Here is a 57,671-nt window from a genome sequence, read left to right on the forward strand (position 1 = left end):
CATACACAGTATTATGGTTATGGTATAAACAAGGCACTTCGCTCATGAATGATCTTCGTTCGGCATTCGTTCAACCATGGACATCAAAATAAGACAAAATAGTCTTCGAAATATAGTTGACAACGTTTTCCCGGATCAATATAATAATTTCCATGCGAAACATTTGCATGAGAAATATCAGTATTTTTATACGGGTTTAAGGAGGCCTGTTTCTATGCAAAATAACCCCAGCGAAGTGGAAATTGTACAACTTTTTTCCGAAATTGGCAGATCTCTGAAGAAGACAATGCGTAAAAGTTTTGAATGCAACGGTTTAACGATGCCGCAAAGCATGGTGATGAGCACCCTGATAAAACGCGGTGAAATGAAGATATCCGAAATAAGCAGCGAACTGCATCTTTCCAACAGCACGATCTCAGGTATTATTGACCGTCTGGAAAAGCATGATTTGGTCATTCGGACCAGAAGCGAACAGGACAGACGCATTGTCTATGTTAAAGTGAGTCCAAAGTATGTTGACTTTCACCGGGAATTTCATCACCAAGCCGAAAAAGACTTGCAGAAAATACTGAGCAGAGCTACCCCTGAAGATATGAGAAAAATATTAGAGGGTTTGACTGCTTTAAAGAAGATCCTGGGTCAATGATGTACCTGACCTTCTTAAACAAAAGACACTCTAAACATTATAAGTGAGAAAGGATTTTGGGTTATGCTGAAATTATACCGTTATTTAAAACCTTTTAGACATCTGGTTTACGGCGTATTCATCCTCATTTTTCTCCAAACGCTCGGTGATCTGTATCTGCCTACGCTGATGTCAGATATCATCAATGACGGCGTCATGAATGGTGATACGCAGAAGATTTTGCATATAGGAGGAGTCATGCTTCTGGTCGCCGGAGTAGCCGCTGTATTTTCCATCCTGGCCAGTTTTTTATCCGCCAAGGCTGCCGTAGGGTTAGGAACTGTTTTGCGGAGCAAACTTTTTGGGAGAATCGAAAGTTTTTCTTTACATGAATTTGATAAAATCGGCACCGCGACGCTCATTACCCGGACGACAAATGACATCAACCAGGTCCAGACGGTTACCATCATGATTATGCGCATGATGATCAGCGCCCCGATCATGGCAATCGGCGGAATCATCCTGGCTTACCGGGAAGATAAGGCCCTTACTTGGGTATTTGCTGTCGCCATACCGGTTTTAGCAATTGTCATTGTGATGATTGCTTCCAAAATGATACCGCTGTTTCGATTGGTCCAGGGAAAAATTGACAGGATCAACCTGGTACTCAGGGAAAAACTTACCGGCGTCCGGGTCATCCGCGCCTTTAATACGATTGAACATGAAAAAAAGCGTTTTGATGCCGCCAACGTCGATCTCACAGACAACTACATTAAAGTAAATAAAATCATGGCATTTATGATGCCGACGATTATGCTGATTATGAACTTAACTTCACTGGCAATTCTTTGGTTTGGAGGCATCCGCATCAGTATCGGCGATATGGACCTGGGAGCCCTTTCCGCATTTACGCAGTATGCGATGCAGATCATGATGTCCATGTTGATGCTAGCCATGATGTTCATTATGGTTCCCCGGTCTCAGGCTGCAGCTGTCAGAATCAATGAAGTCCTGGAAACCGTACCTGAAATTGAAGATGCCAAGGACCTGAAGGATACTTTCACCGGTAAAGGCTATGTGGAATTCAAAGATGTCACCTTTAGTTACCACGGCGCAGAAGAACCCGCTATCCGAGATATATCTTTCGCCGCACGGCCTGGTGAATTCACAGCGATCATTGGCAGCACCGGTTCAGGGAAATCAACGCTTATCAACCTAATACCAAGGTTTTATGATGTCGACAGCGGCTCCGTCCTGATCGACGGTGTGGATGTCCGGGATATATCCCAGGAAAACCTTCGTCAAAAAATTGGTTTTGTGCCGCAAAAAGCGGTCCTCTTTTCGGGAACGATTGCCGAGAATATCCAGTTTGGCGGCAAACAGGCCACTGAAGAAGAAATTCAGCATGCTGCAGAAGTTGCCCAAGCCGCTGAATTCATCACCAAAATGGACGGTGGGTATGACCATGTCATCGCCCAAGGCGGCACCAATGTTTCCGGTGGTCAGAAACAGCGGTTGGCTATTGCGCGGGCCTTGGTCCGCAAGCCGGAAATCTATATTTTTGACGATAGTTTTTCTGCCCTGGATTTTAAAACGGATGCGCGTCTGCGAGCAGCGCTGAAACAGGAGATTGCCGAGGCAACCGTCCTTATTATCGCCCAAAGAGTAGGCACCGTCATGGACGCGGATCGAATCATTGTCCTGGACAATGGTCAAATCGCAGGCATTGGGACGCATAAGGAACTGTTGAATAGCTGCGAAGTCTATCGTGAAATTGTCTCATCCCAGCTGTCAGAGGAGGAAATCGCATGAGCGGCGAAAATAAAAACCAAAACACGATGCGCAATCGGCAGGGCCAAAGAGGACCGGGAGGACCGGGGGGACCGGGCAGCCACTTTGGTGCTCCCGTAGAAAAAGCTAAGAATTTCCGCGGAAGTCTGGCAAGGCTCCTTCAGTATTTAAAACCGCATAAAGTCCATTTAATTGTTGTATTGATCTTTGCAATCGCCAGTACATCTTTTACAATTGCAGCTCCTAAGGTAAGCAGTAAAGCAATCAACAAACTGCAGGATGCTTATATGGCGAGAATGATGCTGCAAAAAATGTCTGAGGCGCAGGAAAAGGGCGTTGACAGCATTTATACCCAGATGGCCGATGCCCAGCTGAAGGCCGTCGACCAGATCAGCCAGCAGATGGCGGACGCCGGAACCAGTAAACCAACCAACCCTGAATCTTTGAATACAGTCAAAGCACTGATTGCGCTGCCTGCAATTAATACGCTCCAAGATCCGCAGGAAAAAGCCAATACCGTCATTAAAATGTTGGATCTCCTCAATGCACTGCCAAATATGGGGGGGAACAGCACCGACAACAACACTCAGAACGGAACGGTGAAAAAGATCGATGCGGAAAGTATGAGTACAATCAAAACCTTCCTGCAATTACCGATGCTGAGTTCGGTGACGAATGCCGAAGAAAAAGCGGTTGTTTGCCAAAAGATTATTGATTTAGGGGAAAAGATGTCCGCAACCAGCGCGACAGGCTTGGATATGCCGAATACCCAGCAAAATGTCGAGTTTACCGATGATCAAATCAATGGCGCCATTACAGCGATCAGAGAAACGAACGGTGAATACGATTTCCATTATATCGGCATGATCGCCTTGATCCTGATTGGCATGTATCTCATCAGCGCCTTGTTCAGCCTGATCATGGGTCTTGTGATGTCAGGCGTTTCCCAGCGTACAGTCCGGGATCTACGCCGGGTAGTAGATAACAAGCTGGCCAAATTGCCCTTAAAATATTACGATATGCACCCTTATGGTGATATCTTAAGCCGCGTGACCAACGATATCGACACCATTGCCACTACCCTACAGCAAAGCTTAACCCAAATCATTACCTCCGTGATAACAATCATAGGTTATATTATCATGATGCTCACAATCAGTCCGGTTCTCACCCTGATTATTATCGCCTCATTGCCGCTGTACATGCTGTCCACCACAATGATCGCCAAGAAATCCCAAAAATACTTTGCCGTCCAGCAAAAAGAGCTGGGGGACCTCAGCAGCCATGTCGAAGAGATGTACACCGGGCATAAGATCGTTAAGGCTTTTGGCCATGAAAAGGATGCCATCGAAAAATTTGAATCCATCAATAACCGGCTTTATGGTGCAGGTTGGAAAGCCCAGTTCGTTTCCGGGATTATGTTCCCGCTGATGAACTTTATTAGTAATCTCAGTTATGTCGGCATCAGCATTGTCGGGGGCATCTGGATCACGCGCAATCTGTTAGGATTAGGTGATATCCTGGCCTTTATCCAATATTCACGTTCATTTACTATGCCGATCATCCAAACTGCCAATATCGCCAACGTTATCCAGTCTACTATTGCCTGCGCTGAACGCGTCTTTGAAGTTCTAGACGAACAGGAAGAAATTCCTGACAGTCCTGAAGCTGTGATTCTGGATATGCCCAAAGGAAATATCCGCATCGACCATGTCAGCTTCCGCTATACAGAAGATGTCCCGCTAATTGAAGATATGAACCTTGAAGTGAGGCAGGGAGATACCATCGCCATCGTCGGACCGACCGGTGCAGGTAAAACTACTCTGGTCAACCTCCTGATGCGGTTTTACGAGATCAGCTCAGGCAAAATCAGTATTGACGGTGTGGACATCAAGGATATGCCGCGCAGCGAGCTGCGTAAACTCTTTGGGATGGTCCTTCAGGATACTTGGCTGTTTAACGGCAGCATTAAAGATAATATCACCTACTCCAAAGAAGGCGCGACGATGGAACAAATCGTCCGCGCGGCCAAAGCAGCCCATGCCGACCATTTTATCCGGACACTTCCTGATGGCTATGATACGATTCTGAATGAGGAAGCGACCAATATCTCGCAGGGACAGAAGCAGCTGCTCACTATCGCCCGGGCTATTTTGGCCGATCCGGCAATATTGATTCTCGATGAAGCAACCAGCAGCGTGGACACCCGGACTGAAGTATTGATCCAGAAAGCAATGAAGAACCTGATGAAAGGCCGAACGAATTTTGTAATTGCGCACAGGCTTTCCACCATACGCGATGCTGAACTTATTCTGGTCATGAATAACGGCAGTATCATTGAAACAGGCAATCACAAAGAACTGCTGGCTAAAGGCGGATTCTACGCCGAATTATATAACAGCCAGTTCTCAGAAGACACGGATATTGCGGGATAACGCATCCTAGTGGTCTGAAGTCCCCAATTCGAAATCTTTCAGGGAGATGGTTTCAAAGAAGAATTTTTGGATTTTTTCGAGATTGCATTCCGTAGAAAACCTGATTCTTAACCCTTCTTCCTTGATGATTCCTGCACTCTGATGATTGCTGCCGATATCTTTCGGATAAAACTCAATGATGTTTGCGATCTTTTTCAAGCTGAAAATCACGGCTAGAGCTTTATAATCTTGTGTTCCGCTTCCCTCTTCAAAATAGATGACGACATCATGAACGCAGCTCATTTAGAACTTCTCCCGCCTTTCCTTGTAACTCGCTTCTGTCAATAGCATACCATGGCATTTTGTTCTGATGGACAATTTGCCGCAAAATGTAAAAAAACAACCTGAATGGTTGTTTTTTTACGATGGATGGCGAATCCCAGCCTCGTCCAAAAAACGATCAGGATCGTCTTTGTTAATACCCAGGAAACCAAGCACCTGCGGATCGACTTGTGCAGACTCCGCCTTGTGGATGCTTTTCCAGGAATAAATATCGGCAATATGCACTAAGGCAACCATTTCCTTGTCGATAACCTTTTCATCAAGCGGACAGTGGTGAAATAGAGCGGACTCCACAATTGAATACGGAAGCTCCCACCAATCCAACAAATGGCCGCCAATCTCCCCATGGGATACATCCGTAAATTCGATTTGCTCATAATAGTGGAATAAATCCCGGTTACCCATGTTCTTCTCAACTGCCCGCATATATTCGTCCCAAAAATTATTCAGCAGAACCACTTTGCCGACATCATGCAGTAATCCGGCCATTGAACTCGATTCTGGCATTTTCTTGTGATGGATCTTCTGGTAAAAAACATTCAGAATGGTATTGGTCGTTACGGCATGAAGCCAAAGCATCGCGATATCTCTTTGGTAACGCGCATTCTTTTCTCCTTTGGTTTCCTGATGCAGACAGGCACTCAAAACAATATTTTTGACATCCGTCAGTCCCAAATAATTGATAGCCTGGATGACCGAACCTGTTTTTACCCCTAAGTGGGCAGAGTTTGCTACCTGTAATACTTTCGCGGTTATGGAAGGATCACTTTCGATTGTTTTTGCAATTTCCTTCATGCCCGCATCCTGTTCGATCAGAGAATTAAATTTATTGAAGACATTCTGTGGGGATGGCAGAAATTCGATTTTGTTGATCATTTCAAGAAGATTTCGGTTTTTCAAAATCTTTTCCACTTCCAAAACCTGTTCAATGGTCCTGAGCAGGTCCTTGTTTTGCCACGGCTTAAACAGATAATGTTTTGCCAAACAATTCTGCTGTATTTTCAAAAGCATGCTTTTATCGACATGCCCGCTTAAAACGAGTCTGATCGTCGACGGATATTTTTCTTTGACCCGTGTCAAAAGCTCAAAGCCGTCCATCCCCTGCATATTGACATCCGTTACAATCAGATCAATTTTTTTTCTTCGAAGAATTTCCAGAGCCGCTTCACCGCTTTCTGCAGTAAGGATTTCATAGCTGCTGCCCAAAAAGGCCCTGTTCAGCGCCCGTAATATTGCTTTTTCATCATCAACAAATAAAATGGCTTCATTCATTTTCTTCACCTGTTCCAGCTTCCAGCTGCTGCTTGATGGGCAGCTGGATCATAAACCTCGTACTTACACCCGGCGTACTTTGAACTGAAATCTGCCCTCCGTGCGTATTAACAACAATATCGTAGGCAATACTGAGCCCAAGCCCCGTACCCTGCCCCACAGGTTTTGTCGTAAAAAACGGATTGAATATTTCTTTCAAGTTTTCCTTATGGATCCCTGTCCCATTGTCTTCGATCTGACACTGTACAAAATCACCGGCGACTTCTGTACTAACCATGATAGAGCCAAGCGTCTCCGGTTTTTTTGCTTTGATGGCGTAAACTGCATTTAGGACAATGTTCAAGAGCACTTGATTGACCTGATTACCCTTCGCCTGGATCAAAGGAAGCTCCCCAAACAGTTCGATCACCCTGGCATGGTGTTTAATCTCATTTCTAGCCACCAAAAGTGTATTCCTCAAACCGTTATTCAGATCATAATCTTCAAACTCATTGCCTTGATCCGCTCTGGAAAACGTTTTGAGTCCGGCTACAATTTCACTGATCCGTTTAAGACCATCCTCAATATCATAAAATAAATCTTCCAGGTCTGTTGAGATATGTTTCAGGTTGCTGGTTTCTTCAAGCTTTCTCAAATTCTCTATCTGCGGGGCAAGCCTATCCCTCTCACTTGGCGGCAGCTTCTCCAAGAAGCTGTGATAGGCACTGATCATATTGGTATACTGATCAAAATAAAGACGGGAGGTCTCAAAATTACTGGAAATATAACCAAGCGGATTATTGATTTCATGGGCAACCCCGGCAGCAAGCTGTCCAATCGCAGCAAGCTTCTCTTGTTGGACCAGCTGTTCCTGTGTCCGGTTCAGGCGGCTGATTGTGTTTTTCAATTCTTCATCTGAGGCAATATTTTGCTGATACAATCCGGTAATTTTCTCATTCTGGCAGACTGCTTCCTGAAGCTGTATTCCCAGTTTGCGGTAACGGCCGATATTGACACTATATACAGCCGCCATAACGATCGTCAAGACTACAAATAAAAACAGCTGGATCACATAAGACAACATCGTCATCTGATAATATCCAGCAAGATAAGAATGAAAAATGATATAGACCATGGATAGTAATACTGTAACGGTAGTCGTAGCCATCATGATGCGGGTAACCCTCATCATAGCCAGCATGAGCAGAATATAAGCAAATGTTAATAAAGCCTGTCCAATAATATCATATAGTCTGACAGTTAAGAACAGAAGTGTCACAGAGGACAGCCCCGAGATCATCCAGGTTACCCGCTCCATATCCAAGTCCATTTTCGGGACAACGTGAAATCCCAGCGCTAAAACCAGCAAGACCAGACTATCTATGGAACATGCCTGCCAGTCGGTGGCAAGATAGAAATAACGGAAAACAAAATTAACAAGTGCTGCCAATAAGAGCAGCACAGAAGTATACATACTGACTATGATATTTTCATAATAGCTCATCAGATTTGCATCTTGCGTTTCGCGAAGCGAGGACAGAACATCAGGTATCGTTCTCATTTTAGAGTATCGGTTCATAGTCGCTCCCGTTTCTGGCTATTTTATAACCCAAATAAATTTTTCAGTTTTTTTGTGGAATTTCTGCTCACAGGAATATATTCTTTGGTATCTTTTAACTTTAAATTATACGCACTGTTGAACCAGGGACTGATTTTTTCAATTTTATCGATATTGACAATATAGCTTCGATGACACCGAAAAAAGCTGCCGGATCCAAGCTTCTTCTCCCACGAATTTAAAGAGTCAGGACTTTGATATTTTCCTTTTTCGGTGATAACAACAATATCCCCTTCAACTGCCGTTAAATAAATAACCTCCGACAGGTCAATCAGAATAATGGTTTCATCTTCCCATACAGGGATTTTTTTGATCTCCTGTTCCATTTTGCGTTCCGGATAGAAGTGTTCAGGTTTATCGGCAAGGGCTTTTTCTACCACTGAAATAACTTCTTCGTTTTCCCAAGGCTTGGTGAGGTAATAATAAATACTGCCTTCATTAATCGCTGAAATTGCAACATTAATGTCTGACGAACCAGTGATCAAAATTCTGACGGCATCCGGGTACTCTTCTCTTGAACGTTTTAACAGATCAATACCCAGCATTCCCGGCATATTTTGGTCACAAATGATCACGTCTATCGCGCTTTTTTGCAGAAAATCCAGCGCTTCTTCCGAGTTCGTTGCGGCAAACAGCTCGTATCCCCGGGAATGTAGGATACGCTTTAAAGCGTTGAGCACCATCGGTTCATCATCAACCAAAAGTATTCTTGCCATATCTTCCTTTCTATTTTATCTGTCCGGACCAGAAAATGAATAATTTTCCTTTTTATTCTCGGGTATATTCGACATTTTCTTTTTTATTCCTTTTTTGAGTTCTTTTTTTAGCTTTATTTATTTCCCTTTTCATCTTAAACGACCAATGGCAAATATTCATTCTAGTACTGCGTATTTTAAATAAATGGGCAACATATACAGTATGCTTTATATTAATTTTTATAAAGCTGGATTGTGTTTCTGCCCTGATATTTGGCCTGGTAAAGGGCAGCATCAGCCTGGGTAATCAGTTGATCTTTATTTTCCGCCAGATCAGGAAAAATTGAGAAACCGACCGAAAGCGTTAAAGTTCTTGTAACGTGACAATCCGGGAAAGAAAATCGCAGACTGTAAAATGCTTCTTTAAGTCTTTCCATGACAAAATGGACTTCTTCGACGCCGGAATCAGGCAAAATTACTGCAAATTCGTCCCCGCCGTAGCGGCAGGCAATATCTGACTTTCTCGTTGTGTTTTGGATCAGCCTGGCTGTTTTTCTTAGTATTTCATCACCGAAATAATGGCCATAGGAATCATTGTACATCTTAAAGTTATCAATATCGATCATACACAAGACAAGCGTACGATTGGCTCTGGTCGCCCTCGCAATCTCTTCGTCAAGCCTTTGCTGAAAATACCTGTGATTGTAGATCTCTGTCAGACCGTCTGTTACAGAAAGGGTCTCAAGTACTTTCTGGGTCTTTTTGTTGCGTTCAACTTCAATGGCAATAATCGCAGATCCCAAAAAGTTAGCCAGGATGAACACGGCAATAGCAAAATAATATGGGTCACCTTGTATTATTCCGAATCTGAATGGAGCAGTGATCCCTATGATGCTGTATATCAGCGTAACCACAAGGCCGGTATACCCAAAGATCAGCGGCATCAGCAACGTGACGACAGCCATTATACTCCCTATAATAATTCCCGGAGCTGTATTTAAATTACCAAAAAACAGCACCAAAACCAGGATCCCAATAAATAACAAGCAGATGATAAATTTGTTTTTCTGACTCAGTCTATGTTTGTCTAAAAAATCATGATCATCTTTTCGATTAACTAAATTCATTATATGACCCCCTATATAAACCTTACTTTTCAGCAAAAGCCGTTGTATGATTCTTTCAATTACATTGCGATAACATAAGATTATCTCATTAAGTCTTCTGTTGGGAGAATCTTCTACAGAATGTAAAAAAAACAACCTCAATGGTTGTTTTTTCTCAATGAATGGATTTGGTTTTCCATGCGTGCATCGGATTTTATCTCAGCCAGTGTTTACGCCAAAACAGGATAAGTACTGCTGTCACAATTAACACGGATACACCGAAAAAGAGCGGCATCCCCAAAGGCGAGTGGATCAGCGGCATTGCTTCAAAATTCATTCCAAAGAAGGAGGTAACCAGATTAATCGGCAGCAGGATCGTGGCCAGAAGCGTCAGAACTTTCATGATATCATTGGCCCGGTTGTCAATGGCCTGCTGGTAGGCTTCCATTAGGATTTCAATCAGCTCATGAGTCTGCCGTGCATTCTCAAGTTTCTGCTGGGTATCGGCAACCAGGTCTTTCCATGATGGCTTCCCCTGATCATGATTATCCATGGCTGCCAGTCTGCTGAAAATCGTCTGATGCGCATTCAGTGACTTCTTTAATCCGAGTATTTTTTTGTGAAGGTTAATTATTTCACTTCTTTGCCATCTTTCAGGAGTTTCCAGGATATTTTCTTCAATCCGGTCCACATCATCTTCCAGTAATTCCAGCTGGCGCTGATGATGTTCCAGTATTTCCATGCCGAGGAGCTGCGCCAGATCGGAAGGTGTCGTAAGCAGCCCTCTCCGGGCCCAGTCATTGATCTGCGACAGCTCAAGCCGGTCATTGCGCAGTATCGTCATATCATTCGCCGACAGAAAAAAGTAGATCGCAAATTCTTTGGTGTCATCAGCAAAATCGCTGTAACCAATAAAAAACAGAGAAGGGTGCAGACGTTCAAATCTTTGATTAAAGCTATTCCCCTGCGGATTCAGATTTCCCAGAACACGGTCGATCTCTGCAGATCCGGCAAATGCCAAGTGCCCGTTCAGGAGCTTCCATTCCTCAGCATTGAAGAGGGTTATGCTAAACTTTCCCTCTGCCGGAATCTGTTGTGATTCTATTTCTTTCAGGCCCTCCGGAGAGACAAGATAGTGTTGCAAGCCCTTTACCTCCCTTCACTTGACAATTCTCTGTAAACAGATCATCGGATAACCACGGTTATATCATTCTTACAATTTATGTATTCTAGCACAATCAAACCATCAGGTCATTAATCAGGGTGAAGACTTCCGCTTTGACACGTGCCAAGGTAGCATCCGCTTCAGCTCTGGTAGAACCTTTGATACAGAAATAAAAACGTATTTTTGGTTCCGTACCGGAAGGTCTTGCCATGACATATCCTCCCCCTTCAAAGGAAAAGCGAAGCGCATTCTCCCGAGGAAGATTGGTTTCTTCCGTCTTATTCTCCAGCGCATCCCACCGGACATTTTGCTGATAGTCATCAATAAACCGTACGCTGAGCCCCGCAACAGAAAGCGGCTTTGCCATCCGCAGTCTGTCCATTACAGCGGCAATCCGTTCCCGGCCTTCTTTGCCGCTCAGCGCAAAAGCGACCTGTTCATCGAGGAAAGTGCCGTAACGCGCAAAAAGTTCCGCCAGTATATCCGGTAAGGTTTTGTTCTCTATCTGCTTGTAATACAATGCCGCCTCAGCCAGCAGCGCAGAAGCCTGGACTGCATCCTTATCTCTGGCATACGTACCGGCCAGGTAACCATGGCTTTCTTCAAAGCCAAACAAAAATGTCCCCCAGCCCTGTACGTCCATCTCTTTGATCTTTTCTCCGATATATTTAAAGCCGACCAGCACATTCACTGTTTTGACGCCAAAATCAGCCGCAACTGCTTCGGCCAGGTCCGTAGAGGCTATCGTCTTGACGATCACGCCATTGTCCGGCAGTCTGTGGTTTCGTCTTCTTTGATCCAGGATATAATACGCCAGGATTACGCCAATCTGATTACCGGTAAAACGGCAATACTGACCATTTCTGTCCAGGGCATATGCTCCGAGGCGGTCTGCATCCGGATCGGTGGCCAGTACCAGGTCCGCCTGTGTCTTTTTTGCCAGTGTTAAAGCAAGCTCAAACGACTCCGGATCTTCCGGATTCGGGGATTTCACCGTCGGGAATTCCGGATCAGGTTGTTCCTGTTCTGCAACCATCCGGAAAGCCGTAAAGCCCATTTTGTTAAGGATGCTTTGAACAGGGATGCCGCCGGTTCCATGAAGCGGCGTGCAGACAATGTTCAGCTTTGTACCGTAAGTTTGTGTTAGTTCTGTATTCAGCAGACTATGAAGTATCTCAGCCTGATAGGCAGCATCCACCTGATCTCCTACCATCTGAACCATCCCTTCCTCCAGGGCTTTGATTCGGTCTGCCGGCACAATTCTCCAGTCTTCTCTTTCAGCCATCTTGGTAATGATCTGCTTAGCAGGAGCAGGCGGCAGCTGCCCGCCATCCTCCCAGTAGACCTTATAGCCGTTGTATTCCTTTGGATTATGGCTGGCCGTGATATTTACGCCGGCAATTGTCTGAAGATACCTGACAGCAAATGAAAGCTCAGGCGTCGGCCGCAGACCTTCAAACAGATAGACTTTAATCTGATTCACTGCCAGTACCAACGCTGCTTCCAGTGCAAAATCTTCGGAAAAATAGCGGCTGTCATACGCAATGACAACCCCTCGCTGACACGCCTCTGGTCCATGCTCCAAGATCGTGTCGGCCAATCCCTGTGTAACTTTGCGAATAACATAACGATTCAGGCGATTGGTTCCTGCGCCGAGAACCCCTCTGATGCCGCCGGTTCCAAACTCCAGAGTCGTATAGAATCGGTCCTCCAGCTCCTTCAGGTCGGTTATTTCCGCCAGTTCCCTTCTGCTGAGTTCGTCAAAGTAATCATTCTCCATCCAAAATTTCAAGGTGCTGTCATACTTTTGCTCTGAATACATGTTACTTTTCTCCTCACTGTTGATCAGACGCAACCTGGTATAAAGCCTCAAATTCACTGCCGCTCTTTTGACTTATAATCCTGTTTCCCCGATTCGCTTCAAGATGCTTAAGAATTTTATAGAGCATTTCGCGGTCTACTACAGACCCGTCTGCTTCAATTTCCAATGCAATTTCTTCAACCGTTAACCCTCCGGTTTTACATGCCCTTAGAACACGCAGGGCCAGGTTCTTTAATTGAATCATTTCCTGCGCACCTTTTTTAGCCATTTCTACAGCCGGTTGGTGATAAGCATTAACATGCACAAGCTGGGCATACATACTCACCGTACGTTCGTATAGGGCAATTAATACTCCGATCGTTACGGGGCTGAGGTCTCTCACTGTCAGCGTAATTGATTTTCGGCCCTTGTTTGACAGGGCATTCCTCGTGCCGAGCAGAAAAGCCTGTAAATAATCACCGCTGGTGCTTTCCTCGGCAATCAGGATTGAGTCTCCATCCCTGTCCTTCAGTACTTCGATGAAGGTCACAAAAAAGTTACTGGGCCCATCCAGCAGCTGCTGGATATAGGAATGCTGATCACTTGTTCCTTTATTTCCAAGTACTGTAATTCCCTGATGGACAATATTTCCGTCCAAGTCCTTTTCTTTTCCCAGAGACTCCATGATCAATTGCTGAAGATATTTCGGGAAAAGCTCCAAACGGTCTTTATAAGGAAGGATAACCATCTGCTGCCCGCCTTTGCCGCCTGTCAGAACGTACCACGCCAAGGCAGTCAGGGCTGCAGGGTTGCTTTTCGTATCCGTGTTCCTGGTTAGGGAGTTGCATTTCTTGGCCCCGTCCAAAAGGCCACAAATATCAATTCCCTGTAAAGCCAGCGGCAGCAGCCCCACAGCGGACAAGACAGAAGTCCGCCCGCCAACCCATTCCCAAACCGGGAAAGCGTCCAGCCAATCCTCTTTAATCCGTATCTGATCCAGTCTGCTTCCTGGTTGGGTGATACTGACCGCATGACGGCTGAAGTCCAACCCCCGGCTTACGTAAAAATGACGAACTTCTTCCATTCCGTTGCGGGTTTCAACCGTGCCGCCGCTTTTGGAGATTACGATCGTTAATGTTGCATCCGCCTTAGCATCCAGCTCAGCAAAAATACGATCCATACCGTCAGGATCTGTGTTATCGATAAAGTACAGCGAACAGGGATCACCTTTGTTTCCGAGCGCCTCGGAAACAAAACGCGGTCCTAAGGAAGATCCGCCAATGCCAACAATAATGACGTTCCGGAAAGGGCGTCCTTTTTGACCACATATAGTACCCGCATGAACATCCTGCGCAAAGTATAGAATACGGCGCAGGGTATCTTTGATTGCCGCGCCTATTTCCGGCTGCGGAGCTAATTCCGGATCACTCAGCCAATAATGCCCAACCATCCGCTGCTCGTCCGGGTTGGCAACCGCTCCCTGTTCCAAGGCCTGAATCTGGCAATACATGTCCTGCAGGCGTATTTCCATGTCATCCAGATACGTATCCGGAAATCCTGAACGGCTAACATCCACCTGGATTCCCAGTTCATTATCGAAATAAAAGTATTCCCGGAATTTCTGCCATTGTGACGTCACAATACAATCACCTCACCCGCTGGTAATGATACTCTACCCTGGACATTCCGATTCTATACCTCGCACGATGTGAGGCATAATATTTTAATTATAGCTGAAATGAATGAAAAAGTATTGCGCAATTTGTCGTGTCAAAAGCTCATTTATTTCATTCCGCTGCAATATCTTTGATATCCCTTTTTCCGCAGTAGACACGCAGGACATTCCCCACACCCATCACCTTTGATACCGTTATAACAGGTCAATGTCTCTTCTTGAATCATTGCAAGCACACCGAGATCGTCAGCCAGTTTCCAGGTTTCCGCCTTGTCGATCCACATCAGAGGGGTATGAATCACAAATTCGTAATCCATGGCGAGATTAAGGGTTACATTCAGGGACTTAACAAAAATATCCCGACAGTCCGGATAACCGCTGTAATCACTCTGAGAAACGCCGGTGATCAAATGTCTTACTCCCCTCTGTTTGGCAAAAACAGCTGCAAACGACAGAAAGAGCATATTCCTGCCGTCCACAAATGTGTTCGGTAACCGGTCGGGCGGCGAATTTTTCTCAACTTCAATCTCCGGCCTGGTCAACGAATTCGGTGCAAGCTGATTTAATAAACTGAGATCCAGCAGATGATGCTCAATCTGGTGCTTAGCACATATTTCTCTGGCACAATCCAATTCCAGCCGGTGTTTTTGCCCATAATCAAAGGACAGGGCAATGACTTCTGCAAATAACTGTCTGGCCCAAAAAAGACAGGTCGTACTGTCCTGGCCGCCGCTAAAAATGACCAAAGCTTTTTCATTTTTTTGCATGGCTTATACTCCTCTCTTTTCCGGATCCCAGATCACTTTATGTAGCTGAAGCTGCAAGCACACCCCCTCCATTTGATGCACAATCATAAATTTAACGATCTCAGACGGCGCAATGTGTGCAAAAACAGGACTGATAAATACCGCAGTTTTCTTGATCAGGCCGTAGGCACTTATGATTTCGCACGCCCTTGCCAGATCGTTTTGATCGCCAACCACGAATTTCACGGCATCCCGGCATGTCAGGACCTCAAAATTTGCTAAAACCATCTTGTCCTCCATACCGCTCGAAGCAAGTTTGTAGTCCATCGTAAATCCCGGACGGCGGTCAGCCTCTGTGCAAAAGGGCTTCAGACTGACGCTGCCATTCGTTTCAATCTCGACGGAAAGTGCCGGATCCTGGCACAGCAAGTCGGTCAGCGCTGCAATACCAGGTTGTATCAACGGCTCCCCGCCTGTCAGCGTGACGTTCTTTATACCTGTGGCCAGGACCTGTTTATAGAGCTCCGCTCCCGTCATTTCCCGGTAAGAAACACCCCCTTCATTAGCCCAGCGGGTGTCACAGTAAGTACATTGCAGATTACACCCGGCAAATCTGACAAAAACAGCCAGTTCTCCTGCCCGCGGTCCCTCTCCGTTAATGCTTGAAAAAATTTCTGCAACCCTGTATTTCATCTTAAATCACCATCTGCCTTCGTAGACTGCGCAATTCGCGGGCGTTTCAAACACACTGACCCTGGTCATTTGATATCCTTTACCCGTCAAAGCCTCGTAAAAGCACCTGGCAAAATTTTCGGCTGTTGTCCTGAAAGGCACCTCAATGACCCGGAAGCCGTCCTGAATAAGATGTTCCAGCGTACTTTTTCGCAGCGTTCCGTCTTCCACAAGCAAGGCATGATCATAGTCATCCGTCAGCTGTTTGAGATCCGCTTTCAGCTGGCTGAAATCAACAATCATCCCCCTGGCTTCTCCTTCATCTGCGAGTGTTTCAGATTCAATTTCCACAACCACTCGCCAGCTGTGGCCATGAATGTTCCGGCACTTGCCTGGATGGCCTGCCAGAAAGTGCGCGCTGTCAAAACTGTTTTCCACCTTCAACATGTACATATCATGCAACCTCCCCAAGAAACAAAAAAAGAGCTGCTGCTCTCCAAACAAAAAACTACCCAAGACGGTAGTGGTCCTAGTTTTGTTTAGAGACAGGATGGATTTCGAACTGTCTTTATTTTATTCATAAATTAAGCATATCATGCTAACGTTGATCTGTAAATGAGCTTTGTTGGTATTTGGGGAAGACGGCTTTTGAAGATTGCTTTGAAGATTGCTTCTTTTGAATTTATACTTTTTATTATACAATGATAGGATAGAATTTAGGGAAATAGATTCGGATAAAGAATAGGAGAATAAAGGATGGATAAATTAGTATTTGTCACCGGGCATAAGAATCCGGATACAGATTCCATATGTTCTGCAATCGCCTACGCGGAACTTAAAAAAAAGCTCGGTGTGAATGCTGTGCCCAAAAGGCTCGGTGATATTAACCGGGAAACTGAATTTGTTCTGAAGCATTTCGGCGTTGAAATTCCGGAACATCTTTTTACAGTCAAAACCCAGGTGGCAGATTTAAACGTTGATCAGGCTTTTCCCGTATCACCGGATATTTCGATTAAAACAGCCTGGCACCTTATGAAAAAAAACAATATCAAAACGATTCCCGTTATTGATGATCATGAGCGACTTTTAGGAATTGTAACCCTATCCGATATTACCAATAATTATATGGATGCCTTGGACAACAACACCATCGCTTCAACGAGAACGACCCTGCGCAATATCGCCGAAACGCTGAATGCGACATTGATCTGCGGTTCCCAGGAAGATTTCGAGACGACCGGCAAGGTTGTGGTTGCTGCTGTTGAACCCGATGATTTGCATTCGTTTGTTGAGCCGGGTGATATTGTGATCACGGGAAACCGGCTGGATATCCAGTTGAAAGCTCTGGAATACGGTACCACCTGCCTGATCCTCACCTGCGGCGGGGATCCGTCACAAGAGTTGATCGAAGAAGCCCGCAGCAGGAATATTGTTTTGTTGACGACTCCGATTGACACCTATACGACCGTAAGGCTGGTGAATCAGAGCATACCGGTAGGTGCCGTCATGACCAGCCAGAACCTTATATCGTTTAACATTGATGACTTTATTGATGATATTCAGGATAAAATGTTAAAAACCAGATACCGGAGCTATCCAATTGTTGATGACAACAACCGGATCCAAGGATTCATCTCCAGATATCATTTGATTTCACAGAGAAAGAAAAACGTTATTCTGGTGGATCACAATGAAAAATCCCAGACTGTCAATGGCATTGAAGAGGCAGAAATCCTTGAGATTATCGATCACCATCGACTCGGTGATATTCAGACGGCCAGTCCGATTTTCCTTCGCAACGAACCGGTAGGCAGTACCTCGACCATTGTTGCCAATATGTTTTTTGAGATGGGAATTCGTCCTTCGAAGAGCATCGCCGGGATTCTTTGCTCCGCCATCCTGTCCGATACGCTGAAATTCAAATCTCCGACCAGTACCTACGTCGACAGGATGACGGCCGAAAAGCTGGCCGAAATAGCCGGGATTGACGATATGGACAAGTACGCCAATCAAATGTTCAAAGAAGGCTCTTCTCTGCAGGGAAAAACACTCAAGGAGATATTCTATCAGGATTTCAAAGATTATACCTTTGGCAAATACAGGATTGGAATCGGGCAGGTCTTCACCATGGACAAGGAAAAGATCTCGGAGATGGAAGATTCACTGATTGCGTTCATGAAACAGCTTTGTGCCGAAAGAGGCTATCATTTGCTGATGCTTTTTGTGACCGATATTCTTGACCAGACCTCAGAAGTCTTATTTTCCGGAGAAGAAAAAGAATTAATCTCGCTTGCTTTTAACGTTGATCTGGGTGAAAACAGCGTTTGCCTGCCCGGCATCGTTTCCAGAAAGAAACAGGTTGTTCCTTTAATTTCAGTGGCTGTCGACAAATAATTTATTTTAATAATAAGTTCAACAGCCCAATCACGAAACCAATCAAGGCTCCCAGATTAACAACAGCGTTCAACTCGTTTTTCATTACCGAAAGCACAAGTCTCTCAATCTCCAGAACATCCATATCATTTACCTTTTTTTCGACAACACCGGCTATATCAAACTGTTGGATATAGCCTCCAAGCTTTTTCTGCACGAATACCGAATAGATTCTGTCAACCATACCGGTAAGATGTCTTTCCTCAATCTCAATTTTTTGCATGAATGCCGCTAAGGGTTGATTCTCAAGAACCGCCAGTTCTTCTCTCACGATGGACTGGATCATATCCTGGCCGTTTTCCTGGATGTATGCGTCAACCTTTGCTCCGATCGGAGCAGCCACAGACATAATTAATTGGTCATTGACCATCAGCGCGAGCATTGTGCCATGAACCTTTTCCTTAATCGCGCGTCTGCCCTCCCGCACAATGACTGTGCCGATATCCATCTTAGAGACTCCGGACATGATCTTGCTGCAAATGATGTTTTCGGCTTGTTCTCTCAGAACCTGATAGGCATCCTGTGAAACAAACCCAGCGAAGATATTTTTTAGGGTATGATGCTCATCCATTTCATAAAGTGAGCTGCCAATTTCCTGAACGATTGCGTTTTTTATGTTTTCTGACAAGAACATATTCTCTACATCTTTACTGGTTAAAAGGTTGTTCCCGACCGCATTGCCCAATGCTTTGGCAAGCTGCCCCTTTCTCTTTGGAAAAATGCCGGGAGTAAACGGCAATGCCCAATTCCCAATTTTAATTGGGTTGATGGGCCGAAAGAGCATCTTAACCGCAATGTAGTTTGTGACATAACCGATGATAGCGCCGATAACCGGGCCTGCTGCAATTTGAATTAGATTCATTGATGATTCTCCTCTTAAATAAATCGGAATAAATAAGTACGGATTCGCAATACCAATGTATATTTTAGCGATTATTCAATTATTTGTATAGCTATAATTGTACATCCTGTAATTGTTGACAAACAAAGGGAATTTAACGTGTACTTCTTATATACCCCCTTGGGGTATATAAGAAGTACACTCAATAACTGGGGAGGGTTTCAGCAAATGAGTCAGGATAAGCATCGTTCCAAGATGGTGAAAATGGTCAATGTCACTTTTCAAAAATCCGCCTGCCAAGCGGACGAATGCGTCGTGAAAGTTCCATCCGGCAGTACCATACTTCAAGCGGCAATCACTGCCGGCGTAGATCTTCATAGTGCCTGCGGCGGCAAAGGAACCTGCGGCAAATGCCGCGTCATCCTGCCCCCGGAAGACCGTACTGAACCGCTGCCGGAAGAAAAAAAATTCTTAAGTGCTGAACAAATTGACGCTGGTGTTGTCCTGGCCTGCAAACGAACTGTCGAATCCGACAGGCAGATCATCCTGATCGAACAAAAAGATGTGTTTGACCGCAAAACACGACTTGAAGATGACAACCGTGTCTTTGAACTTGTACCGCTGGTACACAAACATGCTGTACACGTGAGTGTTCCAAGCACTTCAGATCAGCGTTCCGATTGGGAACGTTTGGCCGCAGGGCTTCCCGCATCGGCTGCTTCGCTGCGTTTTAACCGCGGGATTGCCGCCAAATTGCCCAGAATTCTGCGTGATGCTTCTTTCCAGGTTACGGCTGTTACTGCCGGAAATGACCTGCTGGCTGTCGAATCCGGAAATACGCTGGACCGAACCTTCGGCTTGGCCATTGACATTGGAACTACGACCGTGGTGGCTTATTTGATGAATCTAAACAACGGAAAAATTATTGCGCGTGAGGCAATAACCAATCCTCAGCAGGGCGCGGGAGCTGATGTCATTTCCAGAATCAACTATGCCTCAGATCACCCCGACGGCTTGGTTCAACTGCAGATACAGGTTGTCGAAGGTTTAAATCAGATCATCGCCAATATGTGCAGGCAGAAAGGCATTGCCCCCGAGGAGATTTACCAAGCTGTTGTCGTCGGCAATACCACAATGAGCCATTTATTCCTCGGTATTGACCCAACCTATCTGGGTCCTGCACCTTTTATCCCGGGTTTCCGCCAGGCGGTTACCGTCAAGGCTTCCGAGCTGGGACTCCGGATTCTAAGCGATTCACCAGTCACCGTCCTGCCGATTGTCGCGGGCTATGTCGGTTCCGATACGGTCGGTGTCATGCTTTCGGGGAAGATTGACCAATTGAAAGGCATTCATCTCTTTATCGATATCGGAACGAATGGGGAAATGGTTTTAGCTGGAAAGGGAAGAATTCTGACCTGTTCTACTGCAGCCGGTCCGGCCTTTGAAGGTGCCGGAATCAAATTTGGCATGCGAGCTGCCGACGGAGCAATCGAACGTGTTAAGATTACGGACGACGTGGAACTTGGGGTCATCGGCAAAGAAAATGAATCTGTACGTGGCATCTGCGGCTCCGGTTTGATTGATGCTATTTCCGAAATGCACAAAGCCGGGATTATCAATTCGCGGGGACGCATCATCGACCACGCAAGCGCCTCTGAACTACCACCGGCACTTCGGGACAGAATCCTGAATGACAATGGGATCCGAGAGTTTGTCCTGGCCTGGAAAGAATCGGCCACTGGGGAAAATATCACGATCACCCAAATGGATATCCGCGCACTTCAGCTGGCCAAAGGTGCCGTGCTCGCAGGGGTCCGGATCCTGATGATCCATCTCGGTGTCAAACCGGACGATCTTGAAATGATTCATTTGGCAGGCGCGTTTGGCAACTATATCGCCAAAGAAAGCGCCCTTGGCATTGGCCTCCTGCCGCAGGTCCCCGTCGAAAAAATCCAATCTATCGGCAACGCTGCAGGCAACGGTGCCCAGATGGCCCTGCTTTCGACCATTGAAATGAGCAGAGCAAATCGTCTCGCCCGGGATGCCGAACATATCGAGCTGTCCACCGAAGAGCTTTTCCAGGATGAATACATGGAATCTCTCGCTTTAGGACAGCGTTATTGATGTAAAACTATATACCTGTATATACACTTATTCACAATTGTGTGTAGGCTGTGGATAACTTTGTGGAAAAATATCCCTCTATGCGAATTGATTTATCATTCAACATCAATCATTGCAGATTGATCATTCCATATCAACAAGATTATCATCATTCAGGTCTTTTCTTTTGCCGCTAGCCAGATAGATGGTCCATTCACCCAGGTTTGTCACATGGTCGGCTACCCTTTCTAAGGAAAGCGCAACGAGCAGCAGATTGATACCCTGTGAAATATTTTTTTGGTCTTTTTGCATTAAATGCAATAGATCTTCATAGACCAACCTGTATAGTTGGTCTACCTCTTTTTCTTTCACTGCCAGGCTTTGCGCCATTTTTAAATCTTTATTCGTATACGCAATGATACTGTCTCTGAGCATCTCCCGCGCCAGTTTTGCCATCTTAGGAATATCGACCAGCGGCTTCACCAAAGGCTCATCGCTTAATTTAATCGTTACTTCCGCGATATCGACAGCGTGGTCGGCGATGCGTTCGAGGTCGGTAACAATCTTCAGCGCGGTCCCGATGGTTCTCAAATCACCGGCCATAGGCTGCTGCAGGGCTAGCATGGTTAAACATTTGTCTTCGATCTCAAGCTGAAAATTATCCACAATATCATCGTCCGCCAGAACCTTCTCTGCCAGTTTCAAGTCTCTTTCCTCAAGTGATTTCATTGCGGAGCTGATGACGTTTTCCACGAGATTACCCATCATGAGGACATCATGGCTCAGTTCTTCCAACGATGTTGCAAATGAATTTCGGGTCATAATACATTTCCTCCTTATCCGAATCTTCCAGTGACATAGTCCTCAGTCCTTTTGTCCAGAGGCTTGGTAAACAGTTCTTTCGTAACGCCGTATTCTATGACTTCCCCGTTCAGGAAAAATGCCGTGTAGTCTGAAATCCTGGCGGCCTGCTGCATGTTATGGGTAACAATAACGATGGTGTATTGTTCTTTAAGATCAAGGATCAGGTCTTCCAGCTTTGCCGTGGAAATCGGATCCAAAGCCGATGCCGGTTCATCCATCAGCAGTACTTCAGGCTGCACAGCCAGTAAACGCGCAATGACAAGCCGCTGCTGCTGCCCGCCGGATAATTGCAGCCCTGAACGGTTCAGCCGGTCCTTGACTTCATCCCAGAGAGCTGCTTCCTTAAGGCTCTTCTCAACAATTTCACTCAGTTTCTGCTTATCTTTCAGGCCATGGGCCCTCGGTCCATAGGCAACATTATCAAAGATCGACATCGGGAACGGATTCGGCTTTTGAAAAACCATTCCAATTCGTTTGCGGAGTGTTACCGGATCAATATCCGAGGTATAAATATCTTTATTGTCGAGATATACATTTCCTTTGACGGTTGCTCCTTCGACCAGGTCATTCATACGGTTTAGCGTTTTCAGGAAGCTGGACTTGCCGCACCCTGAGGGTCCAATCAGCGCAGTAACCTGATTCGCAAGGATTGGTAAGCTTATTGCGTGTAAAGCGTGAAAGCTTCCATAATACAATTCCAGGTCTTTGGTTACCATTTTATTATTTGTTTCTGTTAAGTTAGCTAACATTGATTACCACATCTCTCTGTCAGTGACTCTGGCCGTTTCGTCCTGCAAGCCTTCCCATAAGACTATTGGCCAAAAAATTTATGATAACGATCACGATAATGAGCACGGTAGCACTTGCATAGGCATTCTTGGCCGATATTCCTTCCGACGCTAAAATATAGAGATGAACGGAAAGCGTCCGGGTTGGTTCAAGTATTGAAGTCGGCAATCCTAAGGAACTGCCTGCGGTCAGGATGACTGCCGCTGTTTCTCCGATTGCCCTCCCAATCCCCAAGATAACACCGGTTGCAATTCCGGGAAGCGCCGAAGGCAAAACAACTTTTCGTATGGTATACCATTTAGTTGCACCAAGCGCAAGACTGCCTTCACGGTATGAGTCCGGCACTGTTTTAATGCCTTCTTCAGCAGCTCTGATAATGGTCGGCAGGACCATAAATGCCAGTGTCAGCGCACCTGATAGAATGGACCATCCCATCTTCAGGGTAATGACGAACAGGACAAATCCAAATAAACCGAAAATAATTGAAGGTACAGCAGCCAGTGCTTCTGTGGCAAAACGGATGATTTGTACCAGCCGGCCCTTTTTTACGTACTCCGTCAGGTAGATGGCTGCACCAACCCCTATAGGTGTTGCCAGAACAATGCCTGCTACTGTCAGGTAGATGGTGCCGATAATGATGGAAAAAATCCCGCCTTCCTTGCCCATCCGCTTCGGTTCCTGGGTGATAAAATCCCAGCTTAGCCCGCTGATTCCGTTGATCAGAATATGCGCGATAATACTGAACAAAACCAGAAGCGTACAGATCGCAAACAACCAGAGCAATAATTTTGCTATTTTTTCTTCCAGCCGGGCTGATGCTTTCATTATTGCCACCTGCCTTTTGCACCAAACTGTACGATCAGGTTTAAGATCATGATAAAGATAAATAGGATGATACCGGTGGCAAATAGCGCTTGTTGATGTTCCCCTGAGGCATATCCCATTTCCATCACGATATTTCCTGTGAGCGTACGGATCGGGTCAAATAAAGTTCCGGGTATACGCGTCACGTTGCCTGTGACCATGATGACAGCCATGGTCTCCCCGATTGCTCTTGACATGCCAAGGACGACCCCTGTGATGATGCCCGAACGGGCTACAGGCAGTGATATCCATTTGATAGTCTGCCAGTAATTGGCCCCCAGCGCATAGGATCCGTCTTTATATTCGCTGGGAACCGCGCGCAGCGCAGTCTCGGAGAGATTCAGGATGGTAGGCAGGATCATGATGGCCAGAATCAGGGATCCTGCCAAAATGCTAAAACCTGTTCCGCCAAAATGGTTCCGGATTAAAGGAACAATGACTGCCAGGCCATAAAAACCGTAGACAACGGATGGAATCCCAGCCAGCAGTTCGATTGCAGGTCTTATCAGCTTAGCAGCTTTAGGCGGGGCAATCTCAGCCATAAAGATGGCTCCTGCGACCCCGAAAGGAATTCCCAGGACAAGCGCTCCCAAAGTTACAAGTATGGACCCGACCACCATCGGCAGGATCCCGTAGATGCCATGGGTTGGATCCCATGTTGTTCCGAGGACAAAATCAAAAAATCCTGTTTTCTGCAAAACAGGCCAACCCGAAATGATGACAAATACGGCGATCAGCGCAATGATAAAAATAGCAGCGACAGCGCTGAGAAGGAGTATTTTTTCAACGATGATTTCACTTTTTTTAAGGTGAATGCTTTTCTGCATGGATTGGTCTCCTCCGACGATTTTCCTAGTTATACAATAGCAATTATTTGTTGAGAAGACTTTGCGGAATTGTAACGATTTTGTAAATGTATGCTATCGAAATATCCGCATTAAATAACAAGAGATGCCTTAATAATCAAGACATCTCTAATATTTTCGATATATTTGATTTTATTAAAACTTAATAGTCATAGCTTGTTCCTCAGCATAAAATAGAATCGTGAGCCCCGCCCCAGCGTACTCTCCACTTGTATCCTCGTGCCATGGGTCTCCAGAATATGTTTGACAATCGCCAATCCGAGTCCCGTCCCCCCTTGTTTACGATTCCTGCCTTTATCAACCCGGTAAAACCTTTCAAAAACCCGGGGTAAATCATGCTCCGGAATTCCAGGCCCGGAATCAATCACCTCAAACAGTATTCCGTCAGACTTTTCGGAAGCGACGATTTTGACCTTTTCCCCTATTGCGGAATATTTTATAGCATTGTCCGTCAAATTTGTCAGCACCTGCTCGATCATGCTGTAATCTCCCCAGGCATATGGCAACTTCTCTGGACAAACGACAGTAAGTTCGATTTGCCTGGCTTCAAGCTGAGGCCTTAACTTTACCTCCAGTGAGTGCAGTAAAGCACTCACATCAATTTTCTGCCATTCCACCGAATCTTTCCCGGATTCAATTCTGGATAATTCCAGCAGGTCATCAACGAGCATCCGCAGCCGTTCTGATTCTGTCAAGATGATTCTGACAAATTCTCTGGCCGTCTCAGGGTCATCAAGCGCACCATCGAGCAGCGTTTCCGCATATCCTTTGAGTGAAGTGACAGGCGTTCTTAATTCATGGGATACATTGGCAACAAAATCCCTGCGCATTGTTTCCAGTTTCCGGAGATCCGTAATATCATGAAGCACCATGACGGCCCCGATGTTGGTATTCCCCTTTCCGAGAATCGGCGTAATATTAACTTCAATATTTTTCTCGTGCGGGGATAATATTAATAAATCATCCTTGGCGGCCTTATGCGTTTTTAGTGCCGTGTCAATCAGTGTACTTAATTGGTAATTGTTGATAATCTCAATTTGATGCCGATTGACATTTTTCGGTTCGATCTCCAGAATCTTCAGGGCTGCCGGATTAATCAAATCGATCTTACCATCTTCTCTGAGAAAAATAACGCCACTGACCATATTCGCTAAGACTGTTTCAAGCTTGCTTTTTCCGGTTGAGACTTCGTCAATCATTTCTTTCAGTTGCTGGGCCATTTGATTTAAAGCCTGCCCAAGTTTCCCGATCTCATCCTGACTGGTCGTGTAGGTACGCAGGCTGAAATCACCCCCAGCAATATTTTGAGCTGCGGCTGTCATTTCCTGAATCGGCCTTGTCAGACGCTGCGATAGCTTAAACCCTAAGATGCCGGCGATTACTGTAGCCATTAAGAGAGCTATGAACAGCATGCTCCACAGTTTGGATAGGGCCGTCGTAATTTCGGGCATCGGAAGCGCCAGGCGAACAAAGCCCTTAATTTCCCCGTCTTTCTCAACAGGCAGCGCCAGATACATCATTTGCGTATTAAGCGTTGTACTTTCTCTCTCCGCTATCCCGACACCTTCGCTGATCGCCTGGTGGATTTCGGGACGCCCGAGATGGTTCTCCATAAGCGTCGGCAGCTGCTCAGAATCACCCAGAACAACGCCATTTGCATCGATCACCGTAACCCTGGTGCTAGTAACGTTTGCAAGATCACCGGTAATTTTTTCAATATCCGAGACCATATTCAGCGAACCAAATTCATCAATAACCATTTCTCTGACCAATTTCGCCTCAACCAAAAGTTTAGCCTGCAGATTTTCAATAAAATAGTTATCGAGCACCTTGATAAGATAAACGCCTGATACAAGCATTGAAAGCAGTGCTAGTGCAATAAAGCCAACTGTGAATTTCATTTTCAGACTTTTCAACATCAGCCCCGCTCCTTAAACCTGTATCCGATCCCTCGAACCGTCTGGATATAAGACGGATTTTTAGGGTCGGGCTCAATTTTTTCTCGAAGCCTGCTGATATGAACATCAACAATCCTGGTATCACCCGCGAAATCATAGTTCCATACTCTGTCTAACAGCTGATCTCGACTTACCACTTTTCCTCGATGGCGGATTAAATACTCCAGTAGTTCAAACTCCTTTGGCGTAAGCGGTACAATCTGATCATTCACGCTAATTTCACGTCCGGAAAAATCAACAGCCAGCCTGTCGATCAAAAAAGTCTCGTGGTCAGGTGCTGCCTGAGTCGTTTGGGCCCGCCGCAATAAAGCGCGTACCCGGGCAATAAGCTCTCTCGGACTGAATGGTTTTGTCAGATAGTCATCCCCGCCAAGTTCCAGACCAAGAATTTTATCCAGCTCATCATCTCTCGCCGACAACATAATAACAGGGAGAGAACTGTCTTCTTTCCTGACTGCTTGGCAAATTTCATAGCCATCCATTCCAGGAAGCATAATATCAAGGATAAGCAAATCGGGTTTTTCAGAGCGAATTTTCCGCAGTGCGTCAAGTCCATCTCCTGAAACCTGAACTTCATATCCTTCTTTTTGAAGATTATAACTGATCAAGCGGGCAATCGCTTCCTCATCTTCCACAACCATAATTCTTTTGCTCATATCGTCCTCCCTTAGGAAAACCTTTTTTATTCAAAAATTAATGTCACTCCAATAAGTACAAGCTGTGTTTATTTCATATTATATAACAGAGTAATAGGTATTTCATCTTTCTGGCAAAACCAATTAAACAGGGTGGTAAGCCAACCCTGTTTAATCAAAATGAACTATCTTCATATTTTTTTGCCAAATTACTTATTTGACCAATACAAGACCTTCTTTTTGAATGACGCTTTGTCCTTCATCCGACATGACAAAGTCAATATAGGTCTTCACTGCACCCGCAGGCGCCGCTTTGGTCAGATAGAGGAACGGACGCTGGATTTTGTACGAGCCATTCAGGACATTCTCCGCATTGGCCTCAATACCTTCTACGGTTACTGCTTTCACCGTGTCATCAATGTTTGCCATAGAAATATAGGCAATCGCATTCACATCACCGGCTACAGAAGTTCTCGCAGCACCAGTGGAGTTCTGGACAATCGCTTTGTCACTGATCGGATTATCTTTGCCCATGACCAGTTCTTCAAATGCTCCGCGTGTTCCGGAACCCGCTTCTCTGGTAATCACATTGATTGTCTGGTTAGCTCCGCCAACTTCTTTCCAGTTGGTGATTTTGCCGCTATAAATCTTTTTAATCTGCTCGATGCTCAGATCTTTGACTACGTTTTTAGAATTGACTACGATAGCAACGCCATCCTTACAGATAACGGTTTCCGTCAGACCGGTCTCTTCAGGTTTCAGCTCACGGGAAGAAGATCCGATATCCGCGGTGCCTTCCTGGGCAGCTTTGATTCCTGCTCCGGAACCGCCTCCCTGGACGTTAACTTTTATGTTCGGGTTTTTCGCCATGAATGCTTCTGTGAGTGCTTCAGAAATTGGCTGAACCGAGGTGGACCCTGCGATGGTAATTTCTGCGGACTCAGTCTGTGCCTGCTGTTGGTCGGATTGGGAAGTGCTGTCTTTGCTTCCGCAGCCGGTGAAAGCTAAAGCCAGAATACCTACCAATATAAGCGTAAACAATTTTTTCATTTTTTAGTTCTTCCTCTCATTATTAAAGTTTTCAGTATAAACTGATCTCCTTCAATGTTTTTGCTATATATACAATAACAATTTATTATTGCGTAGACTTTGCGTAATTGTAACAATTCTGTAAATATTGCATAAAAAAAATGCCTCCGGTTTATTCTGAGGCATCTTTATTATGTCCTATATTTATGTCTTATTACTTCTCTCATTCTTTCCTGCTTTTTAGGGATTACCTTTACTGCCTGTCTGCCAGAACAATCCGAGGTTTTTCTCAAGAGACTTGCTGTCTTTGATGTTTCTGCGCCGCATCCAGTGTTTTGGAAACAGCTTTATATATTTCTTGTTGCTGTACCGCTCGTCAATAAGCAAAACGGCACCGATATCGTTTTCGCTGCGAATCACCCTGCCGGCAGCCTGCATCACCTTGTTCATTCCGGGATACATATACGCATATTCATAGCCGAGACCGTTTTTGCTGTTAAAGTAATCCCGAATGATATTCTGCTGAACACTTAGCTGGGGCAGTCCCACGCTTACAATCGCCGTACCAATCAGCCTGCTTCCCTTCAGATCAATGCCTTCGGAGAATATTCCGCCGAGCACGCAGAAAGCTACATAGGTTTTCTCAGGATTCTCTTTGAAACTTAGCAGGAAACGTTCCCGTTCTTCTTCAGCCATTGAAGCTTCCTGGGCCACAGCGGTGATATCGGGACAGGCCGAAGCAAACTCGGCAAAAACATCGTTCATATATTTATACGATGGAAAATAAACAATGTAATTCCCCATTTTCTGGGCGACAAAGGAACCAATCATCCGGGTAATCTGGTGAGCGCTTTGTTCTCTTTCTTTATACTTGGTCGAAACAGAGTCAGCCGTCAGCACGCAAAGCTTCCGATGATCAAATGGGGAATCGAGAGAGAGAATATGGTCTGCTTCACCTCCGCCAAGTACCTCCCGGAAATATTCCAGCGGAGACAGCGTCGCTGAAAACATCACCGCCGAACTGCCCCTTTTAAGAGCCTCTCCCAGCAAAAACGATGGATCAAGGCAGAAAAGCTTCACGGTTACCTCATCCCGCTTGGTTTCCACAAAAGTAACGTATCTTTCATCGTAAAATTCAGTGATTGCTGTAAAACCCAGCACATCAAAATAGAGCTGAAGAAAAGCACTATCCTCGCTTAAGCTTCTGTTTTCCTTAAGCATCAATTCACAAGTTCCTGTGTATTGCTGAAGAAGGCTCAGAAAATCCGCGGGCATTTCCGTCGTAATCAGATAGCCCTGCTCCCCGCATTGATGACGCAGGTCAATCATCTTTTTATTGATGCGGTTCAGGATTTTATCCAACGCTTTATTTCTACCCTTATACGCTTTTTTCACCTGGTAAAAAGCAGTTTTGTCAAGCTTTGCTGAGAACATTTCCCGCGCTCTGTCCACAAGGTTGTGGGCTTCATCGATCAGAAACACATAATCGCCGCTGTTGTCTGCAAAAAAGCGTCTGAGATGTGCTCTCGGATCAAAAACATAGTTGTAGTCACAAATGACGCAGTCCGCCAAAAGCGAAAGATCCAGGGAAAGTTCAAACGGACAGACTGTATGCTTCTGGGCGTATTTCTCGATTACACTTCTGGACAAATCATCAGACTCTTTGATCGCATCTAAAATGGCTGCATTAATTCGGTCGTAATGTCCTTTGGCATATTTACAATACTCGGGATGGCAGACCGGCTTTTCACAAAAGCAGATTTTTTCTTTAGCAGTCAGCGTCAAGGTCTTCATTTTCAGACCGCCTTGGCGCATTCTTTCGAATGCCTCTTCCGCAACCTGACGCGTTATCGTTTTAGCCGTCAAATAGAATAGTTTAGAGGTTTTTGCCTCTCCCATCGCTTTGATGGCTGGAAACAGCACCGAGATGGTTTTTCCGGTTCCTGTTGGGGCCTGCACAAACAGCTTCTTTCGTCCGGCTATGGCCCGGTAGGCCTGTACAGCCAACTCCCGCTGCCCCTGCCGGTAGACCGGGAAAGGAAATTGAAGCGCCTTGATCGAGGGGTCCCGAATCTCTGCCCATTCGGCAGAAAAGCTTGCCCATACCGAATACTTTTGAATAAGACTGCCGATAAATTCCGTCAGTTCACTGATTGCAAAAAAATTAAGCCATTGTTTGGTTTCATTGGTCTCCAGATTGAAATACGTCAGTTGAACGACGGCTTCTGTCAGAGCGTTCTGGACAGCGTAAATATACGCATAGCACTTAGCCTGCGCCCAATGAGCGCCGCTGAAATCCTTGTCAATAGAATCCAATGGCAGTACCGTGGTTTTTATTTCTTCAATAACGGTCCGGCCTTCACAGCTGAAAATGCCGTCAGCACGTCCCTCCAACGTATAATCAATGCCATTGTAACAATATGCTTCAGAAAGTGAAACTTCGCTTCGATAGTCCTCATAGGTTTCACGGTTCCTCTTCTGCAGGATCCGGTGCGCTTTAGCCCCTTCCGCCATCCTGTCCTTGGAAGCATACCTGCTGTCAATGTCCCCGCAGCGCATTATTAATTCAACCAGCTGTCTGATCGGAAGCTTAATCATGGTTTCAGTCCATTCTCCCAAAAATAGGTGCAAATTGTGCGAATCCTATTTATTCATACTTAAAAACGGCAAACTTAATCTTGATCCCCTGACCTGTAAATTTTGTTTCGTATTCGGTCATGATATTTTCTTCAAAACCACTTTGATGCAAATCGTATGTCCGGTATAATTCCTGAAAACCGGTCTCCTGAAAATACTGCAGACTATCCTCAAAAAGTAGTTCATCGTCCGTTTTGAACCAAACCTCCGATCCTTTCTTTACAAAGGTCTGGTACTTCCTCAGAAAGTTAGGATGCGTCAACCTGCGTTTATGGTGCCGTTTGCTGGGCCATGGATTGCAGAAATTAATATAGATTTTATCAATTTCATCCTGTCCGAAAATACTGTCGGTATCTTCAATACGCATGGAAACCAATCTGACGTTAGGCAGCTTGCTTTGATTAAGTTTCCTTAACACACAAACCAGCACTTCCGGGTAGGAATCAATTGCAATATAATTGATATTTTTAGTTTTGCCTGCAAGAGATGCGATAAAATCCCCCCGGCCGCAGCCCAGTTCCAAATGAACCGGATCATTATTGTCGAATACTTCATTCCACTTCCCTTTGCATTCCGCAGGGGCTAAAATGGTCTTGGTGTCTTTCTCTAGTTCGGGCTTTGCGCTCCGTTTTCTCCTAAGCCGCAATTATACACTGTCTCCTTCCAATGCTTATCAATCGAATAGAGGTCTTACCGTTCCTGCATTACCCTATAATCCTTATCAATAAGGGGACTTTCATAGGCCGGTCTGATGATTTTATCTGCATTGACCAGTTCTTCCAAACGGTGAGCACTCCACCCGACAATTCTGGCCATCGCAAACAACGGCGTATACAGTTCCAGCGGAATATCCAGCATACTGTAAACAAAGCCGCTGTAAAAATCCACATTGGCACTGACACCTTTATAAATTTTCCGTTCCTTAGCGATGACCTGAGGAGCCAGTCTCTCAATCATTGCATATAATTCAAAATCACTTCTTCGGTCTCTGTCATCCGCCAGCTTCTCGACAAAGCCTTTGAAGATTTGGGCCCTTGGGTCGGAAATGGAATAAACAGCATGTCCCATCCCATAGATAAGACCTCTTCGGTCAAACACTTCCTTGTTCAAAATCTTCGTTAAATAGCTTTTGACCTCTTCTTCATCCCTAGGGTTGGCAACGTGGGATTTGATATCAGCCACCATCTCGACAACTTTGATATTTGCTCCGCCATGTTTTGGCCCTTTCAGAGAGGATAAGGCCGCCGCAATGACGGAATACGTATCCGAGCCGGAAGAAGAAACAACTCTGGTCGTAAACGTAGAATTATTTCCCCCGCCATGTTCCATATGCAGCACAAGCGCGATATCAAGCACCTTGGCCTCAAGTTCTGTAAATTGTTTATCCGGTCTTAACATTTTCAGGATATTTTGAGCTGTGGAGAGCTGGTCATCAGGTCTGTGGATATAAAAGCTTTCGTTGCATTCATAATGATTATAGGCATGATACCCATACACGCACAGCATCGGAAAAATGCTGATCAGCATCAGACATTGCCGCAAAACATTATCTAAAGACACATCGTCTATGGTCTCATCATAGGATGCCAGGGTAAGAACACTCTTTGTCAGAGAATTCATGATGTCCCTGCTCGGTGCTTTCATAATCACATCACGCACAAAATTTTTAGGAAGATTTCTGCTTTCCACTAAAATGTCTTTAAAGTGGGCTAATTGTTCTTCATTAGGCAGTGATCCAAACAGAAGCAGATAAGTTATTTCTTCAAAGCCATATTGCTGATTATGTGCAAATCCTTTGACCAAATCGGTGATATTGTATCCCCGGTAAAGAAGTTTTCCGTCACAGGGAATCCGTTTTCCATCAACTTCGTCATGAGACTTGATTAAAGAGATATTGGTTAACCCGGCAAGTACACCTTCCCCGTTCTTATCTCTTAAGCCGCGTTTTACGCCATACTCATTATAGAGGCTTGGATCAATCCAGCTGTTTTCCTGACAGATCTTGCTGTACTTATGTGTAAAAGAATCAATTGTTTCCTTTTTATTGCTGGTCATTTTCTCCTCCGATTCTTAGTTAATCCTGTCTCATTTACCTTATTTGATTGATTATCCTTAAAATAGGATATGGCCGTTCTTTCAAACAACTTTATTATACTATCAGGGTTGTTTGTTGTAAATATCATTTATTTACCCTAACAAGAAGGCCAACAAAGAAAGAACCGCCTCTCTTCGTCGGCCTTACATCATCTTTGATTCACATGGATAACTATTATTTTAAACCCAGGACCTGGTTTATAATATTGATTACCTTGTCTTCCTCAAAAGGTTTAATAATGTAATTCTTGGCGCCCAATTTAATTGCCTCGAAGACCCTGTCTTTTTGGTTAATTGCGCTTATCATAACCACCCTGGCATCAGGGTACCTGCCGAGCAATTTACCAAGCGCCTCGATGCCGTCTGACAGAGGCATCGTAATATCCATTGTCACAATATCCGGATGCAAATTTCCATATTCAGCCAGGGCCTGCATGCCATTGAGCGCTTCGCCTATGACTTCATGCCCGCCTCTCCCCATGATAGCAGCTAAATTTCTCCTCATAATTGCAGAGTCATCAACGATTAATACCTTAGCCATTTTTCCTCCTCAGTTGTAACTAGTACAACGTTCCTGAAATAAATTCTCAAATAGAGGATTGCGTTAAACTCCCGGGTTGGCCTGTGCGCCACAATTCCGCTTTCGGCTGTTGCGCCATCCGTGGCGCAAACAGCCGCGCTCCGCCTCCATGCTTCGCTTAACGCTGGAATTGTGACCCCCAGACCTCATTGTGGGTAATCAAGCTTTATGAATGATTTGAGCAGGGAATTTGAGAACCTTGTACTAGATAGCGCCACCTTCCATTGGCAGCAGAAAATTGAATTCTGTTCCGGTATCAGGGTTTGTCACAATGTCCAAATGACCGCCTATTTTTTCAAGTTCTTGTTTAACGATCGCCATGCCGATGCCGCGTCCCGAAATCATCGATGCACTGTCTTTGCTGGAAAGCCCGTCTTCAAAAATAAGTGGGATAATATCTTTATCGTCCAGCTCTGCCAGTTGTTCTGCGGTAAATACCCCAAGCTCAAGCGCTTTTTGTTTGATTCCTTCCAAGTCTAAGCCTTTGCCGTCATCAGCGATCTTTAATAATATTTGATCTTGAACTAATTTCATTTCGCAGACAACGCGGCCCTTTTCTTCTTTTCCGGCTTTGATTCTGTCTTCCCTGTTTTCAATGCCATGATCTACGCAGTTCGCAAAAATATGAATCAGTGATTTGGTAAAGGCCTGATACCTTTTTGTATCTACAGGAAACTCTCCGCCTTCTAGTTCAAGAGGATACAACGATTTCTCCAAGCCCTGAGCTAAGCCTTCTATAGTATTAGGGTAAGCAGCTAAAAGCTCTTTGAACGAGCGGTAACGCAATTGCCTGACTTTGGTAATCAAAATATTGGCCTCCTGCGATGGAATAAGCGTCGCTATTTGATCTTCCAATTCAAGCAGTTTTGCTTCCGGAATCTCGATGATTTTATCTCTGACAATAAAATTCTCCCCTAGTGTTGACTGCAGAATACGCAAACCTTCATTCAGAGCATGTTCAAGATTCAAATTTTGCAGGAGCATACCTAAACCAGTACTGGTTGCTGAATCCCTTTGTTCAAAAGATTTGATCTCTTCTTCAAGATGGTGAAGAGAACGAACCATATGCATCATCTCAAACTGGCCAAATTCCCCTTTAAAGGTATGAATCCTTCGTTTGACATCGACAATTACCCGCTGAAGCGGTTCTTTGCAAATAACCAGCTGCGGTACGGTCATCTGGCAAAAACGCTGGTAATCTGAAATAAGTTCCAAAAGGTCATTACGGCTGATAACAGCCTTAACAATCATTTTAAGTGTTTTGCGTTCATTTTCCATTTGTTCCTGCAAAGCGCGTTTTTCCGTAGCATCCGTTAAGATAACCATCAAAGCTTGTGCTTCTTCCTGACACTTATCCACGATAAACTTGTATTCGATTTTTATATAGTAGTTATTCAGGAAAATGACATCCGGCAGAAAAGAAAGGAATACCTCCCTGCGTACCGGGTCATTCTCCTGAAAACATTCCAGAAGAACTTTGTTCACAAAGTCTCTTTGTTCCTGGTCCTCCGGATAAATTAAGTCCGAAAAGTTACGTTTATCTAAGTCAGGACCCAATAATCTCTGGCATTCAATGCTGTATTCAGGTTCAATACACAGGTCTGATCCAAAAGACAGGAAGCCCTGCCCGGCATTATTGAGTAAATTTTTCACAGACTGCATACTTTGTTTAAGATTTTTTTCGACGACGCGCCGTCTTCGTATTTCTTCACTGAGCGTGAAATAAATAAGCAAGCCGAAGAGAACGACCATGGCTGCTGTATAAAGAATGATCTGCCCGACGCGTTTGGCCAATTCCTGATAAATATATTGGATATCTACATCTGTTCCGACTGCGCCTATGACCTGACCCTCGGCATTGACCAATGGTGCATAGCCGGTAATCAAAGTACCCCAAAGCGTTGAAGTCTGCGCTCTCGTGTGAAAAGCTTTGGTATGCGTATGTGCTGCCGGTGTAGACAGTTCATCGGTCTCTCCTAAAGACACCTTCTCCGAATCGAAAATGTATTCAATTTGGCTGGGTGATATTCGATGCTCGACATATACATACTTTACTCCGGTTTCAGCTTGAATACGCTGAAAATATGCCTGCATCTCTCTAAAATAATCATTAGGCTCTTTCTCCGCAAGTAACTTTTCATATTCAGCAATATTAACACTGTCAGCAACAACCCGAGAGATGGTCATCGCGTTGATGCCGATATCATCAAGGGTCTTATTATACCAGGACCTGATCAAGAGAATTTGAATTAATACCAGCAAAGCAAGAATAAGAACGTTAACCGTTCTTGCCAGTCTTCTCCGATTATTTTCCAATTAGGGGCTGCTGAACAGGATGTTATTTTCTCAATAAGCTAACCTGATCAGCCCGAAATTCTCTCTAATAAAATTGAGTATAAGAATCCGGAGCCTGCGCTCCAGGTTCATTACCAACAGCTGCATGGCGATAACAGTCTCACTGGTTTCTTTGAGACGTGCCATGATACGTCCGAGCCCATAAAACCGCTTACCTTCTCCGAATTTTCCTTCAACAGCGTTTCGTATTCCAGCATCCAGCCGTTCTTGTTTCTTTTGTTCTCTTAATAGTTCCTGATCTTTGGCTGGTCTGCCGAGCGGTGGACCGCTCAATCGAATGCCCAGTTTCTTGCAGTAGTTAAGGTTATCTCTGTTCCGGTAGATCTTGTCTGCCATCACGGCTTCTGGATAAAAACCATACCTTTGGTAGTAGTTTTCAACCGATTGCATGAGTGTCTTGCTTTCATTGAAAGCGTCAAAGCTCAAGCTCTCCATATAACTGAATCCGTTCACAACACTGATGGCAAGCTTAGCTCCAAATTCTACATCTGCGTTTGACTTGCCTCGTACTATGGGTCTGACAAAAGGCATATGCAGGCTGACGATGCGATCTTCTACCGAATGTTTACCCTGTTTGTACATTTCCAGCTGTTGCCGGTAGATTTCTTGACTGACGAGCAGATTGCGGTATTGGCGTTTAGTTAAGAGAGTCAGTCGAACTTTTTTCAGCAAGAGTCTTAATGTTTTTCAGATCCCGTCGAATATATCGCAGCTGTCCTCCGATTCCTTTGCGGATCATCTTAGCAGTCTTATGTTTCTTTTATCAATGTTCAGATAGCTTTTGCGTGCATTGCGACGGTAGGATCTGGGTTTCTTGAGAATCCCGGCATGCGGTGCATGCAGTACATCAATGATTTCTTCCAAAGCCTGCCGGGTTGTGTTCAAAAGCCAGATATCTGTAGGATAGTGAATATCCGCAGGGGTGCAGGTTGCATCCAGGATCAGCTTGCCTGAGTTCTTGGTTTCTGAAGGTTCTTCATTCGTTTTCTCTTCTTGTCCTGTATCATCAGAGTCTTCACCATCAGAAGGAGGGGTGTCGTCTGAGCCATCTGAGTCATCTGGGTCATCTAGGTCATCTGGGTTTTCTGGATATTCATGTTCTCCGGCTAGTCTGCTAGTAATCTCGTTGATTTCGTTGATAATATCCTTGTCCAAACGTTTGCGGAAATGGGTCATGAGTGAATGATTGAATGGCGGTTTATCTACAAATGCACTTAGGCCAATGAAATATTGCATGTACGGATTTTCTGTGATCTCTTCGACCGTGTCACGGTCAGATAATGATTTCACATTTTGAATGATCAGAGATCCGAGTGCCAAACGCACCGAATAGGCTTTTTGTCCGCGACTGACAGGAAAACTTCTGGCATACTTCTTCTCAACTTCGGCCCAGGGGATCATTAATGCGAGCTTACACCATTTATTGTCCGGGTTTAAGTTCCCGCCAAAAGGCAGAAAGAATTCGTGCGGAAATGTAATCTGCTGTTCGGTAGGTTTGTACATGAAAACACGCTCCCAAGTGCAAGGTTTTTTAACATAATATTTATGTTTACATGTACTATTTTACCAAAAGTCGGGGTTAAAACCCAGTGTTTATGCTGATTTTACCGTTATTCAGCAGCCCCCAATTAATATCCCTACTTATAAAAATTGTTTCTGGGAAAATTCTACATAAATCTACAAAATACCTTTTTCCATTATATCAAATAAAAAAGCAGACTTAAACTGTCTACTTTTTTCGCAATATTTCGTATTTCCACTAAGTATACTCTTTTATTTGTCGTTCGCTCACTATACTATTCTTAGAGCTGATTACTGCAGTTTAAGACATTAGCAATCTTATGCTTAACCATATTTTTGATGGCTTCTCTAGCCGGTTTTAGATACTGACGGGGATCAAAATCAGCAGGACTATTCGCCAAATACTCGCGGATTGAAGCCGTCATGGCAAGGCGCAGATCGGTATCAATATTTATTTTGCAGACTCCCATGGTCCCAGCCTTATGAAGCATGTCTTCGGGGACACCCTGCGCTCCCTTGATATCTCCTCCGTATTCGTTGCATTTTGCCACAAATTCCGGCAGTACCGTAGACGCGCCGTGTAAAACTAATGGGAAGCCAGGAAGCAGAGAGGCTATCTTTTCAAGACGCTCGAAATCAAGCATCGCTTCTCCCTTGAACTTATACGCTCCGTGACTGGTGCCAATCGCAACAGCCAGGGAATCACAGCCAGTTTTATGGACAAATTCGGCAGCCTGCTCCGGATCCGTATAGCTGCTGTCCTTAGCACTGACATTTACTGCATCTTCAATGCCGGCAAGTCTGCCTAATTCGGCTTCCACGACGACGCCTTTCGCATGGGCGTACTCTACAACCTTTTTGGTAACCGCAATATTTTCGGCAAAAGACAGCTTAGAACCATCGATCATCACCGATGTGAAACCGCCGTCAACACAAGCCTTACAAATCTCAAAGTCTTCCCCGTGATCCAAATGCAGGCAGATCGGCAAACCCGTATCCTCCACTGCAGCCTCTACCAGCTTCATTAAGTAAATATGTTTGGCATATTTCCGGGCACCCGCAGAAACCTGTAAAATTAAAGGTGCTTTTTCTTCCTTCGCAGCATCAACAATTCCCTGAATAATTTCCATATTGTTAACGTTAAATGCTCCGACAGCACATTTTCCATAGACTTTTTTAAACATTTCAGCAGAAGTTACCAGTGGCATATTAATTCCCTCCAGATATTTTTTATATGTATGCTTTTGTATAGTATTACCCAGTTGAAAAATTATTTTTACCGTTTTAGTGACGGCTTTAGTTTATATTAATTGCCTGAAAACTTCAATAGTCCTTATAAACTTACTTATTCATTCGACATCATTTGCCTACATTTTCATTATATCGATATGTCATATCATGCTTTCCCTTTTGACATCTTGACACTGTTTTGCTTGATCAATTATAGTATGTTTGAATGAAGAAAGTTATGTTCTGTTTTTCTTGTGCTGTTCAGTCAGACATCCATAAGGAGAATGCTCAAGGAGGACCTACAAATACCATGAAGAAACATGATATTATCCTAGTTGGCATCATTATCTTAATCGTGCTCATCGGTTTAGGTAGAATAAAATTCTATCAATCCCAAAATGAAAAAGACCTCAGGTTTGCCGAAATCACACAGAATAACGTGCTTATCGAACGTATTGATTTAAATGCGGTTCAGGAACCGCGGGAAATTACCCTTCCAGGCAAATACCATGAGATTGTTCTGGTGGAAAAAGGCCGCATCAGATTTAAAGAAACCAACTGTCCCGACCAGATTTGTGTCCGGACAGGCTGGCTGGAAAACCCAGGGGATTATGCTGTTTGTCTGCCCAATAAGGCAATTATCAATATTACTGAGAACTAAACTTGCGTTCATCTACCGGAATAAATGCAATAACACGACAATAACACCCCCAGCCAAAGGACTGGGGGTGTATGATTTGAATAGGAACTTTTACTTGAAATAATGGATGCCGCCCTCAAAAATGGGCTGGTATTTGTTGCCGGGGACGTTTACAGCAACACCGGTTCCGGTCCGTTCGGAATGCGCCATTTTGCCCAATACCCGTCCGTCAGGGCTGGTGATCCCTTCAATGGCGTCAAAGGAACCATTCGAATTATCCTTGCTATCGTTGCTTGGTGTTCCATTCAGATCGACATATTGGGTAGCGATCTGCCCGTTCTGGATCAGCTTGCTGATGACTTCAGGACTCGCGACAAATCTTCCTTCGCCATGCGAAACCGGAATGGTATGTGTCTCGCCCAATTCAATACCGCTAAACCAGGGGGAAAGTGTGGAAACAACCTTGGTCCGAGCCATGCAGGAAACGTGGCGTCCGATCTTGTTATAGGTCAACGTAGGATCTTCTGCGTTTATTTCTTTGATTTCCCCGTAGGGGACCAGTCCCAGCTTAATCAAAGCCTGAAAGCCGTTGCATATTCCGAGCATCAGGCCGTCCCGCTGTTTCAGAAGGTTCATGACGGCATCTTTGATGCGCGGGTTATTAAACAAGGTGGCAATAAATTTTCCCGATCCGTCCGGTTCATCTCCGGCGCTAAAACCGCCCGGAAGCATGATGATCTGGGAGTTATTGATTATTTTGACCATTTCTTTGATCGAACCTTCAATATCTGCGGCGCTGAGATTTCGAATAACCATGGTTTCGACCAGACCACCGGCTTTCGTGAAAGCTTTGGCAGAATCATATTCACAGTTTGTGCCCGGAAAAACAGGGATAAATACCCGTGGTTTTGCTGCTTTAATCGCCGGTCTGAAAGTACTGCGCTTGTCAAAGCTGACTGCCCGGGGTTTTTCGGTATTTTCGGCATTCTCAACCTTGCTTGGAAAGATTTTTTCCAGCGGCATTTCCCATTGGCTCAGCATATCCGTCAGCAGCAACTCGACTCCGTTGACAGCGATTGCTGGTTTCTCCTGCGTGCAGCCGAGTAATTCGTATTCGACATCGCCAAACAAAGCAGGCAGGTCAGCTTTCTCATCCAATTCCAACAGAATCGAACCATAATCTGTCTGGAACAGGTCTGAAGACTCTATTTGTCTGCTGAAATGGAAACCAATCATATTGCCGAAAGCCATCTCGCTGACAGCGCCGGCAATCCCGCCCATTCTGATCGAACGTGAAGAGCGCACCCAGCCTAACTGAATCAAGTCCAAGACCTTTACAAAGTTTTTTGCCGCCATAGTAAAGTCAGGGATTTCCTGTTCGTCCCGGGTCAGTTTCAGCAGGACCACGTTGCTTCCGGCCTGTTTAAATTCCTGGGATACGACTTTGCGGGCATCTGCAGTACAAACGGCAAATGCGACCAGGGTGGGCGGGACATTCAGCTCCATAAAGCTGCCCGACATACTGTCTTTTCCGCCTATAGCGGGAATGCCCAGCTGCTTTTGAGCATAATATGCGCCCAATAAAGCACTGAAAGGTTGCCCCCATTTGCCGGCGTCGTTGAGTTTGCCAAAATACTCCTGCAAGGTAAGGCGTATCTTGCGGTAATCTCCGCCTATGGCCACTGCTTTCGCAACGGCATCCAGCACCGCATATAAAGCCCCGTGAAACGGGCTCCATTTGGCCAGTTGCGGGTTATAGCCATACGTCATGATCGTAGCTGTCGTCGTATCACCTTCAAGTACCGGCAGTTTGGCAACCATGCCTTCAGCCGGGGTCAGCTGGTATTTCCCGCCTAACGGCATGAGTACCGATGCCGCGCCGATCGTACTGTCAAATCTCTCGATCAGTCCCTTTTTACTGCAGACATTCAAATCGCCTAAATTAGCATTCCAGGCTTTACGTAAATCCGGCAGTTCCCGGGTCACTGGGCTGGGGATAGCGTTAAAGTAATTTTGTGTTTCCAGCGGTGCTGCCACTTCAACCTTCGTCTTTTGTTTGACCCCATTGGTATTCAGAAAGTCACGGCTGAGATCTAAGATCGTCTTGCTCCGCCAGGACATTTTAAGCCGATGATCGCCGGTTACCCGGGCAATAATGGTTGCTTCAAGATTTTCTTCGGTTGCCAGGCATTTAAATTTATCCCAATCCTCAGCTGCCAGGACGACAGCCATGCGTTCCTGGGATTCGGAAATCGCCAGTTCTGTCCCATCCAGACTTTCGTATTTTTTTGGCACGGCATCCAGACAGATATCAAGGCCGTCAGTCAGTTCCCCCACGGCAACAGAGACACCACCGGCGCCAAAATCGTTGCATTTTTTAATAAGCGTACTGACTTCCGGGTTGCGGAACAGCCGCTGAATCTTTCTTTCATTCGGCGGATTGCCCTTCTGAACTTCGGCGCCGCAGCTGGTCAGCGATTCCAGCGTATGTTCTTTGGAAGAGCCCGTCGCTCCGCCGCAGCCGTCCCGGCCTGTCCTGCCGCCAACCAGCACGATCACATCACCTTCTTCAGGAGGTTTGCGGATGACGTTTTTTCTGGGGGCAGCACCGATAACCGCACCGATCTCCATTCTTTTAGCGATAAAGCCTTCGTCATAGACTTCGGCGACCTGACCTGTCGCCAGTCCGATTTGATTGCCGTAAGAACTATATCCGGCTGCAGCAACGGTGGTAATCTTTCTTTGAGGCAGTTTACCGGATAAAGTATCTTCGACCTTTGCCCGTGGATCGCCGCTGCCGGTGACCCGCATCGCCTGATAGACATAGGTCCGGCCTGACAACGGGTCTCGGATCGCACCGCCCAGACAGGTGGCAGCACCGCCAAACGGTTCGATTTCTGTCGGATGATTATGCGTTTCGTTTTTAAACATTACCAGCCATTCTTCTTCCCGGCCGTTCACCTCGGCAGTCACAACAATACTGCAGGCATTGATTTCATCGGATTCATCCAGATCATCAAGGAGGCCTGCCATTTTAAGCTCTTTCATCCCTATTGTAGCGATATCCATCAGACAAATGTCCTTAGTGGGCAGCTTGTCCTGATATACCTTAGCTCTGGAAGCCTTATAGCAATCGAAAGCCGTTTTGATAGGCCCGGAAAAAATTCCATCCTTAATATCGACTTCTTCAATTTCAGTCTGGAATGTCGTGTGCCGGCAGTGATCGGACCAGTAAGTGTCAATCGTTTTAATTTCAGTCATGGTCGGGTTTCTTTTTTCCGTATCCCGGAAATAGGACTGACAGAACAGCAAGTCTTCGACGCTCATGGCAAGATTCATGTGCTGCTGCATCGCAGTAATTTCTTCCGGTGTTTTGGTGATAAATCCTTCCATCGTTTCAACGTCGGCCGGTTCTGCTGCTTCAAATTCTAGACTCTGCGGTTTTGCCAGCGAAGCTTCCCGCGATTCGACCGGGTTAATGCAGTATTGTTTGATTCTTGCAAAGTCCTGATCCGATAGTTTTCCTTCCAGGATAATCACTTTGGCTGAAGCAATCAGCGGACGCTCTTTCTGGGTCAGCATCTGGATACATTGGGCTGCCGAATCCGCCCGTTGATCGTACTGACCTGGCAGATACTCCATCGCAAAGACCCTGTCCCCTGACGAGATGTCCAGCGTTTCCTCGTAAAGGATATCCAAGGGAGGCTCGGCAAAAATAATCGTACGGGATTTCTCATATTCTTCATCGGTAATCCCGGAAATATCATAGCGGTTGATCGTTCTGACCCCCTGCAGTCCTGCAATGCTTAAATTATCCCGAAGATCTGCAAAAAGTCCCTGAGCTTCGATATTGAACCCCTGTTTTTTCTCCACATACAATCTTTTTACAGCTTGTAACAAAATATAGTACCTCCATTTCTGGTGTGCAACATAATTCTAACTTCTGTCTTGTACATTTTACGCTCATGCAGTCCATATCACAATACCTGTTTTATTGGTAGACCCACTGCGTCGATTTTGTGATCCGCAGCATAAATACCGAATGGCTGTGCATATTGAGTCGAATATATTCGTTTAGTATTAGTATAATTCGAAAAGACTGGCCGTCAAGGGAAAACAGAATGTTCTGCAATTATAAAGTTGCCTATTCGAAATAGTTCCTTTACATGTATTTTATAGTAGAATTAACTAAGGGAAACACTGATTAAATCGCCCCCCGGACAAAAAAATGGTAAAATTAAAGAAAACAGTAACAGGTGGTAAAAATGGGGCAACAAACCTTTTCGGATATAGAATACTCAAACCGACGGAAGAAAACGAAACGAGAAGAATTTCTTGAAATAATGAACGAGATCATCCCCTGGGACGAATGGGTGGCGCTTATACAGCCGCACTATTTTGACGGTAAGCGCGGTCGTCCACCGCTCGGGATTGAAAAAATGCTGAGAATGTATCTGCTGCAGATATGGTTTAGCCTTTCTGACGAAGGTGTAGAGGATGCCATTTACGACAGTTACGCCATGCGAAAATTTATGGGAATAGACTTCATACATGAGCAGGCGCCGGATGCGACCACCCTGCTCAAATTCCGTCATTTGATTGAGGAAAGCGGCTTAGGGAAGGCATTCTTTGAGGCGATCAACCGTTGTTTGGAACAGTGCGGACATATCATGAAAGGTGGAACCATTGTTGACGCCACACTGATCAGCGCGCCATCCTCAACGAAGAACGCAAGCGGTAGCCGCGATCCGGAGATGCACCAAACAAAGAAGGGTAATCAGTGGTATTTCGGCATGAAATGCCATATCGGTGTGGACGCAGGGACCGGTTATATTCATGGTATAGCGGCAACAGGCGCAAATGTGCATGACATAGCCGAAGCGTCAAAGCTAATGAGGCCGGAAGACGAGGTTTTCTACGGTGACGCCGGATATTTGGGACTAAATAAACGACCGGAAATCACAGAGGACCCTCACAAATCACAAATTGATTACCGTATCGCTGAGCGTCCCGGAAAGAAACGCAGCATGGACAATGGCCCTGCACGGGATTTTTATTGCCATATAGAGTTTCGGAAAGCGTCTGTCCGAGCCAAAGTGGAGCACGCCTTTCATATCATTAAGAACATATTTGGCTTCAAAAAGGTTTGTTATAGAGGAATTGCCAAGAATCTGAATAGACTGTATATGCTGGCCGCCAGCGCAAACCTGCTGATGTGCGCCCGAAGCGGCGGCTGGCGAAGCCAATGCGCGTAATCCGGGGATAAGTACGCCTTTTTTCGAGAATTACTCGGAAAAGGCAGCTGAAATCGGCGGCGATAGGGCCGCTAACTTGGGATTATCCCACTTTATTATTTATTGGGATGATAAAAAACGTTATTAATCAGTGGTTCCTAAGGTCTTTTAAAGGTGCTCGTAGGCTGCTGACGAATGCCGAACTGTTATCTACGACAGAAAATTCTGGAGGTGCGGAATGAATGATATCGGGCAGGTTATCAACGCTATGATCCATTATTTTATGGGTGACGCGCGGCGCATCAACCATTTTATTAAGGTCTATGGCTTTGCCAAGACCATTGGCGTGCTGGAAGGGCTGGATGAAAGCACGCAGGAAATTCTTGAAATTGCGGCTGTCACTCATGACATTGGGATAAAAAACAGTGAAAAAAAATACAACAGTGCTTCCGGAAGTCATCAACAAGTCGAAGGACCTCCTGAAGCCAGAAAGCTATTGGAAGATTTAAACTTTCATCCTGCGGTCATTGGTAGGATTTGCTGGTTGATTGCGCATCACCATACCTATGATAAGATTGACGAACTTGATCACCAGATATTGATAGAGGCTGATTTTATTGTTAATGCTTTTGAAGATGACCTGTCAGAGATCGCCATTCAAAATGTTTCTGAGAAAATATTCAAGACTGAAACCGGACGAAGATTCCTGAACAAACTATATTTTTCAAAATAGCTTGATGATCATAGATGTACTGTAATTCTCATTCAGCTCGATAATATTTGAATGTCAATTAAGGGAAGAGTTAACGAACTCTTCCCTTCTAGCGCGAGCAAGGGCGAAAAAGAAATATCCGGGAATGATCTAGAATAACCAATCCTAGAAATATTCTAATGTGTTATAACTGTAAATCCCGTTTTAACCTGTTTAATATTCTTAGGTAATGATTAGCTTCTCTCAATACATGATCTGCTAAGAGTGGAATGATTATTGATTTTATCTTACACGTTAGTATCCCTTCTGTACCGGCTGCTTTAAAATCTCTAAACGCTCGGGTCGCCGTAATCGTTGACCGTGTTAAACCGCCAATATCTGTTTTAGTTAGGGATGCTTCCGGCACCTTTTGTTCAAGTGTATTGAATTGCTTGTCAAAGCCTTCTGCTTGAACAATTAGGCCAGATTCAGTTGGATCTAATAATTGACGAATAAACTGTGCGTGTTCCGCCATTTGCCTGTTCCAGAACTTTTCTTCTTCAATAGCCTCCTGAATAAAATCAACCGCCATGTGCCTTTGCAATCGCTCTAAATGATTTATGTAAAATAATGCTTCTCTTCGGATATGGATTATTAATAAAGGAAAATTAAAAGTGAACAATTTACATTGAAGCATTCCGTTAAGTATATTGGTTTTAAACTGGACCAAAGCATTGGTCAAACCAATGGCTTTCTGATTTAAGGCAGTGACTTGTGCCTCAAGTTGTGCTGGATTTACTCCGCCATTTGGGGTTAGTCCGAATTCTTCATTAGTAATAACTGATTCAATCGTGATCCCAGATAGCTCCTCAGTAACTTGTTCAGCTCGTAGCGTTTTATCTGTTATGGATTCCCCTGATCTTAATGTTTCTTCGCTGACAACCCCGTTTGCCAAAAATACAGCCTCCCTTAATACTTCAGCAAATTGGGTCTTAAACATATCCGCTTGTTGCGCAAATGCTGCATCCTTCGTCACAAAACCAGCTTCGAGGAATATAGAATGCTCCTTCATAATTCGTCCAAAAAACAGGTGTAATTCCAAGGACTCCCGAACAAAATCTCCAGGCAGTAATATTGCTTTCAATTAAATCCCTCCTTCGTTAACGCTTACGCTAAAACGTATTTTTAAAAGAACTCATTTATTCCATTATCTCTAGAAATCTACTCACGTCTCTATTAATGTTAGCCCTTCTTAACTACGGATGAGAGTTTAACCGGGTCATGTTCAGTTCGTTATAATATTCAGCGCCATTATTGCCAACGATATATTTTTAACGTCCAGCGGTGTTCTGACCGATATACCACAAAAATCAAAACCACTAAATGCTGTAACATAGCATTTAGTGGTTATTAAAATGGACAATCGGACAATGGGCAATAGCCGATCCTATGAGAATTCATCACTCGGATGGAAGAAGTCAATATCGCAGCGCTGCCTTGCTTTAATAAGGATTTATCGAGTATAAATACGAATATACTATCCAAATGATTGCAATAATAATCAATGCAATAACTGAAGACACTATTAGGGGTTTTTTCTTATTTATTATTCCGTAAATTAAACCTGTAAGCGAAGCTACAATAAGAATAATACCCAAGGCCATACCGTTACACCTCCGAAATTTAAATATCCCTCATAATTTTACCTCTTGAAGTTATAATATTCTACTACTACGAAGGAATAATACATCAATTCCTTTCACCCGCGATTGCCTATCAATAACATTAAAACACCAATAAGAAATACAATGCCAAGAGGTATTGATAGATAGACCAAAACAGAGTGTTCATTATGTTTTTTGACAGCTATTAGTCCAATGGCAGAAGCAATGATTATTGCTGAAAACATAAGATAAATGACCGTTCCCAGAAATGGACTATTAATAGGATTCGGATATTCGAGCGTGTTCCCCTGTGTTGAAGAAATTATACCCCCTGCTACTGCTAAAGCAATAAAAGCAATAAATAATCCTACTGACCATCTCCCAGCACGAGTTTCGGGCAAAAGTACCGTTTTCATGAGATACACCTTCTTTCAAATTTAGATTGCATTAGTTTGCAATTGTATACTAATGCGAAGAAATATCCGACTATTTTCGTCCGCACCAGGAGGGCGCGGTTGCGTCCCAACCGCATGCATATCGGCAAAGTCGAGGTAATGCCGTGTTAGACGACGTTCCGGTTCCCCAAAGCATCCTCTAGAGCAGACTTTAAATCAGGAAATTTAAACTCGAAACCAATATCACTAATTTTTTGGGGAATAGCCCTTTGACCATGTAATAACATTTCAGACATCTGGCCTAATGCGATTTTCAATACAAATTCGGGAACTGGAAACCATGATGGTCTCTTTAAGACTTCTCCTAAAATCTTTGAAAAGCCTTTCATTCTTACTGGTTCTGGTGCTGTTCCATTTACAGGACCAGTAACCTCATCATGTTCGATTATAAATCTAAACATCCTGATTAGATCTTGAATGTAAATCCACGGAAGCCACTGATTTCCTTTACCTAATGGACCACCGATGTAATATTTAAAGGGTATAACCATTCTTGTAAGAGCACCTTGACTACCCAATACTACCCCAATACGAATAGTAACGACTCGTGTAAATTCATTTTGGACCTTGTAAGCTTCATCTTCCCATTTCTTGCAAACTTCCGCAAGAAAATCCTGTCCAGGACCTTCACTCTCGGCTATCTTATCATCCTGACGAGGCCCATAGTATCCTACAGCTGAAGCATTTATTAGAACTTTTGGATTCATAGTCCCATCGTTTATAGCGTTAACAATGGAACGAGTAGTATTTATCCTACTATTCAATATCTCTTGCTTAACTAAATTGGACCAACGACGGTTACCGATTGATTCTCCTGCAAAATTAATAACTACATCAAATTCCTTAAAATCATAAATTGCAGATAGAGGAGAAATGTTATCCCACTCTATTAAATCAACATTACTTTCAACTTTGTCTGCTGTGAATTGCCGATTTCTTGTTATAACAGATACTTTATAACCACTAGACATTAACTCCTTGGTTAAGTTCCTTCCTAAAAAACCTGTTCCACCAATAATCAAAACATTCATATTTCATACCTCCGGAATGTCGTCTAATGTCCAGCCGTTCCCGAAGCGTCATATTACATTTATATATTCTAAGTTTTGGGAACGGCGTGTTATCTGCCGTGTGGCACCCTCAAGCTGGGTTGCCATGGACGGCAACCGACCGCAACAACTTCTTAATGCAATTGGCATATCCTCCATTTTATGTTACATTTTACCACGTCCTAGACAATAAATCATTATATTATGAATATTATCAGGTTAAGCCTTCCAGCCTCATAGACAGTTTGATCCGAAGCATTGTAAACAATATTGTTAAGGGTTCGCTGTTTGGTTAGCGGAGCGCCGGATGATGCTGAAACAACGGCCATTCCCATCATCCCCTTTCCCTTTTATTGGACAGCTTACGGCTGTCTTATACATACTATGCTTGGCTTGTCCAAAGGTTCCAAAAAAAAATCAGGAATTAACTCTAAGCGGCTTCTTGGGGGGCGGCCACTCTTTAATCGTCCCTGCCATATATTCAATCAGCCGGTTAGCCTCTTTTCTTTTCTCTTCTTTCAGCTTCGGATCGATATGGGTCAGATTGGTGAGTGCTGTTGTCAGATCGAAGAAGGTATCGGCGATCGTTTTGCAGCAAGCGTCGCATTTTTCTACATACTTGATGTGAGCGTCCGGGTCATGTTCGGTTTTAAGGTTGTGGGTCGGCAGGGCGGGTTGACCGGCAGAGAAGGCTTCTGCTTTGACATTCTCCGGATTTGTTGGCATTGACGGGGTCTTAGCCTGCTCCTTTTTTAATTCGGAGATGGTGCTGTCGATCGCCTTCAGTCCTTTTTTAAATGCTTGATTCTCCTGAAGCGCCTGTTCCTTTTCCTGATTGGCCTTGTCTCTGTCCTGAAGTGCCTGCTGCAGCTTCTTGGTGGTCATACCGCCGACATCATTCTGCTCGATGAATTCCTCCCGCTCCTCTGCCGGTAAACCCAGAAGGAGGAGGGCCTGGGTGTAAGTCATATTCGACATTGATGTCGATTTTGACGTGTCCAATCCGTCAGAGAAGTTTGGCCCGTACTCTTGGTAGAGCTTTATCAGTCTTTCGGCAGTTTTCTGGGAATAGCTCACAGACTCTGCCAGCCAATTACCCCATTCCCCGTGTTTGACCAAATCCTTGGCTTCCAGCAAACGACGGCCGATTTCAATGGCACCGGCAAGCAGGATTTTTTTGGTTTGGCAAGTTATCATATTTATTTCAGCCGCAATGATAAGCGGCGTGCGTTCGGTGACCGGATTATCCATACCGCCCATCCTTTTATTATTCGTCTAAATACAGCATACGCAGATAGGCTTCAGATGGTGAGGGCTTAGTTTCTACTTATTAATGAAGCAGAACCCCGGCCAATTTTGATATGCTCCTCCTTGCACTAAACAGTTTTTGTTATTTGAACTGTCTACTACGAAGGGAGCATATCAATTGGGACGGTCTTTTTATTGCAGGAAAATACTTCCTTTCATCGAATATTAACAGAACAAGGGAGGGATTTATCTTGTTGTGCGAAAAAGATTATTTTGACGCTGCCGCAGTAATCTTCGCAGGTATGCTAAAAAATGATGCTATCGAAATGGAGTTTGTGCAAAACCCAAATCATCAACTCGAGATAAGATTTAAGACTGAAGGTTCAAAAGATTTTGTTTCATCAAGCGGAATTATGTCGGCGATTATTCGAAGCATAAAAACAACTGAAACCTAAACGGAAAATAAGAGCTTTCGGGCTCTTATTTTTATTTCTCCAAAACAAACGAAGACCTCAGAGATACAGTATTAAATTATAAATATTAATATACTAACGAATGAAATCTTTTTGAATAAATCGAATGGTAATTAGTTTAATATCAAATCTATACCAATTATTTGATTATTTTTTTTGTTTTTAATTAAGATTATATCGTCGCATTTTTTAATAAAATACCTTATTGCAATTGATTCACGTAACTTGTCTGTGTATGTCCAACCATATGGAGTGAGGCAAATTTTTCGTTCTCTCGCATAACATCTCAGTAAAAGATCCCAAGTTGAATCAAAGGATGGGCAATTGATAGGTTTTATCATCTCAGGATTAACTTTATAACAAAGTGAGCCTTCGGTAGGCGGATCAGGATAGGCTGGATTATCCAGATACAAGTCCAAAATAGTCGGTTCTAAATTGCTATTTTTAAATAATAATTGCATTAATTGGGCAGAATCGGGCTTCACTTGCCGAAAAATTAAAGTTCTGATCTCTCCTTGTTTACTTTTTATTGCTTGAACCTTTTCATAATGAGGCGCCAATTCCGTCAAAACATACTGACAAATTTCCTCGTCAGGAACTGGGATAGACGTATATAAATTTAATATACCAGCTGCAGTTGGGCCGAGAAAAAATTGACAAAAAGGAGAGAAGGATTCTGGTACTTCATTTTGATTAATTGCTAAGTCAACTAGATCTCTGGAATCGCTAGTATTAATTACGTTTTTCATAAGAGTTTCTTTGTCTATCTCAACTGTCCAACTCATATAATTAAACCTCCGCAATCTGCCAGGCTAGGATATTAATCTAGCCTGGCAAAAATTATATCCACGTAGTATAAGTATATACTATTAATTGACGTAAACGGGACTTAAATCTACCAGTTGGATTAACTCATAATTAGCATACCTACCCATAGCTATACCACCAAATGTCGCTGTGTAATATCCTCCTGATGATACCGTGGTTGATACTTGGTCTAAAAATTGAGACACAGATGGATTAAACCATAAAGTATTAGCTCTTGTTACTAATGGTATTTCAAGTTCTAAGTTAGGATTTACATAATAGAAGGTAGCAGCCCATTCCGCGTAACTTACCATATCAATGAAAAAATGAGCTGTAATGTTACAATTCACGGTTCTGCCAGAGTGAGTCATGCCTCCGGTAACATATCCTCTTACTCCACTTAACGGTAGCGAGGCAAGAGATTTTACTGGATCGCTAGACTCTAACGAATTAGTTGATGTTGTTGTGTCTTTTTCAACAATAAGGGCTAACCCTTCGTTGGGATCTAGTCCATACTTCTTTAATACTTTACGGTCTTTTGTCTTGGAGTAATCTTCTACTAATTGAGTAACTTGATCTTGTGTTAAGACTGCATGTTTTGATGACGTATCAACAGTTTGTGCACTTGCAAAACAAGGTATAGAAAGTGTGAATATAAGAGTTAAAACTACAGCGATAAACTTTTGGGAAAACATTTTAGGCATAATGGAACCTCCTTAATTGGATAACTCATACTACGTTGATAATAGCATTAATTGGTGGTGAAGGTGTGGCAAAAGAAAAAAATCCTCTAAGAGGTAAAGCTCTTGAGATATTCCAAGAGTCTGAAGGAAATATAACCAATCGTGAGATTGCAAATATACTTGAGATACCCGAACGTACCGTCAGCGTATGGAAGCTACGGGACAAATGGAACGATCAAATAGGTTGTAGTACTTCAATTTCAAAAAACTGTAGTACTACAAAATGTAAGCACGGCGGCCAGCCGAAAAATAAAAACGCCAAAGGCCATGGGGCTCCGGTCAAAAACAAGAATGCGGAGACTCATGATTTTTTTAGTAAATACCTCCCGGATGAGACACTGGAGATCATGCAGGTGATCCAGGAGAAGCACCCGCTGGACATCCTTTGCCAATCTGGCCGATGCCAATAAACAAATTGAGGCCTTTAAGGGCATGGATATTGAGGGCATTAAGGGTGCAGCTGACGAGTGGAAAACCAAGTATGAGACTTCCAAGACAGAAGCAGACAAAGAGCTTAATAAGCTGAGGTTGGACGATGCGGTCGAACGAGCTCTAATGGCCGCAAAGACCAAGAATCCGAAGCTGGCCAAGGCGGCTCTGGACATGTCTCTTATTAAATTGGACGGGGAGACCATCCTCGGGCTGAATGAACAGCTTGAGAAGCTTAAAGCGAGTGACGGGTACCTCTTTGAAGAAGTCGGCAATGAAGACAAAGGCGGCTCATCCTTCAGGGTTGAAAGTGGCGGAAAGAGTACAGCTTTGGAACAGCCAGAGTAGAAGTAAAAAAAGCCTCGAGGGAGAGATCCTTCGGGGCTTTTTTGCGTTTATGGCTACATTTAGGGCTGTAATATCTTATTTTATGCTTTCAACATCTAATGAATAACCAATTACTTCTCCAACATCGGTAATAGTTCCAATCACGGTGACTTTTTGTTTGTTTGTAAATTTGGCTACTGTAGCTTTCTGTTCTTCAGTTATGTAACACATGACATTGAATAACGAATAACTATCATCCAAAGGGCCAATGGAAAAATATTTACCACTACTATCAATATTCGATAATTGACCGGTTATCTCAACATATTTTCCTTCCTGTCTAGTTCTCATCATACTAGACTTTACGCTCTGGGTGTACTGATCAATATCAAGGCCATGGTTGCCGGTTGCTCGAGTTGAGAATACCCTTCAAGCCTTGCCTGTATAACCGCGCGCTGTCGTTCCGGAAGCGTTGAAATGATCTCATGTAGTACAACCTTTAGCCGATTTCTGACCATTTCGTCACTGATTTCATCTTCGAAATTGGCTGTCGGGTCCGGAAGCGTATCAATAAGCAGAATTGTATTTCCGTCGTTCCTGTTTATGGGGGTGTCAAGGCTGATCATACCCTTTTCGTGTTGGCTTTGTGCGGTTCTGCGGCGGTCTTTATAACCCCATATAATTTGTTTAACGATGTATGTCGCCAGGCTGGCCGAACCTTCTTCACGGAATTTGTTTACCTTTTTTATCATCATAAAAAAGGCTTCCTGCATTTCATCATCAAAATCTTGTTCACGACCACGACATAAACGGCGGACAGTATAGCGAATCAGTCTATGATTTTGCAAATACAGAGCTTCCAGGGCGGAAGGATCGCCATCATGGTACAGCTTGACCAGTTCTTCGTTCGTCAGATAGTTTTCACGATCCCGACCCCCTTCCTGTTTATGGTGAAGCACCACCTGACCCCAGGAAGTCTTCGTCGTCGTCATAGTCCTTAAATATGGGAACGGCTGTCTTTGTTGCTTTATAGCCGCCGCGATCCCGTTCCTTTGACAGCCAGTTATTTACAAACCTAAGAATCCCGCTTCTGGTCTTTCTCTTTGAAGGATTGGCGTCCAGCCATCCCTTCATTTTCCGAAGCTCCTGTTGAACATCTACGGCAGGATACAGCTTCGACCATTCCGCGATTTTTGCTTCCGCGATCCCGTATTCGCTCTTATCATTTAAGATCAAGGAAATAACGTGATCAGGCGCCGGCCGGCATGAAGCGGCTTCCGCTCCGTGCAAACATTCTTCTTCTGGTTCGGAATCCTGATTTCTGGTTTCTGGTTCTTTATTCGGGAACCCTTTCGGGAATCGTTTCGAAACTATTTCAGTAAGGGTTTCTAAAGGCTTTTCAATGCTTGTATGCCTCTCAGAACATCCTTTTGGTACGGTTAAGTGGTACCATGGAGCCCATTATCTTTTATGCAAGGGTATAGAAAAAACCACAGGCGAGCTGGGGCTTAGTTTCCTTGCATATAATTTGAAAAGGGCAATTAATATGGTAGGAACAAAGAAATTAGTGGCAGCAATGAAGGCTTGATGGCCTTCTTTTTTTTGTATTTTTCTAACTATAAACAAAAAAACGGTCAGAAAACCGTTAAAAATTTGCTCCGGAAAATTTCAAACCCGCATGAATAGCGGGTTTTTGGACGAATTTTGGTGGAGGCGAGGGGACTTGCACCCCTGTATCGAAAGACAATACCAAAAGCATCTACGTGTGTAGCTCTCATTTTAATTCTCGCTTCGCGGGACTCCTGAAAGCGGGATTCCTTTGAAGCCAGTCTGGTTAATCCTTGTTTTGGCCTCAGACGGTGGCCGCACAAGTTTTCCTGCTAATTTGACACCCTGGCCCTTCCCCGCAGGTTAAGAAGGCAGGATGTAGCAGCTTAAGCTGCTAAAGCGTAATTTGTTTTGTCAGTTATTGTTTGTCCGCTGTTTAACGAGGTCAAGCGGGATCTCGACACGCGACTCTTGCCATTGCTCCCCCGAGCGAGTCTAAAACGCCCCCGAGAAAGTGTAGCGATATCATTATACCATATCTCAACATTTTGACTAGTACCAACTTGAAAATCTTATTTAATGTTTACAGAAAATACAAATATCTTTCTTAAGAAGCATGATTCAGCCTATAGAACTTTATTTTTAATTTTAATTTAATTCTCTACTTAACAATTAATTTAAAAAACGATCTTAATTGTTAGATTTTTATTTTTGTCATCTCATGCTATCTTAAGCATCTTATTTTAAGGTATAATATTAGATGGTAATTTAACCATAGAGACTATGAATTTGTATAAAATTACTCGAGCAAAAATTCTTAAAAACACATTTTGCTGAGCTTAACTGAGGTAATATGAAAAAGATCTTGAAAAGAAGAATTTTTCTGGCTGCTTCGACTCTGATTATTGTATTCGCATTTGTCTTTATCCTATCGGATCAGATGGTTGCCAATTATATGGTCGACACAACTCCGGAGCATATCGATGCGCCTGGGGCGGGCTCCCGGGTCCTGATCATTGCGCCGCACCCCGATGACGAGACGCTGGGGGCGGGTATGCTCATCAAAAAGACGCTGGCTAACGGAGGTAAAGTAAAAGTGGTCCTTATGACCAATGGTGATGGTTATAGGGTTGCAGCCCATTTAGACTATACAAAAATAACGCTTACACCAAAAGAATATATCAATTTTGGCTATACGCGCCAGCAGGAATCAGTGAAAGCTTTGGCATCATCGGGAGTTTCTGAAAGCGATATTATCTTCCTGGGTTATCCTGACGGCGGACTTGCCTCACTATGGTCTTCCAACTGGAATTCAACGAATCCGTACACCAGTCCCTATACCCAAGCAGACCGGTCACCCTATACCGACAGTTTTAAGAAAAACCGCCTGTATTGCGGGCAAAATGTTGTCGCTGATTTATCACAGATTATTCACGATTTTCAGCCAACCGATATTGTCATGCCGCACCCGAATGATAAACATCCGGATCATTGGGCTAGCAATGCTTTCACGAAATATACGCTGACTGTGCTGAACTATTCTCCGCAGAAAGAGTGGCTTTATCTAATTCACCGCGGTTTATGGCCTAGCCTGGAAGCCGGCTCACAGCATAAAAAGGATCTTGCGCCGCCGGCCAAACTGCTTAAAACCGGCACCAAGTGGTATGCACTCGACCTAACTGATCAGGAAATAAGATTAAAGACCGAAGCGATCAAGCTGTATCATTCGCAGCAAAAAACACTGGGATTCCAGATGTCCTGTTTTGAAAAGCAGAGCGAATTATTCGGTCAGTATACAGATGCTAAACTAATCAGCGGCATGCGTATGGATTCGGACATTACGCCAAATGCCGGCAATATATTGATTCAGGACCCGGTTCAGGATAAACTGCTTTTGGATGTAGACAAAGGAGGCGATATCTTAGCTGTCCATGCAGAAATCTCCAAGGAAGGCAATTTGCATCTTATTATACAAACAGATCAAAAAATGATTAAGGAATTAAATGAATATCGTTATAATCTGGTCTTTATTAATAAAGAAAAGTCCTCGCACCTGACCCTCATCGTCAAAGGAAATGAGGTCTATGCGCAGGACCCAACTACAAATACAATCACAAGGGAGACTGTAAATATTTGTGTTTCAAATCAGGGCGGTATGTCTCATCTTATTATTAATCAATCAGCATTTCAGCAATTAGAATTTGGCCATTATGATCATGTCTTTATGGATGCGGAGTCCGCGTTTAATAACCACCTGATAGACAAAACTGCCTGGCGGATGATCGATACACGCTAGCTGCCGCTGGATGCAGCCGTTGCGGCACACGCAGCGCCGATCATTGCTGCGTTTTGAGCTGCGATGAGTGCTTCAATCGTCACAAAAGCATTGGTATAGATCACATCATTGCTGTTTTTGAGGCTTTCCAACATCGTGCAAGAAACGAGCGACGCTGCTGTAAGAAAAATAGTCTCCTTGCCCAACCAGCGGATATTTCGGTCTTCTCGGAGAACTTCACTCATTCCGAGCACCTCACGCGCAGCTCTCTGGCTTTTATCTTCAAGCAAGGTAAGCAGACCGAGTGTTCCATAGTTATTGGCGTAGACTTTTAATTTATTTTGACCGAAGAAATCATACAGGATGCGGCATCTTGCAGCTTTTGCCTTACTGTTCTCCTCACTCAGACTTAAGATGTGCGACAAGAATTGGAGTCCGTTTCCACGGCTAAAACCACATTCATGAAGTTCTTTGTACAGCTCTTCCATTTTAGCTATGATACTCTGTACGGGTTTATCCGAAGCTGCAAGCAGGATTGAGACAGCATAGTCGTCACCGGAAGTCAGCCAAGGGTGATGTTTCTTCATTTCGGTGAAAATCTCATAGGCTTTGGCAATCCGAATATCGGCTTTGCGCGGTTCGCAATTCAAGAGCAGTGTATAGGCGGTCACAGGCCTGTATGTGTAACTGCGAAACCCGTTTTCTTTAAGTCTTTCATCATAAGCAAGAAGAATATCCAGTTTTGTTTCCGGATCGGGAGAATTGACGAGCAGCAAGGCTGAATACAGAATGGATCTTTGTCTGAAACTCGAAAAAGAACCCAAATTCTTTTTGATATAGTCATTGACCCTTTCGATTTCTTTCCTGTCATAAACCTTGTCTTTGGCTACATAAGACAAAGCAATCAGCGTATTGATACTGCTTGAATTTTTCCAGCGAAAGTCCTTGGCAACCTGCTGATAGATGCTGATCAGATTTTCAGCTTTTTTCCGAAGATTACTGTCCATTTCCCCATCCCCTTTCCCGCGAACTAACCCTTGTTTCTGTCTCTTAAATCCCGTTCCATTTGCCTTTTGGCATCCCGCTCAGCCAGATCATCCCGCTTGTCATAAGTTTTTTTTGCCTTTACACAGCCCAAGTTCAATTTTGGCCATGCCGTGCTTGAGATAAATCTTTAACGGGACAAGGGTCATTCCCTGTAGTTTGACCTTATCCCCCATCTTAATAATCTCGGTGCGATTAAACAGCAGTTTTCTCTTCCGCAGCGGATCATGGTTGAACCTGTTCCCTTGTTCATACGGGCTGATATGCATCTGATTCAGCCAGACCTCACCCTTGATAATTTCAGCATAACTGTCTTTGAGATTCACACGGCCGGCCCGGATTGA

At 44.3% G+C, this 57,671-nt stretch carries 48 protein-coding genes, 1 other RNA gene and 3 pseudogenes (1 of these 52 cut by a window edge); 13 read left to right on the top strand and 39 right to left on the bottom strand.

Going from position 1 to position 57,671, the window contains the following annotated elements:
• Nucleotides 1–214 precede the first annotated feature (214 nt).
• The 3 genes from DEHRE_RS13005 (at nt 215) to DEHRE_RS13015 (ending at nt 4,851) form a co-directional block, all read left to right on the top strand.
• On the top strand, nt 215–646 hold the full coding sequence (locus tag DEHRE_RS13005; RefSeq protein WP_025206202.1) for a MarR family winged helix-turn-helix transcriptional regulator: 432 nt from the start codon (nt 215–217) through the stop codon (nt 644–646).
• A gap of 63 nt (nt 647–709) precedes the next feature.
• Nucleotides 710–2,437: an ABC transporter ATP-binding protein gene (locus DEHRE_RS13010; RefSeq protein ID WP_025206203.1), complete on the top strand. Its 1,728-nt coding sequence runs from the start codon at nt 710–712 to the stop codon at nt 2,435–2,437.
• Nucleotides 2,434–4,851 carry an ABC transporter ATP-binding protein gene (locus DEHRE_RS13015; RefSeq protein WP_025206204.1) on the top strand — a complete coding sequence of 806 codons (2,418 nt, stop codon included), beginning with the start codon at nt 2,434–2,436 and terminating at the stop codon, nt 4,849–4,851. The genes DEHRE_RS13010 and DEHRE_RS13015 overlap by 4 nt, the downstream gene beginning before the upstream one ends.
• Nucleotides 4,852–4,857: 6 nt before the next feature.
• On the opposite strand, the gene DEHRE_RS13020 is transcribed toward DEHRE_RS13015, so the two are convergent.
• From DEHRE_RS13020 to queD, 11 genes are all read right to left on the bottom strand, one after another.
• Complete coding sequence (locus tag DEHRE_RS13020; RefSeq protein ID WP_025206205.1) at nt 4,858–5,133, bottom strand: histidine kinase; 276 nt, start codon at nt 5,131–5,133, stop codon at nt 4,858–4,860.
• A 117-nt stretch (nt 5,134–5,250) separates the two neighbouring features.
• Nucleotides 5,251–6,444: an HDOD domain-containing protein gene (locus DEHRE_RS13025; protein ID WP_025206206.1), complete on the bottom strand. Its 1,194-nt coding sequence runs from the start codon at nt 6,442–6,444 to the stop codon at nt 5,251–5,253.
• Nucleotides 6,437–7,984, bottom strand: a complete 1,548-nt coding sequence (locus tag DEHRE_RS13030) for a sensor histidine kinase (RefSeq protein WP_242836975.1) — start codon at nt 7,982–7,984, stop codon at nt 6,437–6,439. The genes DEHRE_RS13025 and DEHRE_RS13030 overlap by 8 nt, the downstream gene beginning before the upstream one ends.
• A 41-nt stretch (nt 7,985–8,025) precedes the next feature.
• Complete coding sequence (locus DEHRE_RS13035) at nt 8,026–8,757, bottom strand: LytTR family transcriptional regulator DNA-binding domain-containing protein (protein WP_025206208.1); 732 nt, start codon at nt 8,755–8,757, stop codon at nt 8,026–8,028.
• Nucleotides 8,758–8,969: 212 nt separating this feature from the next.
• Nucleotides 8,970–9,863: a GGDEF domain-containing protein gene (locus tag DEHRE_RS13040; protein WP_025206209.1), complete on the bottom strand. Its 894-nt coding sequence runs from the start codon at nt 9,861–9,863 to the stop codon at nt 8,970–8,972.
• A 193-nt stretch (nt 9,864–10,056) separates the two neighbouring features.
• Nucleotides 10,057–10,986, bottom strand: a complete 930-nt coding sequence (locus DEHRE_RS13045) for a magnesium transporter CorA family protein (RefSeq protein ID WP_019224628.1) — start codon at nt 10,984–10,986, stop codon at nt 10,057–10,059.
• A gap of 94 nt (nt 10,987–11,080) precedes the next feature.
• Nucleotides 11,081–12,829 carry a phospho-sugar mutase gene (locus tag DEHRE_RS13050; RefSeq protein ID WP_019224627.1) on the bottom strand — a complete coding sequence of 583 codons (1,749 nt, stop codon included), beginning with the start codon at nt 12,827–12,829 and terminating at the stop codon, nt 11,081–11,083.
• 13 nt (nt 12,830–12,842) lie between these two features.
• Nucleotides 12,843–14,447, bottom strand: a complete 1,605-nt coding sequence (locus DEHRE_RS13055) for a glucose-6-phosphate isomerase (RefSeq protein WP_019224626.1) — start codon at nt 14,445–14,447, stop codon at nt 12,843–12,845.
• A 143-nt stretch (nt 14,448–14,590) separates the two neighbouring features.
• Complete coding sequence (queC, locus tag DEHRE_RS13060) at nt 14,591–15,250, bottom strand: 7-cyano-7-deazaguanine synthase QueC (RefSeq protein WP_019224625.1); 660 nt, start codon at nt 15,248–15,250, stop codon at nt 14,591–14,593.
• 3 nt (nt 15,251–15,253) lie between these two features.
• The gene (gene queE / locus DEHRE_RS13065) at nt 15,254–15,922 is read right to left on the bottom strand and encodes a putative 7-carboxy-7-deazaguanine synthase QueE (protein ID WP_019224624.1); all 669 of its coding nucleotides are present in this window, start codon (nt 15,920–15,922) and stop codon (nt 15,254–15,256) included.
• A 6-nt stretch (nt 15,923–15,928) separates the two neighbouring features.
• Nucleotides 15,929–16,354 carry a 6-carboxytetrahydropterin synthase QueD gene (queD, locus tag DEHRE_RS13070; RefSeq protein ID WP_019224623.1) on the bottom strand — a complete coding sequence of 142 codons (426 nt, stop codon included), beginning with the start codon at nt 16,352–16,354 and terminating at the stop codon, nt 15,929–15,931.
• A gap of 303 nt (nt 16,355–16,657) precedes the next feature.
• Between queD and DEHRE_RS13075 the strand changes: the two genes are divergently transcribed.
• Nucleotides 16,658–18,295, top strand: a complete 1,638-nt coding sequence (locus DEHRE_RS13075; protein WP_019224622.1) for a putative manganese-dependent inorganic diphosphatase — start codon at nt 16,658–16,660, stop codon at nt 18,293–18,295.
• A gap of 1 nt (nt 18,296) precedes the next feature.
• Here DEHRE_RS13075 and DEHRE_RS13080 read toward each other — a convergent pair whose 3' ends face one another.
• Nucleotides 18,297–19,196: a DUF445 domain-containing protein gene (locus DEHRE_RS13080; RefSeq protein ID WP_019224621.1), complete on the bottom strand. Its 900-nt coding sequence runs from the start codon at nt 19,194–19,196 to the stop codon at nt 18,297–18,299.
• Nucleotides 19,197–19,403: 207 nt separating this feature from the next.
• On the opposite strand from DEHRE_RS13080, the gene DEHRE_RS13085 reads away from it, so the two are divergent.
• Entirely contained in the window at nt 19,404–21,299 is a 1,896-nt protein-coding gene (locus tag DEHRE_RS13085; protein WP_019224620.1) for an ASKHA domain-containing protein, read from the top strand.
• Nucleotides 21,300–21,422: 123 nt separating this feature from the next.
• Here the strand turns inward: DEHRE_RS13085 and phoU are convergent, their stop codons facing one another.
• The 14 genes and pseudogenes from phoU to fba form a co-directional block, all read right to left on the bottom strand.
• Nucleotides 21,423–22,100 (bottom strand): phosphate signaling complex protein PhoU, encoded by a 678-nt coding sequence (phoU, locus tag DEHRE_RS13090; protein WP_019224619.1) that lies wholly within the window; start codon nt 22,098–22,100, stop codon nt 21,423–21,425.
• A 14-nt stretch (nt 22,101–22,114) separates the two neighbouring features.
• Nucleotides 22,115–22,891 (bottom strand): phosphate ABC transporter ATP-binding protein PstB, encoded by a 777-nt coding sequence (gene pstB, locus DEHRE_RS13095; protein WP_019224618.1) that lies wholly within the window; start codon nt 22,889–22,891, stop codon nt 22,115–22,117.
• A gap of 19 nt (nt 22,892–22,910) precedes the next feature.
• The gene (gene pstA / locus DEHRE_RS13100) at nt 22,911–23,756 is read right to left on the bottom strand and encodes a phosphate ABC transporter permease PstA (protein WP_019224617.1); all 846 of its coding nucleotides are present in this window, start codon (nt 23,754–23,756) and stop codon (nt 22,911–22,913) included.
• Nucleotides 23,756–24,622, bottom strand: coding sequence for a phosphate ABC transporter permease subunit PstC (pstC, locus tag DEHRE_RS13105; RefSeq protein WP_019224616.1), 867 nt, complete (start codon nt 24,620–24,622; stop codon nt 23,756–23,758). Before pstC ends, pstA begins: the two co-directional genes overlap by 1 nt.
• Before the next feature lie 188 nt (nt 24,623–24,810).
• A complete protein-coding gene (pnpS, locus tag DEHRE_RS13110; RefSeq protein WP_019224615.1) occupies nt 24,811–26,580 on the bottom strand; it encodes a two-component system histidine kinase PnpS in 1,770 nt (589 codons plus the stop codon).
• Complete coding sequence (locus DEHRE_RS13115) at nt 26,580–27,275, bottom strand: response regulator transcription factor (RefSeq protein ID WP_019224614.1); 696 nt, start codon at nt 27,273–27,275, stop codon at nt 26,580–26,582. Before DEHRE_RS13115 ends, pnpS begins: the two co-directional genes overlap by 1 nt.
• Nucleotides 27,276–27,467: 192 nt before the next feature.
• The gene (locus DEHRE_RS13120; RefSeq protein WP_019224613.1) at nt 27,468–28,304 is read right to left on the bottom strand and encodes a phosphate ABC transporter substrate-binding protein; all 837 of its coding nucleotides are present in this window, start codon (nt 28,302–28,304) and stop codon (nt 27,468–27,470) included.
• 219 nt (nt 28,305–28,523) lie between these two features.
• Nucleotides 28,524–30,881, bottom strand: a complete 2,358-nt coding sequence (locus tag DEHRE_RS13125) for an ATP-dependent DNA helicase (RefSeq protein WP_019224612.1) — start codon at nt 30,879–30,881, stop codon at nt 28,524–28,526.
• Between the two features lie 49 nt (nt 30,882–30,930).
• Complete coding sequence (gene trmB / locus DEHRE_RS13130; RefSeq protein ID WP_019224611.1) at nt 30,931–31,566, bottom strand: tRNA (guanosine(46)-N7)-methyltransferase TrmB; 636 nt, start codon at nt 31,564–31,566, stop codon at nt 30,931–30,933.
• Nucleotides 31,567–31,610: 44 nt separating this feature from the next.
• A complete protein-coding gene (locus DEHRE_RS13135) occupies nt 31,611–32,975 on the bottom strand; it encodes a citrate/2-methylcitrate synthase (protein WP_019224610.1) in 1,365 nt (454 codons plus the stop codon).
• 214 nt (nt 32,976–33,189) lie between these two features.
• On the bottom strand, nt 33,190–33,555 hold the full coding sequence (locus DEHRE_RS13140) for a response regulator (protein ID WP_019224609.1): 366 nt from the start codon (nt 33,553–33,555) through the stop codon (nt 33,190–33,192).
• A 243-nt stretch (nt 33,556–33,798) separates the two neighbouring features.
• A complete protein-coding gene (locus DEHRE_RS13145) occupies nt 33,799–35,910 on the bottom strand; it encodes an ATP-binding protein (protein ID WP_019224608.1) in 2,112 nt (703 codons plus the stop codon).
• Between the two features lie 30 nt (nt 35,911–35,940).
• Nucleotides 35,941–37,452: pseudogene (locus DEHRE_RS13150) on the bottom strand (IS5 family transposase).
• A gap of 299 nt (nt 37,453–37,751) precedes the next feature.
• Complete coding sequence (fba, locus tag DEHRE_RS13155) at nt 37,752–38,678, bottom strand: class II fructose-1,6-bisphosphate aldolase (RefSeq protein ID WP_019224607.1); 927 nt, start codon at nt 38,676–38,678, stop codon at nt 37,752–37,754.
• A gap of 332 nt (nt 38,679–39,010) precedes the next feature.
• On the opposite strand from fba, the gene DEHRE_RS13160 reads away from it, so the two are divergent.
• Nucleotides 39,011–39,361 (top strand): NusG domain II-containing protein, encoded by a 351-nt coding sequence (locus DEHRE_RS13160; protein ID WP_019224606.1) that lies wholly within the window; start codon nt 39,011–39,013, stop codon nt 39,359–39,361.
• Between the two features lie 90 nt (nt 39,362–39,451).
• Here DEHRE_RS13160 and DEHRE_RS13165 read toward each other — a convergent pair whose 3' ends face one another.
• Complete coding sequence (locus DEHRE_RS13165; protein ID WP_019224605.1) at nt 39,452–43,240, bottom strand: phosphoribosylformylglycinamidine synthase; 3,789 nt, start codon at nt 43,238–43,240, stop codon at nt 39,452–39,454.
• 365 nt (nt 43,241–43,605) lie between these two features.
• On the opposite strand from DEHRE_RS13165, the gene DEHRE_RS13170 reads away from it, so the two are divergent.
• Both DEHRE_RS13170 and DEHRE_RS13175 read left to right on the top strand, forming a co-directional pair.
• Nucleotides 43,606–44,595 (top strand): IS5 family transposase, encoded by a 990-nt coding sequence (locus DEHRE_RS13170; protein WP_019226936.1) that lies wholly within the window; start codon nt 43,606–43,608, stop codon nt 44,593–44,595.
• A gap of 217 nt (nt 44,596–44,812) precedes the next feature.
• Nucleotides 44,813–45,307 carry an HD domain-containing protein gene (locus DEHRE_RS13175; RefSeq protein ID WP_019226921.1) on the top strand — a complete coding sequence of 165 codons (495 nt, stop codon included), beginning with the start codon at nt 44,813–44,815 and terminating at the stop codon, nt 45,305–45,307.
• A gap of 163 nt (nt 45,308–45,470) precedes the next feature.
• Here DEHRE_RS13175 and DEHRE_RS13180 read toward each other — a convergent pair whose 3' ends face one another.
• The 4 genes from DEHRE_RS13180 to DEHRE_RS13195 form a co-directional block, all read right to left on the bottom strand.
• The gene (locus tag DEHRE_RS13180; RefSeq protein WP_019226920.1) at nt 45,471–46,409 is read right to left on the bottom strand and encodes a DUF2935 domain-containing protein; all 939 of its coding nucleotides are present in this window, start codon (nt 46,407–46,409) and stop codon (nt 45,471–45,473) included.
• Between the two features lie 615 nt (nt 46,410–47,024).
• Nucleotides 47,025–47,345, bottom strand: a complete 321-nt coding sequence (locus tag DEHRE_RS13185) for a hypothetical protein (RefSeq protein WP_019226918.1) — start codon at nt 47,343–47,345, stop codon at nt 47,025–47,027.
• Nucleotides 47,346–47,491: 146 nt separating this feature from the next.
• Nucleotides 47,492–48,415 (bottom strand): TIGR01777 family oxidoreductase, encoded by a 924-nt coding sequence (locus DEHRE_RS13190; RefSeq protein WP_019226917.1) that lies wholly within the window; start codon nt 48,413–48,415, stop codon nt 47,492–47,494.
• Nucleotides 48,416–48,850: 435 nt separating this feature from the next.
• Nucleotides 48,851–49,684, bottom strand: coding sequence for a DUF3102 domain-containing protein (locus DEHRE_RS13195; RefSeq protein WP_025206214.1), 834 nt, complete (start codon nt 49,682–49,684; stop codon nt 48,851–48,853).
• Between the two features lie 248 nt (nt 49,685–49,932).
• Here DEHRE_RS13195 and DEHRE_RS13200 point away from each other — a divergent pair, with 248 nt between their 5' ends.
• Complete coding sequence (locus tag DEHRE_RS13200) at nt 49,933–50,136, top strand: hypothetical protein (RefSeq protein ID WP_019224928.1); 204 nt, start codon at nt 49,933–49,935, stop codon at nt 50,134–50,136.
• Nucleotides 50,137–50,267: 131 nt separating this feature from the next.
• Here the strand turns inward: DEHRE_RS13200 and DEHRE_RS13205 are convergent, their stop codons facing one another.
• Both DEHRE_RS13205 and DEHRE_RS13210 read right to left on the bottom strand, forming a co-directional pair.
• Nucleotides 50,268–50,939: a hypothetical protein gene (locus DEHRE_RS13205; RefSeq protein ID WP_019224929.1), complete on the bottom strand. Its 672-nt coding sequence runs from the start codon at nt 50,937–50,939 to the stop codon at nt 50,268–50,270.
• Between the two features lie 84 nt (nt 50,940–51,023).
• On the bottom strand, nt 51,024–51,665 hold the full coding sequence (locus DEHRE_RS13210; RefSeq protein ID WP_019224930.1) for a hypothetical protein: 642 nt from the start codon (nt 51,663–51,665) through the stop codon (nt 51,024–51,026).
• 65 nt (nt 51,666–51,730) lie between these two features.
• Here DEHRE_RS13210 and terS point away from each other — a divergent pair, with 65 nt between their 5' ends.
• Together terS and DEHRE_RS13220 are read left to right on the top strand one after the other, a co-directional pair.
• On the top strand, nt 51,731–52,114 hold the full coding sequence (terS, locus tag DEHRE_RS13215; RefSeq protein WP_019224931.1) for a phage terminase small subunit: 384 nt from the start codon (nt 51,731–51,733) through the stop codon (nt 52,112–52,114).
• 22 nt (nt 52,115–52,136) lie between these two features.
• The gene (locus DEHRE_RS13220; protein WP_019224932.1) at nt 52,137–52,481 is read left to right on the top strand and encodes a phage scaffolding protein; all 345 of its coding nucleotides are present in this window, start codon (nt 52,137–52,139) and stop codon (nt 52,479–52,481) included.
• Nucleotides 52,482–52,556: 75 nt separating this feature from the next.
• Here DEHRE_RS13220 and DEHRE_RS13225 read toward each other — a convergent pair whose 3' ends face one another.
• Genes DEHRE_RS13225 through DEHRE_RS13235 form a run of 3 tightly spaced genes read right to left on the bottom strand, consistent with a single transcriptional unit; the run spans nt 52,557 to nt 53,750 of the window.
• A complete protein-coding gene (locus DEHRE_RS13225; protein WP_019224933.1) occupies nt 52,557–52,814 on the bottom strand; it encodes an OB-fold protein in 258 nt (85 codons plus the stop codon).
• A gap of 8 nt (nt 52,815–52,822) precedes the next feature.
• Nucleotides 52,823–53,452 carry an RNA polymerase sigma factor gene (locus DEHRE_RS13230; protein WP_083221862.1) on the bottom strand — a complete coding sequence of 210 codons (630 nt, stop codon included), beginning with the start codon at nt 53,450–53,452 and terminating at the stop codon, nt 52,823–52,825.
• A complete protein-coding gene (locus DEHRE_RS13235; RefSeq protein ID WP_019224935.1) occupies nt 53,406–53,750 on the bottom strand; it encodes a hypothetical protein in 345 nt (114 codons plus the stop codon). Before DEHRE_RS13235 ends, DEHRE_RS13230 begins: the two co-directional genes overlap by 47 nt.
• Nucleotides 53,751–53,868: 118 nt before the next feature.
• On the opposite strand from DEHRE_RS13235, the pseudogene DEHRE_RS15675 reads away from it, so the two are divergent.
• A pseudogene (locus tag DEHRE_RS15675) lies at nt 53,869–54,048 on the top strand (transposase); the annotation flags it as partial.
• 117 nt (nt 54,049–54,165) lie between these two features.
• On the opposite strand, the gene ssrA reads toward DEHRE_RS15675, so the two are convergent.
• Nucleotides 54,166–54,516, bottom strand: a transfer-messenger RNA (tmRNA) gene (ssrA, locus tag DEHRE_RS14535).
• A 345-nt stretch (nt 54,517–54,861) separates the two neighbouring features.
• Here ssrA and DEHRE_RS13245 point away from each other — a divergent pair.
• The gene (locus tag DEHRE_RS13245; RefSeq protein ID WP_019224938.1) at nt 54,862–56,304 is read left to right on the top strand and encodes a PIG-L deacetylase family protein; all 1,443 of its coding nucleotides are present in this window, start codon (nt 54,862–54,864) and stop codon (nt 56,302–56,304) included.
• On the opposite strand, the gene DEHRE_RS13250 is transcribed toward DEHRE_RS13245, so the two are convergent.
• Together DEHRE_RS13250 and smpB are read right to left on the bottom strand one after the other, a co-directional pair.
• Nucleotides 56,301–57,290, bottom strand: a complete 990-nt coding sequence (locus DEHRE_RS13250; RefSeq protein WP_019224939.1) for a DUF4003 domain-containing protein — start codon at nt 57,288–57,290, stop codon at nt 56,301–56,303. The genes DEHRE_RS13245 and DEHRE_RS13250 overlap by 4 nt on opposite strands.
• 23 nt (nt 57,291–57,313) lie before the next feature.
• Nucleotides 57,314–57,671: pseudogene (smpB, locus tag DEHRE_RS13255) on the bottom strand (SsrA-binding protein SmpB) (it continues 108 nt past the right edge of the window).

Origin of the sequence: Dehalobacter restrictus DSM 9455 (assembly GCF_000512895.1) — a bacterium.
In the GTDB taxonomy this organism is placed as follows: domain Bacteria; phylum Bacillota; class Desulfitobacteriia; order Desulfitobacteriales; family Syntrophobotulaceae; genus Dehalobacter; species Dehalobacter restrictus.

Coding starts and splice junctions, on each gene's coding strand:
- DEHRE_RS13005 (WP_025206202.1), top strand. CDS start 215: ATGCAAAATAACCCCAGCGAAGTGGAAATTGTACAACTTTTTTCCGAA.
- DEHRE_RS13010 (WP_025206203.1), top strand. CDS start 710: ATGCTGAAATTATACCGTTATTTAAAACCTTTTAGACATCTGGTTTAC.
- DEHRE_RS13015 (WP_025206204.1), top strand. CDS start 2,434: ATGAGCGGCGAAAATAAAAACCAAAACACGATGCGCAATCGGCAGGGC.
- DEHRE_RS13020 (WP_025206205.1), bottom strand. CDS start 5,133: ATGAGCTGCGTTCATGATGTCGTCATCTATTTTGAAGAGGGAAGCGGA.
- DEHRE_RS13025 (WP_025206206.1), bottom strand. CDS start 6,444: ATGAATGAAGCCATTTTATTTGTTGATGATGAAAAAGCAATATTACGG.
- DEHRE_RS13030 (WP_242836975.1), bottom strand. CDS start 7,984: ATGAGAACGATACCTGATGTTCTGTCCTCGCTTCGCGAAACGCAAGAT.
- DEHRE_RS13035 (WP_025206208.1), bottom strand. CDS start 8,757: ATGGCAAGAATACTTTTGGTTGATGATGAACCGATGGTGCTCAACGCT.
- DEHRE_RS13040 (WP_025206209.1), bottom strand. CDS start 9,863: ATGAATTTAGTTAATCGAAAAGATGATCATGATTTTTTAGACAAACAT.
- DEHRE_RS13050 (WP_019224627.1), bottom strand. CDS start 12,829: ATGTATTCAGAGCAAAAGTATGACAGCACCTTGAAATTTTGGATGGAG.
- queC (WP_019224625.1), bottom strand. CDS start 15,250: ATGCAAAAAAATGAAAAAGCTTTGGTCATTTTTAGCGGCGGCCAGGAC.
- queE (WP_019224624.1), bottom strand. CDS start 15,922: ATGAAATACAGGGTTGCAGAAATTTTTTCAAGCATTAACGGAGAGGGA.
- queD (WP_019224623.1), bottom strand. CDS start 16,354: ATGTACATGTTGAAGGTGGAAAACAGTTTTGACAGCGCGCACTTTCTG.
- DEHRE_RS13075 (WP_019224622.1), top strand. CDS start 16,658: ATGGATAAATTAGTATTTGTCACCGGGCATAAGAATCCGGATACAGAT.
- DEHRE_RS13080 (WP_019224621.1), bottom strand. CDS start 19,196: ATGAATCTAATTCAAATTGCAGCAGGCCCGGTTATCGGCGCTATCATC.
- DEHRE_RS13085 (WP_019224620.1), top strand. CDS start 19,404: ATGAGTCAGGATAAGCATCGTTCCAAGATGGTGAAAATGGTCAATGTC.
- phoU (WP_019224619.1), bottom strand. CDS start 22,100: ATGACCCGAAATTCATTTGCAACATCGTTGGAAGAACTGAGCCATGAT.
- pstB (WP_019224618.1), bottom strand. CDS start 22,891: ATGTTAGCTAACTTAACAGAAACAAATAATAAAATGGTAACCAAAGAC.
- pstA (WP_019224617.1), bottom strand. CDS start 23,756: ATGAAAGCATCAGCCCGGCTGGAAGAAAAAATAGCAAAATTATTGCTC.
- pstC (WP_019224616.1), bottom strand. CDS start 24,622: ATGCAGAAAAGCATTCACCTTAAAAAAAGTGAAATCATCGTTGAAAAA.
- pnpS (WP_019224615.1), bottom strand. CDS start 26,580: ATGTTGAAAAGTCTGAAAATGAAATTCACAGTTGGCTTTATTGCACTA.
- DEHRE_RS13115 (WP_019224614.1), bottom strand. CDS start 27,275: ATGAGCAAAAGAATTATGGTTGTGGAAGATGAGGAAGCGATTGCCCGC.
- DEHRE_RS13120 (WP_019224613.1), bottom strand. CDS start 28,304: ATGAAAAAATTGTTTACGCTTATATTGGTAGGTATTCTGGCTTTAGCT.
- DEHRE_RS13125 (WP_019224612.1), bottom strand. CDS start 30,881: ATGATTAAGCTTCCGATCAGACAGCTGGTTGAATTAATAATGCGCTGC.
- DEHRE_RS13135 (WP_019224610.1), bottom strand. CDS start 32,975: ATGACCAGCAATAAAAAGGAAACAATTGATTCTTTTACACATAAGTAC.
- DEHRE_RS13140 (WP_019224609.1), bottom strand. CDS start 33,555: ATGGCTAAGGTATTAATCGTTGATGACTCTGCAATTATGAGGAGAAAT.
- fba (WP_019224607.1), bottom strand. CDS start 38,678: ATGCCACTGGTAACTTCTGCTGAAATGTTTAAAAAAGTCTATGGAAAA.
- DEHRE_RS13160 (WP_019224606.1), top strand. CDS start 39,011: ATGAAGAAACATGATATTATCCTAGTTGGCATCATTATCTTAATCGTG.
- DEHRE_RS13170 (WP_019226936.1), top strand. CDS start 43,606: ATGGGGCAACAAACCTTTTCGGATATAGAATACTCAAACCGACGGAAG.
- DEHRE_RS13175 (WP_019226921.1), top strand. CDS start 44,813: ATGAATGATATCGGGCAGGTTATCAACGCTATGATCCATTATTTTATG.
- DEHRE_RS13185 (WP_019226918.1), bottom strand. CDS start 47,345: ATGAAAACGGTACTTTTGCCCGAAACTCGTGCTGGGAGATGGTCAGTA.
- DEHRE_RS13190 (WP_019226917.1), bottom strand. CDS start 48,415: ATGAATGTTTTGATTATTGGTGGAACAGGTTTTTTAGGAAGGAACTTA.
- DEHRE_RS13195 (WP_025206214.1), bottom strand. CDS start 49,684: ATGGATAATCCGGTCACCGAACGCACGCCGCTTATCATTGCGGCTGAA.
- DEHRE_RS13205 (WP_019224929.1), bottom strand. CDS start 50,939: ATGAGTTGGACAGTTGAGATAGACAAAGAAACTCTTATGAAAAACGTA.
- DEHRE_RS13210 (WP_019224930.1), bottom strand. CDS start 51,665: ATGCCTAAAATGTTTTCCCAAAAGTTTATCGCTGTAGTTTTAACTCTT.
- DEHRE_RS13220 (WP_019224932.1), top strand. CDS start 52,137: ATGGATATTGAGGGCATTAAGGGTGCAGCTGACGAGTGGAAAACCAAG.
- DEHRE_RS13225 (WP_019224933.1), bottom strand. CDS start 52,814: ATGATGAGAACTAGACAGGAAGGAAAATATGTTGAGATAACCGGTCAA.
- DEHRE_RS13230 (WP_083221862.1), bottom strand. CDS start 53,452: ATGACGACGACGAAGACTTCCTGGGGTCAGGTGGTGCTTCACCATAAA.
- DEHRE_RS13245 (WP_019224938.1), top strand. CDS start 54,862: ATGAAAAAGATCTTGAAAAGAAGAATTTTTCTGGCTGCTTCGACTCTG.
- DEHRE_RS13250 (WP_019224939.1), bottom strand. CDS start 57,290: ATGGACAGTAATCTTCGGAAAAAAGCTGAAAATCTGATCAGCATCTAT.